Origin of the sequence: Halarchaeum acidiphilum MH1-52-1 (assembly GCF_000474235.1) — an archaeon.
GTDB classification, from domain to species: Archaea; Halobacteriota; Halobacteria; order Halobacteriales; family Halobacteriaceae; genus Halarchaeum; species Halarchaeum acidiphilum.
This window is the reverse complement of sequence record NZ_BATA01000014.1, coordinates 1-42,937: the sequence shown is the minus strand read 5'-3', so window position 1 is coordinate 42,937 and position 42,937 is coordinate 1. Positions and strand designations below refer to the sequence as shown.

Genomic DNA, 42,937 nt, shown 5'->3' with positions numbered 1-42,937 from the left:
CGTGAGCCGCGTGACGTCGAATAGACGAAGCGCGACGCCCGAGCGGTAAGCGTTTCCCCCCTCCCGGTCGTACGTCCGCGCAGTGAGACGTTTCTCGTCCGACTACCTGACGGACACTCGTCGCGGGATGTGGGCCGATCGATCGGCGCTCGCGCCCCTCGCCCTCGATTCGCGGACGCGGATCCTCGACGTGGGCTGTGGTACGGGCGAGCTGACGCGCGTCCTCCGCGAGGAGACGGACGGCGAGGTCGTGGCCCTCGACGCCGATCGCGCACTCCTCGACGAGGCCGACGCCGACTACCGCGCGCTCGGCGACGCGACGCGTCTGCCCTTTTGCGACGACGCCTTCGACCTCGTGGTCTGTCAGGCGCTCCTGATCAACCTCCCCGACCCGCGCGTCGCGATCGAGGAGTTCGCGCGCGTCTCGTCCGATCGCGTCGCCTGCGTCGAACCCGATAACGCCGCGGTGACGGTCGAGTCGAGCGTCGAGGCGGAGTCCCCGCTGGCGAAACGCGCACGCGACACGTACATCGCGGGCGTCGAAACGGACGTCACGCTCGGATCGAGCGCGGCCGCGCTCTTCCGCGAGATCGGTCTCGCGGACGTCGAGAGCCGCCGCTACGAGCACGAGCGCGTCGTCGAACCGCCGTACGACGAGGCGGCCCTCGAAGCCGCGAAGGCGAAGGCCGCGGGCACGCGTATCGCGGAGCAGGCGCCGACGCTCCGGCGCGGCGGTCTCTCCCCCGAGGCCGTGGACGAACTCAAAAACGAGTGGCGAGCGATGGGTCGCGACGTCGTCGAGGCGATGGCCGCGGGGACGTACGAGCGCCGCGCCGTCGTCCCCTTCTACGTCGTCGCTGGACAGGTCGATGCGGTGGGTGAGTCAGGCGAATCGGGCGAGTCGGACGCGGCCAGCGAGTCGGACGCTGCGGGCGAAAAACGCGACTAGACGACGTCGCCGCGCACCGTCGCGCCCTCCTGCTCGGCCTCGTGGGCGCGCATCGCCGCGGCGGCGTCTGCGGCCTCGCTCTCGTCGAAGCCGAGCATCGTCAACGCCTCCGGCAGCGTCGGGAAGGCGAGTGCGCTCTCGCGGAGCTTCTCCAGTGCGCCGTCGTCGCGGCGCCCCTCGGCGTAGAGGCAGACGCCGCGCGGGTCGATGACCTGCTCGTAGCGCTCGCGCGCTCGCGCGCCGTCCGCGCGCTGGGTGACGTTGCGCTCGAAGCCCGTGTTGCACACCTCAAGATGAACGGGTTCGTCCTCGGGGAGGAGCTGTGCGGCGAGGCACTTCTCCGGTGCGACGTACCCGCTGTCGTCGGTGCGCACCCACTCGGGGTGCGCGCGGGCCCACGCCGCATCGACGGTCCGGCCGATCCCCTCCACGCCGTACTCGGCGTCGAGATCCGGCGCGGGCTCGCCGCCGAGCAGGAGGTCCTTCGTGACGTAGACGTCGAGGCGCGTGAGGGGGTCCTTCCCGAGCGCGACCTCGCCGTACACCCAGCACTCGGTGACTGGAACGGGGAGTCGATCGTCGCTCACGGCGTCGAGGACGTCCCCGACGTGATTCAGCGCGACGTCGCGGTCCATACGTGCGAAAGCGCGCTCTCGCCTAAACGCGTTTCCCTCCCTCTACGTGTCGTCCGGGAGCAGGTGGGAGCGGACGTAGCCGTCGATGGTCTGGCGGGTGTGCTCGACCGTGTCGCTGTCCCCGAAGAGCACGCTCCGACTGCGCGCGCCGTCGACCAGCACGAGGAGCGTTTCGGCGACGCGATCCGGGTCGACGTCGCGGAACTCACCCGCCTCGATGCCGTCCCGAACGGTGTCGGCGAGCAGTGATCGGAGATGCGCGTCGTTGGCCGAGAAGGCCTCCCGATACGCCTCCACGTACGGCGCCTGCGAGCGGAGTTCGAGCATCGCCACTTGGAAGTCCTCGGACTTCTCCGGGCCGGCGAGCAGGGTGTCGACGAGCGTGTCGAGTCGCTCGCGGGGATCCTCGTCGTCCGTGTCCTCGACCTTCGCGAGGAAGCCGTCGATGAGGTAGTCGAGGAACGCCACGAGCAGTTCCTCCTTCGTGTCGTAGTGGTAGTGGATGAGTGACTTCGATTTCTCGAACTCGTCCGCGATGGCCTGCATCGTCAGGTCCGCGTAGCCGTGCTCGCACAGCGCGCGGTACGTCGCCTCCATGATGGCTGTCTGCGTCTCCGAGCGCTCGGTCCCCGTGTCCTCGCCCATCGTGTTGACTAATCACTTAGTTAAGCAGGAAAGCGTGTCGGTTCCGCGGGCGCCGCGCCCGGCCTCAGAGCACCTGCCACCCCCCGTCGACGAAGAGGAGTTCGCCGGTCACGTACGAGGCGTCCTCGCTCGCGAGGTAGAGGTAGGCCGCCGCGAGGTCGTCGGGCACGCCCGCGCGCCCCAGCGGCACCGGCTTCAGCAGGTCGTCGCTCGCCGCCTTCGCCGGCGCCTCCTCCGACCAGCCCTCGACGAACTCCGTCGCGATCTGCCCGGGTGCCACCGCGTTCACGCGGATCCCGTACTCCGCGAGTTCGAGCGCGGACCCGCGCGTCACCATCTTCACCGCGCCCTTCGAGGCGTCGTATCCCACCTGCTCGAACTGCGCGACCTCGGAGCTGATCGAGGCCGTGTTCACGACGCTCCCCGGCTCGTCGCGATCGATCATGTCGCGGGCCGCGACCTGCGTCCCGACGAAGACGCCCTCGACGTTCACCGCGAGCGCGCGACGAAGCTCCGCGACGTCGAGGTCGAGGAGCGGCCCGCCCGCGTGGTAGCCCGCGTTGTTCACCATCACGTCCACGCCGCCGAACTCGCGGGCCGCCTCGACGACGGCCTCGACGTCGGCCGGGACGGTGACGTCCGTCTCCGCGAACGCCGCCGTTCCGCCAGCCTCCTCGATCGCTTCGTGCGTCGCGTCCCGCCCGTGTTCGGCTCCGGGTCGAGGTCCGCGACGAGCACCGTCGCGCCCGCGTCGCCGAAGCGCCGCGCGACCGCGCGCCCGATGCCGGACGCCCCGCCGGTCACGATCACCGTCTCGCCCGCGAAGTCGCCCGTGATGCGTCCCATCCTACGCCACCCTCGCCGCGTCCGTCCGATCGCCGTCGATACGTGCCATACCGCCAGCGACCACCGCGCGGACCAAGAACCTAGGCGTCCGGAGCGGTGGCGCGGCGGGGGCGGATACGCGCTGCGACGGGTGTGGGACGCGGGCGGCGATCGGTGTGGCGCGTCGCGGGAAGCGGTGGGGTGAAACGCCCGCGCGCACAACTCGGTGATGATGGAGTGCACGAAGTGCGACCGCGAGGCGGTCATGCACGCGGCGTACTCGGGGAACCACCGCTGCGAGCGCCACTTCCGCGAGTCCGTCGAGCGCCGCGTGCGTCGACGCGTCCGCGAGGACGACCTCCTGCCGAGCACAGCGACGCCCGACGACCCGCAGACGTGGCTGATCGGTCTCTCCGGCGGGAAGGACTCCGTCGTGCTGACGCAGATCCTCCACGAGACGTTCGCCGAAGACCCCCGCGTCGAACTCGTCGCGCTCACCGTCCACGAGGGGATCGCCGGCTATCGCGACAAGAGCGTCGACGCCTGCGAGGAACTCACCGCCGACCTCGACATCGACCACGAGATCGTCTCCTACGCCGACGAGTTCGACGTCGAGATGGACGACGTCGTCGAGTCCGACCCCGAGAACATGGCCGCCTGCGCGTACTGCGGGGTGTTCCGCCGCGACCTCCTCTCGACGTACGCACAGGGATACGAGGCGGACAAGCTCCTCACCGGCCACAACCTCGACGACGAGGCCGAGACGGCGTTGATGAACGTCCTCGAGGGGAACGTCGAGCAGATGGCGAAGCACTTCGACGCCTCGTTAGGCGCGTTCGACGAACGCCGCGAGCAGGCGGGGATGACGCCGCGCGCGAAGCCCCTCCGCGATATACCTGAAAAAGAGGTCGCCCTCTACGCGCAGTTGCGCGACCTCCCCGTCCACATGGCCGAGTGTCCCCACTCCAGCGAGGCGTTCCGCGGCGAGATTCAGGACCTGCTGCTCTCCCTCGAAGAAGCCCATCCCGGCACCCGGCACAGCATCATGGCCGGCTACGAGGAGCTGGCGGCGATTGCCGCGGAGCGCTACCGGAGCGCGGGGAGCGCGGCTGACCTGAACGCGTGTGCGGAGTGCGGGGCGCCCACCACGCGCGAGGTCTGTCGGAAGTGCTCTCTCGTCGACGCCGTCCACGCCGCCGAGTAGCCCTCGAGACGCGTGTCTGACGTGTAAGACGGACGCGTCGCTCGCGTCGCTCGACGGTCGGCGTGCGCGAAAAAGGTCCGTGAAGACGCCTACCGGATGACGTCGAGACCGTTGTTCTGCTCGACCTCGCTCTGTCCGCCGTCGCTGTGCGCGCCCTCCCAGTCGGAGCCGCCGTCGCCGTCGGCTTCGATGCCTTGGAGTTCCGCGCGGGACTTATCGGCCTGCTTCTGCGTGCTCGGGCCGAGCACCTGCGCGGACTGGACGCCGGTCATGATCGCCATGACGCGGACTTTGCCCTTGTAGTTGTCCTGAATGCGCGCGCCCCAGATGACGTTCGCGGAGTTATCGAGGCGCTCGGTGATGTTGTCCGCGATGCCCTCGGCCTCTTTGAGCGTGAGGTCCGGGCCGCCCGTGATGTGGACGAGGCCACCCGAGGCGCCCCGGTAGTCGACGTCGAGGAGCGGGTGGCTCATCGCGTCCTTCACCACTTCGTCGGTCTTGTTCTTGTCCTGCGTCTCGCCCACGAGCATCACCGCGACGCCGCCCTGATTCATGATCGCGGTCATGTCGGCGTAGTCGAGGTTGATGAGCGAGGGCTGGGTGATCGTCTCCGAGATCCCCTTGACGGTCTCCGCGATGATCTGGTCCATCACGGAGAACGCCTTGCCGATCGGGAGGTTCGGGACGTAGTCGAGCAGGCGGTTGTTGTCGAGGACGATGATGGAGTCCGCCTCGTCGCGGAGCTTCTCCAGTCCCTCCTCGGCCTTCACCGTGCGGGCGCGCTCGACGTTGAACGGCGTCGAGACCATCCCGACGACGATGGCGCCCTGCTCCTTCGCGATCTTGGAGACGACCGGCGCCGCGCCGGTGCCCGTCCCGCCCCCCATGCCGGCGGTCACGAAGACGAGGTCGGCGTCGCCGAGGACCTCCTTGATCGTGCCTTGGGCCATCTCGGTGGCGCGCTCGCCCATCGAGGGGTCGCCGCCGGCCCCGAGACCGTTCGTCAGGGACTTCCCGACGAGGATCTTCGTGTCGGCCTCGATCATCTGCAGGTGCTGCTTGTCGGTGTTGATGGCGACGGTGTCCGCGCCATCCACCCCGATGTTGTACAGCCGGTTGACCGTGTTGTTGCCGGCGCCACCGCAGCCGATGATGACGATTCGGGGGTCCCCGAACTCGCTCCCGTCGTCGTCGACGTCGCTCAGATCGCGCTGTTCGGCTTCGGCGTTCTCGAGGGCGTCGTTGACGATGTCCTGCATCTGTTACACCTTCGCCCAGCCGCGGTTTTCGTTCGACTGTGAGTCGGTCTGTTCATCGAGCATCTCGCGGACTGCCGAGCGGATGGCCTCGGATCGATTCGGGTACTTCCCGAGTTCGACCATCTCCTCGACTTCCTCGATCTGCTGCTTCGGAATGCGGAGTGTCACACGCTCCATTGTTATTGTCCCCCGCAAGACGGTGGGTCTCCCCGTTCTTGTCTTACACCGCGTCCGGAACCGGACGCAACGCCCCGTATTCTGGCGATTGAGTGTAAGACACCCGTCTTACGTACACACAACGACAACGGACCCGCATAAATAGTTAATGGCTGTATAAGCGGCCGTCTTACCGATCCAAGACGTCGCCCGGGACGGTCCGTCGGCCGCAGTCCGGACAGAACGCCCAGTCCGAACGCAGCTCCACCCCGCACTCGCACGTCGGACGCCCGGCCGCGCGCTCCCCACAGTTCGGGCAGAACGCGTGACCGGTCGCGATTCCCTCACCGCACTGGGGGCACGTTCGCGTATCCGACGCCGACTGCGCGTCCGACGCGTCGTCTGGCGACGACTCGGGTTCGCGCGCGGCGCCCCGACCGCCGCGCGACGCTGGCGCGTCCGCCGCGTCGTTCACGTTTACGTTGACCGTGACGTCGCGTGCGTCGTCGCCCGCCGCGTCGGTCTCGCCCTCGTCGAGGCGTTCGGTGACGCGCTGCTCGATCCGCGCGTCGAGCAGCGCGTCGAAACTCCCGGGGTCGTCCGCGCCGGCGTCGGCCGGTTTGGAGGGACTGTCGTCGAGGTACGCCCGGAGCGCGCGACGCATCACCTCGCTCTTCGACGCGTCGAGCGACTCCACGCGCTCGACGAGCGCCGCGTCCGCCCGGAACGTGATCTTCGACATGCGATGTCCGCGCATACGACGGCCCGCTATTTGAAACCACTCCCCGAAACCGATACCGAATGAGAAGTCTTAAATTCGCGCCGCGGCCTACGTATCGGTACGCCCGCCCTTAGCTCAGACTGGTAGAGCAGCCGACTGTAGATCGGCTTGCCCCCCGTTCAAATCGGGGAGGGCGGACTTTTGCTGCGAACGGTAGTGAGCAGTCAAACGTCTCCCGAGCCGATTTGAGCAGACGAGTCGCAGCCCGGGAAGCGAACGAAGTGAGCGACCCGGAACGTCTCGGCGAGTTCAAACTCGGGGAGGGCGGACGTCTCCGACGAACGACGTGAGTCGTGAAGAGCCACGCGACACGATTCGAACCGGTCAGTCGCGCGCAGCGGAGCGAGCACGTCTGACGCGATTCAAACTCGGGGAGGGCGTATCCCGCGGTCCTGTTGATTCCGTACAGCAACCGGAGGTCCGTACATACTGCGTGAAGTACCTCGGGGGCGAGCCCCGAGGCACTCGCCCTGCTCAGCCTGTAGATGCTCCGCGATATTGGGCACCTGTTGGACGGCCGAAACGTCGCCTTCGCCGCGAAGGTAACGACCTCTTGCCGGATCGACACCCGCCCCCACGCAGACACCGTCACTCCGGTCCCAACGCGTTATTTCAGCCACAGATTCCCGAAGTATTATCCACGGCGAGCCGAAACTATCCCGGTGCCGTGATACTGGTCGCCGGTCCGGACGCATCGCTCGCTGACGCCTTCGACGAACGGTGCGTGCGTGTCGCGTCGCGCGCCGACGTTCCCGCGGACGTCCCCGCGGGCGCGCTCCTGTTACTCGATCCGGACGCGTTCGACGAGCCACGGGCGCTCGTCGCGGCGGTCCGAGAGCGCGCCGCCGGCGCGCTGGCCGTCGTCGCCGTCGCGGACGACCCGGGGACGCGTGCGACGGCGTGGTACGACGGCGTGCTCACGCCCGGCGTCAGTGACGCGACCGTCCGCGAGATCGCGGATCGCGCCCGCCGCATCGCGTCGTATCGGGCGGCGGTCGCGGACTTCTACGACGTCTCGCCCGACGAGGGAACCCACGCGGCGCGCGAACGCGCGGCCGAACGCTTCGACGACCTCCCCTCGGACCTCGACGCGGACGACATCGCCGCGCTCCTCCGCACGGAGGGCTGAGACGCACGCGCACGGCGGCGGCCTTTTACGCGCCGATAGCGGAGGACCAGCACATGGTCGAAGCGTTCGCCGTCGCGAGCGGGAAGGGCGGCACGGGGAAGACGACGAGCACGCTCGCGCTCGGACTCGCGCTCGCCGAGACGTACGACGTGACCGTCGTCGACACCGACACGGGCATGGCGAATCTGCTCTTTCACGCCGGACTCGCCGACGCGGACGTCACCCTCCACGACCTCCTCGTCGGGGGACGCGACGTCGACGTCGCCGACGCGTGTTACGAGCGCTTCGGACTCACCGTCGTCCCGTGCGGCACCGACCTCGCCGGGTTCCGCGAGGCCGACCCCGAGCGTCTGCGCGACGTCGTCGCCGAACTCGCCGCGGACACGGACGTCCTCCTCCTCGACTCGCCCGCCGCGCTCGACTCCACCGCCTCCGTCCTCCCCATCGTCCTCGCGGATCGCGTCGTCCTCGTCACCCAACCCACGGTGCCGGCGCTCTCGGACGCGCTCAAGGTGCAGGAGTACGCGGCGTCGTACGGCACGGGCGTCGCGGGCGTGCTGTTCAACAAGGTCCGCCCCGCGGACGGCATCGAGCGGATCGCGCCGAAGGCCGAACGCTACTTCGAGGGTCCGATCGTCGGGACCGTCCCGGACGACGACGCCGCCCGCGCCGCGCGTCGCGCCGGCCGACCCCTCCTCGCGTACGCTCCCGATAGTCCCGCGGCGAGCGCGTATTACGACGCCGCGGCCGCGCTCGACGTCGGCGGCGGCGATAGCGGCGCGCTCGCCGATCGCTTCCGCAGCGCCGTCATCCCCGAGGAGGTGTAGATGGGCGTGCGCGCGGACTTCGGCGGTGCGCTCTCCTTCTCGCGCGTCGTCACCGATCCCGGCATCGCGCTCGAACGCGCCCTCGACGAGGCCTTCACCGGCTACGCCGTGTTCGTCCCCGCGGACGCGCTCCTGTTCGACGAGGGGGGCGACGGTCTCGTCGCCTTCGGGGACGGCGTTCCCGTGCGCGTTCGTCACTCCGCGGGACCCGTCGGCGACGACGCCGTGACGGCGCTCGCGCTCCCCGGTCCCTATCAGGTCCGCTTCTACGAGCACGCCGACCCGCCGCTCGGTCCCGACGCCGCCGTCGATCCGGACGCGCTCGCCGAACGCCTCGCGGGCGACCCCGCGCTCGCCGAGCGCACCCGCGAGCGCGCACCCGAGGCGGCCGACACCGGTCCGGACGCCGTCACGGCGTTCCTCGACGACGACGCCGGCATCGAGGCCATCCGCGAGCGGGCGCGTGCGGAGGCCGAGGCCCGCGCCGCCGAACTCGGGTTCGCCTCGGTCGACGGCGAATCAGTCGATCGCGGCGCGCCGCGGCGATCCGACTCGAACTAACCCCACCCCCGGTACTCGACTCCCCCCGCTCTTCCCACTCTCGCGGCTCCCGCTCCGTCGCCTCACCCGTCCCGTCGCACCACGACCGCGAGATGCGTCTCGCGGCCCTCCCCGATGACTCTCACGTCGAACGCGACGGCGACGACGTGCGTCCGGTTCGCGCGCTCCTGTACGACGATCCCGCCGACCGCCTCGCACGGGCCGAAGACCCGTCCGCGGCCGCTCGGGCACGCGTCCCGCGCGGACGTGATCGCGGCCCGTTCGTCGTACGACACGACCGAGACGCGTCCGCGCGCGACGCTCGCGTTCTCGATCGCCTCGATGCTCCCGTTCAGCGCGTCCCGGTAGGCGCTCACGGCCGCGTCGCGATCGGTCCACGCGTCGCTCTCGGCGAGTCTCGGCGTCGCCGCGTCCACGGCCGGATCGAGCGCGGCGGCCGTCGCCGTCCCCGCGTCGTCGCGGGCCGCCATCGCGTGCGCGTCGCCCGCGTAGCCGAGCTGGAGGTACGCGGCGAGCGCGGGCACGAACGCGAGCGCGACGAGCGCGGCCGCGACGAGGACGAGTTGACCCCGATCGCGACTCACGCGTCCCACACCTCGACGGTGATCGGTCCCGCGGCGCTGGGCGCGGTCGCGGTCCCGACGGTAACGCCGGGCGGACGCGGATACCCGACGGTGCCCCACGGCGTCGTCGCGCGGTACATGCAGTTCGCGGGGAGCGCGGCGTCGATCGCCTCCCGAACGGCCGTGCGGCCGGTCTCCTCCGTCCCGCCGTCGCCCGCGTCGAACGCCGTCGCGTTCCCGGCGGTCCCCGCCGCGAGGAGCGTCGCGGCGTCCGACGCGTAGAGCGACACCTGCTTCTCCGAGCCGTCCGGGTGCGGCGCCCCGAGCGCGAACCCGCACGCGACCCCGAGCACGAGCAGGACGCCGACGGCCGCCTCGATCAGCGGGAAGCTGAGTTGGCCCCGGCTCGCCCCGCGCACTTCGCGCGCCCAGTGCACCTCGCGCGCCCAGTGCACCTCGCGCGCCTCACGCATCGACGCGCACCCCCAGTATCGCCGTTCGCGACGTCTCGGGGTGCGAGACGAGGACGACGCTCCCCGCGGGGAGCGGGCCGTCGGCTTCGACGGCGACGCTCGCGTTCCGATAGCGACTGGTGGCGACGTGGTACGTCCCGCGCAGCCCCCGCGGGTCGCGGAGGACGACGCGGCCGTCGACGCGCACGGCCGTGATCCGCGTGCCGTTCGGCGGCGCGAGCGCGACGTCCAGCGCGGCCGTCCGTTCGTGGAGCGCGAACGCCGCCCCGCTCTCGCTTTCGTTCCCGAACGCGGGCGCGTCCGTTCGGTTCCCGTGCGACGCGATGAGGACGAGTCGGCGGACGACGGGACCGCCCGACGCGTCTCCGGTTTCGGCGAGCACCGCGCCGTCGAGGGTGACGCGCACGGCGTGTCCCCGCGCGGCCGGGAACGCCTCGTCGATGTCGGCGCCGCGCAGGTTCTCCACCGCCGCGGCGCGCAGGACGTTCGCGCGACCGCCGTCCGCGAACGGCCCGTCGGCGGCGACGGCGCGCGCCGCGAGCGAGTCCGCGAGGCGCGCGTCCGCCGCGTCCCGGTCCGCGCCCGCGAACGCCCCGCTGGCCAGCGCGAGCGCGACGCCGAGCGACCCGGTCACGAGGAGCAGCGCGACGCCGAGCGCGAGCAGGCTCGCCTGTCCGCGGCCGCGCTCGGCGTTCACGTCCCGCCCTCCCGGAGGCGACGCGACACGCGCTCGCGTTGCCCGTCACCACCACGACCGCCGGGCGGTCGCTGCGCCACGATCCCTCGACGCGCGTCACGCGTGCCGGGAGGCTCAGCGTCGCCGTCCCGCCGACGCCGCCGACGGGGCTGTCGAGGACGAGCGACCGATTCGCCGCGCGGATCGCGTACGGCCGCCCGCCGATCGTCGCGGGGAGCGGGACGGTCGCGCGGACCCGCACCGATCCCGTCGGCGTGCTCGGGACCGCGTCCTCGATCGCGACCGCGCTCGTCGCGAGCACTCGCGCGCCGAGGGTCGACGCCGCGTCCGCCTTCGCCGCCGGGACGATGCCGCCGTACAGCGTCGGCGACACCAGCGCGACGTAGAGCACGACGATCCCGATCCCGAGCGTCTTCGCGACGACGGGCGTCACTCCCCGATCCGTCCTCACACCGCGACCTCCACGTCGTGCGTCAGGACGTACGCCCGCGCTGCCGGCGGGAAGCCGATGACGACGCTCGACACGCCGTCGCCGTCGTAGTCGCGCTCGCCGAGCACTCTCCCGCCGCTCGCGTGCCGCTCGTAGTACCGCGCGAACGCCTCCGGCGTACTCGTCTCGACCGCGAGGCGATACGTCCCGCCGGCGAGCGCGTCGCGGGTCCCCGTGGCGTTCGTCCGGATCCTGATGCCGGGACCGCGCCCCGAAACGTCGAGTTCGCCGTCGACGACCACCACGTCGAGCACGAGCGCGTCCGACGTCGCGGTCGCGCGGACGGGTCGGGTGACGCGCGCCCACCCGTGATCGCGGACGACGATCGCGCCCGCGACGCTCGTGACGCCGCGCTCGCCCGTCTCGAAGATCACGGCGTTCGTCCGATAGCGTCGGACGGTCCCGTTCGCGTCGAGCACGCGGACGTCGCGCGCGGCGGTGCGGAGACGGCCCGCCGAGGCGGGAACGCGAACGCTCTCGTGTCCCGTCGGTCCGGTCGGCGCGAACGCGTCGGCGAGCGTGTCCGCGACCCGCATCGCGTTGGCGTTCGCGGCCGTTTCGCCGACCACGCTCCCGACGCCCGCGGCGACGACGCCGAGCGCGATCACGGAGACGCAGAGCAGGAGCGCGACGCCGACGACGTGCGACTGCCCGCGGCCCGCGCGCTCGCTCATCGCATCACCCCCGCGAGCGCGAAGACGGCGTACGTCAGCGCGACGAGGAGGCCGGAGTGCAACAGCGCCTCGTAGCGCCCGCGGCTCGCCGCGCCGGCGAACCACCCGCACGCGAGCATCGTCGCCTGCGTGACGACGTAGAACCGGTAGCGCTCGCGCGCCGGATCGACGGCCGTCGGGTCGATCGCGAGACCGGCGGTGCTCCCGCTCACCGCGGCGAGCTGCGCGAAGCTCCCGAGCACGTAGGCGTTCACGACGACCACGATCCCGACGACGAGGAGCGCGGTCGTCCACCCGACGGCGACGTACACCTGTAACTGCGAGCGCAGGGCCTTGCGCTCGTCGTACAACCGCCCGATCTCCATCTGGAGCGCCTCGAACGCCGTTTCGGCGTCGCTCCCCGCGTCGAGCGCGCCCGTCACGAGACCGATGGAGCGCCCGGCGAGCGGCGTGCCGATCCGCTCCGTGAAGCGCGTCAGCGCCGCCGCCCGCACCTCGCTCCCGTAGACCGTCAGCCCGAGGTTGAACGCGAGATCAGCGACGTCCGCGCGCAGCGGGCCGAGCTGCGCGTCGCGTGCCACGGCCCCGACCGCGCTCGCGAACGGCCGCCCGAGACCGACGTGCCCCGCGACGCCGTGGACGAAGTCCTTGATCTCGCGGTCCTTCGCGTCGTCCCGGCGCGCTCGCCGCACCGCGACCGCGCCCACCGGGATCGCGCCGGCGGCGTACCCCAGTAGCGCGGCGTTCACGGCGTCGAGACCGGCGATCGAGAGGCCGAGCGCGACGACGGCGCCGAGCGGGAGGATGACGACGATCGCGTCGGCGGGGTTGTCGAGTGCGCCCGTGAGAATCCGATGGAGGTCGGGCGAGCGGGCGTACCAGTCGAGACCGTAGCCCGTCGGGCGCAGGGAATCGACGAGCGTCGCCGCGCCCGCGCCGATGACGAGGACGCAGGCGGCGCAGCCGTAGACGACGAGCGCCCGCAGCGACACGGGACCGACCGCCGTCGCGACCGAGCGATCGAGCGACGGCGCGAGCACGCTGAGGACGGTGACGACGACGACGAGGAGCGTCGGGACGATGAGGAGGACGACGAACAGTTCGGCGAGGAGTTCGAGGAATCCCGCGGCCTCCTCGGTCGCGCGCGACTGGTGGTTCGCGAGCATGCGCGCTTCGAGTTCGAGGAAGCTCTCGACGGCGTCCGGACCCTGTTGGGCGTGCTCGCGGAACTTCAAGAGGAAGGGCGCGAGCAGCCCCCGTGAGGGGGTGTCGCGGGCGACGACGCGCAGCGCCTCGCCCATGCTCCCGGTGAGTTCCGTCCGCGACTGGACGGTGCGGAAGGTGGCGGCCGTCTCGCCGAAGGCATCGGGGCGTTCGGCGACGCGCGCGACGAGCGTGCGGTCGTCCGCGCCGCCCGAGGCCAGCACGCGGAGGTAGCGGACGGCGCTCGGGAGCGTCTGCTCGATGTCGGTGCGTCGGGCGAGCGCCGCCGCCTGCAGGTAGCGCCCGCCGCCGCGAACGACGCCCTCGAACCCGGCGACGCCGACGAGCGCCGCGGCACCGAGCGCCACGATGCTGTGCGGGACGACGGTGGGGAGTGCAGCGAAGAGCGGCCCGCCGAGGGCGAGGGTCGCCGCCACGCCGAGCGCGGCACAGCACAGACCGACGAGGACCGCGAGCGCGTAGACGCGCGCGACGTAGACGTCGAAGCCGGTCGTGATCGTCGTCGCGCGGTAGTGCCCCCGGTCGCGGTCGTGGCGCGGGCGCTCCGAGCGTCCGCCGAACAGCGCGTAACACGCCCGATCGAGACCGCGGCCCCCCCTCACGCGGCCCTCCGGCCGTCCGTCCCGTCGGTCCCCGGTCCGGTCGTGCGCCCGCGTCGGACGCGCTCGACCGTCGCGGCCTCGTCGACGCGGAGGTCCGCGAGGAAGGAGAAGAGCGCGTCGGCGTCGCTCACGTCTCGCTCGACGAGGTACCGGACGTACCGGTGTTTCCGCTCGTACTCGGCGCGGACGGCGCCGATTCGCCGATCCGTCCGGGCCGCGAGGCGCTCGAGGAACGCCGACTCGTCGTCGCGGACGTCGAACCCGCCGTCGTGCGTGCGCTCGACGACGCGGCGGTAGCGGATCGTCGCGCCGTCGTTGCCGATCTCCCCGTCCGCGGGCGCGTCGGCGTCGCGGACGAGTTCGACGAGTTCGCCGACGTAGCGCTCGCCGCCGACGTGGCGCGGGAAGACGACGAGGTCGACCTCGCGGAGGAGGTACGCGGGCAGCCCGCGCTCGGTCACGCGGTTGACGAGCGTCTCCATGTCCTCGGCGTGCGTGGTCCCGAGCACCCCATGTCCGGTATTCAACACTTCACCGAAGGTCTCGAAGCTCGCGGGCGTGTTGATCTCGGCGATGACCTCGACGTCGGGATTCAGGTAGTTCGTCTCCGTCATCAGATCGGCCATCGTCACGCGCTTGAAGGGGTTCTCGTGGTCGCGCGTGGTGAGCGAGACGCCGGTCTCGTGGGGGAGTCGAACCTCCCGGCTCCCCTCGTCGATGCTGATCGGCCGATCGTCGAAGGGAACGAACGGGAGGTGAGCGTTCATCAGCGTCGTCTTTCCGACGCCCGTGGCGCCGCTGAAGAGGACGGCCGCGTGGTGCTCGTACGCCAGCCAGAGGTAGGCGACGGCCTCCGTCGGCATGCTCCCGGCGCGCACGAGGTCGATCGGCGTGAGCGGGTCTGGGGACTGCTTGCGGATGGAGACGTGCGGGCCGCCCGCGCTGATGACGGGGAGCGCGAGCGCGCAGCGGATCGTCACCGCCTCGTCCACCTCCGGCGGTCTGAGATTCACCTTCGCCGAGGGGTGCGAGGCGTTCAGCTCGACGCCGTCGCTCGCTGCGAGTTGGGTGACGAGGTTGACGAAGCGGGCCTCGTCATCGAAGACGAGGTTCGTCGGGACGCGCTCGTCGCCCCCGCGCGGTACCACTTTCACGCGCTCGCCGACGCGGTTCGCCTCGACATCTTCTAAGTGGTCGTCGCGAATCGGGACGGTGAGTTCGCCGTCGCCCACGAAGTCGCGGAGCACGTAGTAGACGAGATCGTCGAGACGGCTGTCCTCGAACCGCCGGCTCACTGGCGGGACGGCGAGGTCGTACGCCGCGAGCGCGGCGCGGACGCGATAGCCGACGGCCGCCCGCCACGCCCGGGTCTGGCCGGCCGCGAGCGCGCGCGAGAGGTACCGCTCGGCGTGTTCGCGGACGAACGCCGCTCGATCGGTGACGACCTCGTCCACGTTCGTCTCCCAGATGCGGTCCTTGCAGGACGCGATCAACTCGGCGTCGCCCGGGAGGAGCGGCGGCTCCTGTACCGCGTACTGGAGGTCGAACGGGTCCGCGCCGAGGAGGTGTTCGCGGTAGATGACGACCGGTACGGCCACGTCGCCGAACGGCACGGCGTACGACTCGACGCGCTCCGAGAGGAAGCGTCCGAGATGCGCGGGCCGCGCCGGAAGCCGCGTGCGCGCCGGCGCGTAGTCGGCCGTGTGGACGACGAGCCGGTCGTCGCTCGCGTCCGCGATCTCGATGGTCGCGTCGAGCGCGTAGGGCGTGAGGTCGCCGAGACAGCGCAGGTCGCGGAGCGCGTAGTAGCGCAGCCGACGCCGACTCCCCGCGGCGGCCGGCGCGAGTCCCTCGACGATCCGGCGGTGTTTCGCGTCGAGTCCGGCCGCGACGCGCTCGACGCAACCCTCGCGGGTCCGCGGGCGTTCGAGACCGGCGTCGCCGAAGTGCTCGTCGATGCGCTCGCGCGCGGCGGCGTCGGCCGCCGGCAGAACGGGCTCGCGGACGTCGTAGGCGAACCCCGATCCGTCGTCGCGGACGGTGGCGACGACGTTCGGGTGCACCTCGTACTGCGCGCGCAGGTCGGAGGCGTACCACGCGTCGGGGTCGTCCGGCGCGACGACAGGGGGGACCGGAAAATCCATACACCTGTCAGGGCATTCATAGATATAAGCGAGACGTTGGTCGCTGATAGCGTGCCAGTGCGGTACGCGCCGGATCCGAGCGAAAGGTAGTACCCGTACGGTCGAAAACGGATGGCCTCACGCCGCTCGTGTCGTGCCCCGCTTACCGGCCGGCGACGTCGACGCGGCGAGATCGGGTTTCAGTCGTCCGCGGGCGTCTCGGTCTCCGGCGGGAGACCGAGCGGCTCCTTCGGCGTGATCGGCTCGCCGCTCTCCTCGCCCTGCGCCGCGAGCGCCATGCTCCCGAGGACCTCGATGATGAGGCGGTTCGCGAGGCCGGAGGTGATCCCGCCGTTGTACGAGTTGGTGTCGCTGGCGTCGTAGGCGGGCGACACCTCGACGACGTCGAAACCGAAGGCTTCGGGGTCGAGTTCTTTCACGCACTCGCGCACCATGGAGATCGCTTCGCGCGGGATGAGACCGCCGGGTTCGGGTTCGCCGGTGCCGGGTGCGTACGCGGGTTCCATGACGTCGACGTCGAAGGAGATCCAGACGGCGTCCGTGCCGTCGGTGGCGCGGCGGACGGCGTCCGCGACGATCTCGGAGAGGTCCATCGCGGCGACGTCGTCGGCGGTGTACCACTTCATGCCGGCGTCGCGCATGTCGCGGTAGGTGTCGGGACCCGGCCAGAAGCCGCGCGGACCGATGAGCGTGTAGTTCTCGCCGGCCATGATGCCCTCGTCGTAGACGCGTTTGACCCACGCGCCGTGGTCGTACTCGAAGCCGGTGAGACCGTCGTCGCCGGTGTCGGCGTGGCAGTCGAAGTGGATGAGGCCGATGTCCTCGTAGCCGTTGGCCTCGGCCCACCCCTTGATGTCGGGGTAGCTGATCGAGTGGTCCCCGCCGAGGACGATCGGCGTCGCCTGCTCGCTGATCTCGGCGACGGCGTCCTCGATGTTCAACTGGCTCTGGCGGGTGTCGCCCGGCGAGACGGTGGCGTCGCCGGTGTCGGCGACGCTGAAGTGATCGAAGGGATCGACGCCGGTCTCGATGTTGAAGTGCTCGTAGGGCGGCGAGGGGACCGTCGAGGCCGCGCGGATCGCGCGCGGGCCGTAGCGCGTCCCCGGCCGGATCGTCGTCGCCGTGTCGAGCGGCGCGCCGAGGATGCCGACGTCGACGTCCTCGTCGGCGAGTTCGTCCCGCGAGACTTCCGGGAGCTTCAGGAACGAGGGGATCCCGCTGAAGATCGGTTCGTTCGCTTCCTTGTGCGCGTCTCCGTAGATGTCCTCTCCGCTGCGGTCGTTGTCCGTCATTGTGTTTGTTTCCTCGTCAGACTCGCACTTTCGTGCGCTTCTTTCGACGATCACTCCTTTTCCATCCGGTATGAAAAGCTTTGATTTGGATGTGTACTGTTTCGTATGCGGGGTTGGTGCGTCCCCCCACGGTTCGAGTCGCCTTCGACGCCTTCGAGAATATAAGGTCGCGCGAGCGCGCGCGAACCAGCTCGGAGGTGTCGCTCGTCAAAACGGAGATCGGTGGGTGTCCGTGGCTACTCCGGCGTCGCACCGCTTCCGTCGCGGAACGTGAGTCGCGTGGCGACGTCGAGGGTGTCTCGGACGTGCCGCGTGTCCCCGCTGAGCGCGCAGACGGCGCGCTGGAGACGGAGCAGTGGCTCCGGGCGCTCGCGTTCGAGGGACTCGTTCGCGGCGTCGGTCCGGTTGCGCGCTCGGTCGAGCGCCTCGCGTGCGCGCGTCACATCGGCGTACGACGGATCGACGACCGCGTTCCGTGCGGCGTCCGCGGCGTCGTCGATCGCGTCTTCGAGACCGGTGAGGTGCTCGCGCGCCGTCGCCGGGATCGGCTCGCCGGTCAGCGCCGCGAGGTCCGTCGCGGCGTCCGCCATCAACACGACGTCTTGGGCGACCGATCGATAGCCGATCAGCGGGAAGCCGGTGTCGACGCCGACCGCCCGGTTGAGGTCGGGGTTACGGTACGTCGCGAAGAGGACGCGCAGGAGGAGGTAGAAGAGCTTGTCCACCTGCGCGTGCCGCTGCTCGACGGCGCGGGCGCGCTCGGCGTCGCCATCGAGGAACGCCGCGAGCGCGTCGTCCCGCATCGTCGTCTCCGTGCGATCGAGTCGCCCGAGGAGCGTCGGGAGTTCGAAGTCGTCGGCGGCGATCGAACACCGGAGCGTCATCGCCTCCGTGGTCTCCTCGACGATGCCGACACCCATCAGCCCGCGCTCGGCGTCGAGCACGGCGTCGCGGTGAGCCGGTGCGATCGGGCCGTCGTCGACGACGTGGACGAGTCGCCGGCCGAGGACGTACTGGGCGACGACGGCCCGTCCGAGCGCGTCGGCGTCGAGCCCGCTCGCGTCCACCGTCGTCTCCGCGTCCTCGACGAGCGTCCGGTCGGGGACGACGAGGAGCGAGCCGCTGCTCTCGTCGCGCTGGACGACGACGGAATCGCCCTTCTCGACCTCGTGCTCCCGCGCCCACTCCGCGGGGAGCGTGACCGCCAGCGTCGACGACCCGAGCTGCTGGACCTTTCGCGTGATGCGGACGTCGTCGCCCGTCACGACGCCGGCCACCTCATACCTTCCTCACGAACGGCCATTCATTCTCGTTGTGAGTGTGCACACTAGAACTATATACGCCTATTCCTGTCCGCAGCATTCGCTATCGTGTCTGAAAAACGGACGTGACGGGGCTGAAATGTGGCCGGCGGACGGTGCGGCGACTCAGTCGTCGACCGCCTCCGCGGCGCCCGCGCGGGTGCGGGTCCTCTGTTCGACCTCGGCGTCCTCAGTCATCGCGGCGACGCGACGTAGGTGACGAGCGCGACGGCGGGCGCGATGAACGTCGGGAGGCCGTCGAACGCCGGCGTGAACCACGGGTTCTGGATGTAGAACAGCGTGTTCGGGATCGCGTACGTCGTCGGGACGAGCGCGAACAGCACGAGGCGGGTGATCGAGCCGGTGAGGATCGCGCCGAGCGCGGCCTGCCGGGTGGCGAAGTCGGGTTTGAACAGCCCGAAGACGAACGGCACGAGCAGCGCGGCGAGCATGATGTCGAAGGCGAGCAGCAGGAGCATCCCGGTCTGGGCGACCTGCAACGCGAAGAAGACCCCGAGCACCGTCACGGGCACCGCCATCAGCCGCGTGGTGGTGAGGAGCTTGTCGGCGTCCGTCTCGACGAGGTCGTCGTCGGCGTCGGCCGCCTCGTGTTCGTCAGCCGGCGCGTTCTCGTCGACGCGGATGCCGACGACGTTCCGCGCGAGGACGGCGGACGTCCCGAGGATCGCGCCGTCGCCCGTCGAGAAGGAGGCGGCGACGATCCCGCCGAGGACGAGGACCGCGAGCCACGTCGGCACGCCCGACTGGAGAAGCGTGTACAACATCGCCTCGCTCCCGGACTGGACGCCGAGCGAGGAGAGGATCGACGGCATCGAGAGCGCGACGACGGAGAACGGGATGCCGATGATGAGCGTCCCGGCGCTCCCGATGAAGCAGGCCTTCTGGGCCGTCTCGGGGTCGTCGGCGGCGAACACCCGCTCCATGAAGTCGACGGCGACGATGTCGCCGAGACCGAGCGCGACGATTGACGCCCAGTTGATGTACGCGCCTGCGCGGGGTTCGTGAGCTGGCCGAACGCGGTCGGTCCCGCTCCGCTCGGGACGGTGATCCCGTAGTGGGTGGCGACGTAGACGATGAGCGCGAGCGAGCCGATGAGCGCGATCCCGGCCTGAACGACGTCGGTGTACGCGACGGAGAAGAGCCCGCCGGCGACGGTGTAGCTGAAGATGATCGCGGCGATGGCGACGACGCCGATCGTGTAGTCGAAGCCGAGGAAGGTCTGGAAGAGGTAGCCGCCGGCGACGAGGTTGCCGGCGAGCAGGAAGGCGTACGCGAGGAGCATGACGCCCGAGGAGAGCACCTCGACGACGCGGCCGTACTTGCGCCGGTAGAAGTCGGGGAGCGTCACGAGGTCCATCCGGTTCATCGGCTTCGCGAAGAACAGCCCGGTGAGGAACAGGCAGGTCGCGAGCCCGATGGGGAGCGCCGCGCCCGCCCAGAAGCCGGTGGACGCGACGAGGTCCGTGTTCCCGAGCGTCGCGTTCGAGTCGAGGGATTGCGCCATCAGCGTCGCCGCAGCCAGCGGGAGGACGAGTCCCCGGCCCGCGACGATGTAGTTGACGCTATCGCCCTTCACCTTCCGGGAGACGTAGAACCCGACGCCGAGCATCAGGACGACGATCCCCACCAACCCGACGACGATGGCGTTCACGACCCACACCCCCGCCGACCCGCGCACCGATCCCGAACAGATTCACGACCCTCCGAGTATTTCCCGGCGATTTGGTTGACGAACGCGTGCATATCTGGTACATTACCACGACAACCGATCAGCTATAAAGGGCTTACCCTGCTCTTGTTTATTTTCTCGGATACACACTCAGGAGACGCCAACCGTTCACACGACCTTTCAGAGGGGGGAGCTATCGCTATTGTATAAGGTGTCTAAGGAGGTCCAACTGCAGGCGTCGCGCTACTCGTCCGGTCGGACGTCGGCGCTCGGGAGGTTCGGGTCGCGGTAGGGGTTGCGGCCGTAGACGGCGCCGTGGAGGTCTTGCTCGTCCAGTTGGTCGCGCAGGACGCGGCGGAGACGATTGAGGTTCGTGATCGAGAGGCCGTGTTTCTCCGCGAGCGCCTCGAAATGGGGGTCGTCCGTGATCGAGGTGAACTGCTCGTAGAGGTTCTCCAGACGCTCCGGCGGCTGGTCGGCCAGCCACGCCTGATCCTGCAGGCCGAGGTAGCGCTCGCGCTCGTCGTCGACGACGTGGCGGATCGTGACGAGCGCGACCTTCTCGATGGCGCGCTGGCTGCCGAACGCGGTCAGATCGAGATCGACCATGACGCCGAGCGCGCGGTCGCGCTGCCACGGCGTCACCCCGAGATCGTTACAGAGCGCGTGCGTGATGCGGAGCTTCTCCAGTCGGTGTTGGCGCGCGCCGTGCCCCTCGGTCGCGGGGTGGCGCTCCTCGTGGAGGCGGCGGAGGCTCTCGGAGACGTCCGCGTCCGGCGAGCGCGCGCGGCCGATCTGCGTCGCGCTCGGACTCGTCGGTCCCCAGCGACCCACCGTCGTGTCGCGTCTGTGTGCCGAGCGCGCGAGCGCGCTGTCGCCCGGGCGGTTGCTGAACTCCTCCTCGTCGGGCGCGTCCACGAACGGGTCACCGCCCGACGCGGCGGTGTCTGTCATCACCTCGCGCTACTGCGCGAAGACGGATAAACGCACGACTCGACGGTCGGAAAAACGCGAGAACGGGACGTCCCGCGACGGGCCGCCCGAGAACTCCGGGCGCCCCTCGGTCGTATCTACTACTTGTGACGAGAACCACTTAAACGACGGCGGCTCGCGTCCCCCGACGTTTCTTGCCCGTCGACGCCGAATGCGGGCGCATGGACGACACGGTTCCCGTCGGCGAGTGGGTCGAGGTGACCGAGGAGCGAGCGCGGGAGACCGAGCGTCGCTGGCGCTACCGCGTCACGCCGACGTTCGCCGTCGACCTCTGGGTGTCGAAGTCATCGGACGACGAGACCTGCCCCTACCACGTCCTGCTCTCGACGATCAACGAGTCGGACGGCCGTCACGTCTCCGACCACCCCGTCGCGGGCTACGGGACGCGGGAGGGGACGCGGGACGCGCTCGCGGATCTCCGCGACGTCGTCGACGACGTGCTCGCCGAACGCGACGAGATCCCGGACCCGGAGCACAGACTCGCCCACGCCGTCATCCCGCGGTTCATCGACGACCACCTCACGGCGGAGTGCGCGTGCCGCTCGCTCTACGATCGCGAACTCGTGTAGCGCGGCGACGGAGCGCATCCTGTCCACTGCGACGGCAGAATGCGGGCGGGGGTTCTCTGGCGATCGGCGGACAGCGACGATTGTACCCACCTTTATACTCAAAGTTCCCTACCACTCGAACGTGCAACCGACACCCGACCTGTGGGTCCTCGTCGCGCTCGTCGGCTTGCCGTTCGCCGCCGCGGCGGCCACGCCGGCGGTCACGCGCGCCATCGGGAACCTGACGGCGTACTACGCGGCGGCCGTCGCCGCGGCCTGCTTCGCGATGGTCGTCGCGCTCGCGGGCACGCACGGGGGCGCGGCCGTCACGTGGGTCGGCCCGCTCTCCGTCTCCGTGGGCTTCTACGTCGACGGCCTCGCGACGCTCGTCGGCGCGCTCGCCAGCGGCGTCGGCGTCCTCGTCTTCTGCTACTCCGCGGGGTACATGCGCGACGAACCCGGCCAGACGAAGTATTACGCGACGATGCTCGCGTTCATGGGGTCGATGCTCGGCGTCGTCTACGCGGGCGACCTCGTCGTGCTCTTCTGCTTCTGGGAGCTGACGAGCGTCGCCTCCTTCCTCCTCGTCGGGCACTACTCGGAGACGCGCGAGTCGCGCTACGCCGCGCGCAAGGCCTTCCTCGTCACCGTCGGTGGCGGCCTGTTCATGCTCGTCGGCTTCGTCCTGCTCGCGAGCGCCGTCGGCACCTACTCGCTGACCGCGATGCTCGCCCGCCCCGCGGCCGCGCGGTCGGCCGTCGAGAACGCCGGTCTCCTCCTCCCGATCGTCACGCTCGTCGGGATCGGCGCCGCCACGAAGTCCGCCCAGCTCCCCTTCCACGTCTGGCTCCCGGACGCGATGGCCGCCCCGACGCCCGTCTCCGCCTTCCTCCACTCCGCGACGATGGTCAAGGCCGGCGTCTTCCTCCTCGGGCGCCTCCGTCCGGTCCTCATCGGCGACGACTGGACGCACCTCCTCGTCCCGCTCGGTCTCGCGACGATGCTCGTCGCCGCGATTCTCGCCGTCTGCGCGAGCGAACTGAAGGAACTCCTCGCGTACTCGACGGTGAGCCACCTCGGTCTCATCGTCGCCGGCTTCGGCTTCGCGAACGTCGTCGGCGCCGAGACCGGCGTCTTCCACCTCCTCAATCACGCGACGTTCAAGGCCGCGCTCTTCCTCGTCGCCGGTCTCGTCACGCACGCGACCGGCACGAAGCGCCTCGACGAACTCGGCGGTCTCCGCCGCGACCTCCCCGTCACCGCCGTCATCACGACCGTCGCGGCGCTCGGCATGGGCGGCGTCCCGCCGTTCAACGGCTTCTACTCCAAGGAGTTCCTCTACGAGGCCAGCTACGAGATGGCGGTCCACCACGGCGGTCTCGCGTGGCTCTACCCCCTCGTCGCCGTCGTCGCCAGCGTCTTCACGCTCGTCTACGCCCTGCGGTTCTGCTCGATCTTCTTCGGCGAGCGCCCCGCGACCCTCGACGTCCACACCCCCGCGCGCTCGCTCGTCCTCCCGCCCGTCGTCCTCGCGGGCGCCGCCGCGCTCCTCGGTTTCGGCGGTATCGCCGCGCTCTTCGGCGCGCCGCTCGACGGTCTCGAAGGCTTCGTCGGGAGCGTCGTCGCCGCCACGCTCCCGCCGGACACTCACGCTCACGCCTTCCACTACGCGCTCCCCGATCACATCGCGCCCGCCGTGACGATGTCCGGCCTCGCGCTCGCCGGCGGCGCGCTCTGCTTCCTGCGCTGGCGGGCCGTCCGCACGGTCGTCCGCGCGCTCCTCGACGGCGCGCCCGTCCTGCGCGCGGATTGCTGGTACGACCGCCTCGTCTTCGGCGCGAACGAGGCGAGCGCGCGCGTCCAGCGCGCCCTCTGGACCGGCCACCTGCGGACGTACGCCGCGTGGACGTTCGCCGGCGTTCTCGTCCTCGCCGGGTTCGGCTACGCCGCCGCCGGTCTCGTCGTCCCGCTCGCGCTCCCGTCGCTCGGGATCACGCTCAGCGTCGTCCTCCTCGCGGCCGTCGTCGGCGCGCTCGCCGCCGTTCGCGCGCCCTCGCACGTCGCGGGCGTCATGGCGCTCTCCGTCGTCGGCTTCGCCGTCACCGTCTTCTTCGTCCTCGCGAGCGCGCCCGACGTCGCGCTCACGCAGGTCGTCGTCGAGACCGTGACGTTCGTCGTCTTCCTCGTCGTCCTCGACAAACTCCCGAGCTACTACGGGCGCATCACGCGCTCGCGCGCCGCCCGCGACGCCGTCCTCTCGGTGCTCGTCGGCGCGCTCGTCACCGTCACGACGCTCGCCGCGACCGGCGCCGATCCCGATCGCATCGCCGGCTACTTCGTCGAGCACGCCGTCCCCGACGCCGGCGGACACAACGTCGTCAACGTCATCCTCGTCGACTTCCGCGGCGTCGACACGATGGGCGAGATCAGCGTCATCGCGATGGCCGCCGTGACGGTGCTCACGCTCATCGTCATGCGCGAGCGGGGTGAGACGCCATGACGCTCATCCTCCGCACCGTCACGCGCGTCGTCCTCCCGCTCGGGTTCGTCGTCTCCTTCGCGTTCTTCCTGCAGGGACACAACCTCCCGGGCGGCGGCTTCATCGCGGGCGTGCTCACCGCCTCCGTCGTCGCCCTCGCCTACCTCGCCTACGGTCTCGACGGCGTCGAACACGACGTCCTCAACCGCGAGGTGCAGACCGCCGTCGAGCACGTCGAGCACGTCCAGCACGGTATCGTCCGCGACTACCAGACGCTCTACGCGGCCGGCCTCGCGCTCGCCGTCGTCGCCGGCCTCGTCGCGATCCTGTACGGCGTCCTCACCGGCACACACCTCACCTTCATGACGCAGACCTATCGCTCGATCACGGTCCCGCTCTACGGGCACGTCGAACTCGCCTCCGCCGTCGTCTTCGACCTCGGCGTCTACGCCGTCGTCGTCGGCGCGCTCCTCACGGTCATCTCGGTGGTGGGCGCGGAATGAGTCGCGTCGTCTCGATGACTCGACCGACGCGTACCGCCTCGATGACTCGACCGACGCGTACCGACTCGATGGGTCGACCGACTCACACTCGCCGCCGGAGGTGGCGCGCGTGAGCGACCCCGAAGTCGTCACGGCGCTCGCGCTCGGCGTCCTCTTCGCCGCGGGGACGTTCCTCGTCCTCCGGCGCGACCTCGTGCGCGTCGTCTTCGGCCTCCTCGTGCTCTCACAGGCGACGAACGTCTACCTCGTCACCGTCGGCGGCATCGGCGGCGTCGCGCCCGTCGTCGGCCACGGCGAGGGCCACGTCACCGACCCGCTCGTGCAGGCGCTCGTCCTCACGGCCGTCGTCATCGGCTTCGCGACGACCGCGCTCCTGCTCGTCCTCGTCTATCGGACGTATCAGGAGCACGGCACCATCGACCTCGACGAGATCACGGGGGCGGTCCGATGACGACCCAGTTCGTCATCGCGCCGCTGCTCGTCGCGCTCGCGACCGCGGTCGCCTGCCTCCTGTTGCGCGTCGTCCCGCGCGCCCAGCGCGCCGCCAGCCTGCTCGGCGTCCTCGGCTACACGGCCGCCGTCGGCGCGCTCCTCGCGCGCGTCTCCCCCGCGCACACCATCGCCTATCAGGTCGGCGGCTGGCCCGCGCCGTACGGTATCACGCTCGTCGCCGACCCGCTCTCGGGGTTCATGCTCGCGCTCACAGCACTCGTCGCGCCGCTCGTCCTCGTCTACAGCCTCCGCGCGGTGAACGCGCCCGGCCAGCGCGTCTCCTATCACGCGCTGTTCCACTTCCTCCTCGCGGGCGCCACCGGCGCCTTCCTCACCGGCGACCTGTTCAACCTCTTCGTCTGGTTCGAGGTGACGCTCATGGCCTCCTACGGTCTCGTCGCGTTCTACAGCGGTGCCGACGGCACGCTCGCCGCGACCCGCTACGTCGCGCTGAACCTCGTCGGCTCCAGCGTCATGCTGCTCGCCGTCGGCGGTCTCTACGGCGTCACCGGCACGCTCAACATGGCCGACATGGCGCGCTGGCTCGCCGACGCCTCGCCCGCGGAAGCGACGCCGGTCCTCGGTCTCTCGCTCCTCCTGCTCGCCGTCTTCGCGCTCAAGGCCGGTCTCGTCCCCTTCCAGTGGTGGGTGCCGTCCGCCTACGCCGCGGCGCCCGCGCCCGCGACCGCGATGCTCGCCGGCGTCGCGAAGAAGGTCGGCGTCTACGCGATCATCCGCGTCGGCTTCGTCGTCTTCGCCGCCGCCGACCCCGGTCTCTCGATCGGCTTTTCGGGCACCGCGGACGCCTTACTCGCCGCCTACGGTCCCGTGCTGTTCGCGCTCGCCGGCGCGTCGATCCTCGTCGGCGGTCTCGCGGCGATCGACCGCCCGACCCTCGAGGAGACCTTCGCGTACTCCAGCATCGGACAGGTCGGCTTCATCGTGCTCCCGCTCGCCGTCGCCGCGAGCGTCCCCGCCCTCCGCGCCGTCGGCGTCGCCGCCGCGCTCGTCTACGCGCTCAACCACGCGCTCGCGAAGCCGCTGCTCTACCTCGTCGCCGGTCTCGTCGGCGACGCGACCGGCACGACCGACCTCGGGGAATTGGGCGGGATCGCCGGCCGAGCGCCCGTCCTCGCCGGCGCGTTCTTCGTCGGCGCGCTCTCGCTCGTCGGCGTCCCGCCGCTCGCGGGCTTCTTCGGGAAGCTCCTCGTCTTCCGCACGGCCGCGCTCGGCGCGCGACGGCCGCGCTCGGCGTCGCCGTCCTCGGCGCACTCCTCACCATCGCCTACGTCTCGCGGACGTGGGTCCGGGGCTTCTGGGGCGCGCGGACTCCCGCCGTCGAGGCGATGGCGCGTCCCGACCGCGTCCGCCTCGCGGTCGTCGCCGCCCTCGCGCTCTGCGTGCTCGCCGTCGGCGTCGGCTTCGGTCCCGTCTACGGGTTCGCGGAGGCCGCCGGCCACGTCGCCACCGACGCCGGCCGCGACGCCTACGTCCGCGCGGTCCTCGGGGGTGGTGTCGCGTGAAGGTCCCGCGCTGGATCACCGCCGGCGTCGTCCTCGGCGTCGTCTGGCTGTTCGTCTCCGACACGCCCGGGACGCTCGACGGGATCGCCGCCGGTCTCCTCACGGGACTCGTGCTCTCGCTCCCCGTCACCTACCTCTTCCGCGCGCTCTTCCCCGGACGCAGCGAACTCGGGCGGACGCGCGCGATGCTCCCCGCGGCCGGGAAGTACCTCGCCGTCTTCGTCTACGAACTCCTCACCGCGAACGTCGACGTCGCGAAGCGCGTGCTCGCGCCATCGCCGCGCCTCGACCCCGGCGTCCTCGTCGTCCCGCTGCGCGTCGAGAGCGACGCCGCGATCACGACGATCGCCAACTCCATCACGCTCACGCCCGGCACCCTCACCATGGACTACGACGCGGACGCGAACGCCCTCCTCGTCCACGCCGTCGACGTCGGCGACGTCGCGGCCGTCGTCGCCCCCATCCGGCGCTGGGAGCGCTACGCCCTCACGATCTTCGACGAGGAGGCGGATCCCGAGACGCCCGCGCGCGACGTCGTCCGCGAGGGGGACGACGCGGAGGTGAGCGAGCGATGAACGTCACCGACATCTATCACCTCGTTCTCCTCGGCTGCGGCGTCGCCGCCGCGCTCGCGACGCTCGCCTGTACGTATCGAGTCGTCGTCGGACCGACCGTCCCCGACCGCGCCGTCGCGCTCGACGCCGTCTCGACGGGCGTCGTCGCGCTCGTCGTCCTCCACGCCCTCGACGCCGAGCGCTCGTTCTTCGTCCTCGTCGCCGTCATGCTCGCCATCGTCGGCTTCGTGACGACGGTCGTCGCCGCGAAGTACCTCACCGAGGGGGCGATCATCGAGTGATCCCGCACTCGCTCTCGCTCATCACCGCGTCCGCGCCCGTCCGCGAGTCCATCAGCGCGGCCGCCGCGGCCACGGCCGAGGGTACGGGCACGGGGGCACACGCCGCGGCCGCCGGTCCCACCGACCTCCGGCTCGCCGTCGTCGCCGCGCTCGTCGTCGTCGGGACGTTCTTCCTCTGCGTCGGCGCGCTCGGCCTGCTGCGCTTCCCGGACGTCTACAACCGGATGCACGCCACGTCGAAGGCGACGACGCTCGGCGCGGCCTCGCTGTTCCTCGCCGGCTTCGTCCGCTTCGGTCCCTTCGGCGCCGGACTCACCTCCCTCGTCGGTATCGCCTTCCTCTTCGTCACCGCCCCTACCGGCGCGCACCTCATCTCCCGCGCCGCGCGGAAACTCGACGTCGCGGCGTACCGCGACGAGGAATGACCCCCGATCCGAATCGAAACGGCTAAAGTCGGAAGCGCACTACGGTGGAGTAAGCCGAGGTAGCCTAGCCTGGCCAAGGCGGTTGCCTCGAAAGCAACTGTCCACACGGACTCGTGAGTTCGAATCTCACCCTCGGCGCTCCACCCCTTTCGTTTGCACGTTCGAGAGCGTCGCTCACGCCCGCCCGTTCAGCACGTCGCGCACGGCGACCGCCACCTCCTCGAAGCGCGACGCCGAGAGCGGATCGGTGGTGACGAAGACGCCGGCGTCGTCGCCGACGACGCGCGTCAGCGCGCCGTTCTCGTAGCCGTGGATCGTGTACTCGTACGCGCCCAGCTCGGAGCCGCGGCTGGTGTCGCGGCGCTCGAACCCCGTGCGCTCGTTCTCGACGAAACACTCCAGATCCGCCGCCGCGTCGAGGTCCTCGCGCAGATAGACCCGCTCGTACCCCTCGTCGGTGAAGTGGACGACGCTCCGCAGCGAATCGCCGATCGCGCTTCGGCACGCGCTCGTGAGCGCCTCCGTCGGTGGATCACTCATGCTCGTTCGTGCGGTATGGTCTCTATCCCCATAGAGTATCCGGCCGTCGCTACGCGACGGCGCCACGCGGCTCGCGGTTCACTGCGTTCACCGCTCGCGATACCGCGGTCGCAAGCGACCGCGCGGCTCACGCCTCGCTCTCGCTCACCGCTCGCTGCAACGTGGCTCCAAAGGCGCCACGCTTCAGTCGTCCGCGGGCACGGCGTCCTCCGCGTCGGCCTCGGGGAGGAGTCGGTCGAGGGCGTCGAGGACCGCCGTGACGCTCGCGACGGTGATGTCGGCGTCGCTCGCGGACACCGACACCGAGTGGTCGCCCCGCGAGACCTCGACGTCGACGGTGACGACGGCGTCCGTCCCGCCCGTGATGGCGTCGACGTGGTACGATTCGAGGTGGAACGAGAACTCGGAGCCGAGCGCCCGCCGGGTCGCGCCCAACGCGGCGTCGACGGGACCGCTCCCGGTGCCCGCCGCGGTGCGCTCGTCGTCGTCCACGCGGAGTCGGATGCTCGCCGAGGGCGTCCCCGACCCGCTCGCCGCGGTCAGATCGAGGAGTTCGACGCGACGCTCGCGCGAGCGCCCGCGGACGTCCTCGGCGATGGTGAGCAGATCCGCGTCCGTGACGCGACGCCCCTTCTCACCGAGGGTCTTCACGCGCTCCACGACCGCCGCGAGCGCGTCGTCGTCCAGTTCGACGTCGTGTTCGGCGAGCGCGGCGCGCACGCCCGCGCGCCCCGCGTGCTTCCCGAGGACGAGGCGGCGCTCGCGCCCGACCGCTTCCGGGGGGTACGGCTCGTACATCCGCTCGTCCTTCAGCGTGCCGTCCGTGTGGATGCCGGACTCGTGCGCGAAGGCGTTCTCGCCCGAGACCGCTTTGTTCGGCGGGAGCGGGATGCCCGTCGCCTCGGAGACGGCCGCGGCGAGATCGTAGAGCGACTCGGTCGCCATCGGCTCGACGCCGTAGCAGTGCCAGAGCGCGATCGCGACCTCCTCCAAGGCGACGTTGCCCGCGCGCTCGCCGATGCCGTTGACCGTCCCGTGGACGAGATCCGCGCCCGCGGCGAGACCGGCGAGCGCGTTCGTCACCGCGAGCCCGAGGTCGTCGTGCGTGTGCACGCTCACCGGCCCGTGGTCGGCGAGGCGCGCCACGCCCCGATAGACCTCCTCGGGTGAGGCGTGGCCGACGGTGTCGGCGTAACAGAAGCGATCGGCGCCCGCCTCGAAGGCGGCCTCGGCCTGCGCTTCGAGATAGTCGTAGTCGGCGCGAGAGCCGTCCTCGCCGATCACCTCGACCCAGAGGTCGTGTTCTTTCGCGTACGCGACGAGTTCGGCGGTCGTCTCGACGACCTCCTCGCGCGTCGAGCCGACCTTCCCCTCGACGTGCCGGTCGCTCGCGGGCACGACGATGTGGACGCCGTCGACGTCGCAGTCGAGCGCGAGATCGACGTCGCGCTGGACGCCGCGGCAGAAGCTCGTGATCCGCGCGTCGAGACCGAGACTCGTGACGCGCCGGATCGTCTCGCGCTCCGCGGCGCTCGTGCAGGCGCTCCCGGCCTCGATGGCCGCGACGCCCGCGCGATCCAGTCGGCGGGCGATGTCCGCCTTCTGATCCGGGCTGAGGGAGATACCGGGCGCCTGCTCGCCGTCCCGGAGGGTCGTGTCGAGGAACTGTACGTCGCCGTCGCTGCGGGTGGTGTTTGAGAAGAAGTCCATCGAGAACTCGCTGTCGGGTGTGGTTTCGTTACCGTCGGATTTCACGGCCAGCCGCCCTGCGGCGACTTCCTCTATCCTCCGACGTCGTCGTATCTGACGTCATCGTACTCCCACCGAGGACGCCGAGCCTCTTAAACTGGTCGGAACCATCGGGAATATCCGTGACGGTGGGGTGGTCGTGCCCGCACCCGCAGTCACGCCACCCGCAAGTCGCGCCACCCGCAGTCACGCCACCCGCACGGTGTCGCCCACGCGGACGCCCGCCGCCGCGCCCGCCGGGAGTTCGATCAACCGATCCGCCTCCGCGGCGTCGAGTCCCGTCCACGCCGAGAGGGTCTCGACCCGCTGCACCTCGTCGTCGACGAGCCAGAGGACGTCGATGGCGAACGGGACGAACACCATGTGGACGTCGCGGCGTTTCGGCTCGTCGAACTCGAAGACGAGGGCGTACCCCGCAGGGATCGACGTGCGGAACATCAGCCCGCGCGCCCGCGAGAGGAACGAGTCGGCGACATCGACCTCGCTCGCCAGCACCGCCGTCTCGTCCCCCCGATCGTGGACTACGCGCACGCCCCGGACGACGGCATCCGCCCGTTTCACTCTTCGGGGCGCGCGCAACCGTTTTGCCGCTCCCGGCGCGAGGACGAGGCGGTGAAGAAGACGCCGACCGGGACCGCCGTGGGCGTGGACGACCCCTACGCGCACGCCGGGGTCTGCGATCACGTCACCGGGGACGGCGAGTGCCGCTACGCCTTCGAGCACCCCGAACACGATCGCGACTTCGCCGCCGAACGCGCGAGCGCGGACTACCGCTGTCCCGCCGCGGCCGGCGACTGCGAGTGGTGCGACTGCCCCCACTACCGCTCGACCAGCGACGAACGCGAGTGCGCCCGGTGCGGTCTCGAAGCGCGCCGCGACGCCCACGGCGACGGTCGCCCGCTCCTCGAAGAGCACCACCTCTCCTACGCGGACGAGGAACGTGAGGCCGCGGACCGAGCGAACGGCGACCGTGCCGGCCGCGGCGCCGACTCGTCCGCCGCCCACGAGATCACCGTCGTCCTCTGTCGGTGGTGTCACGCCGCCGTCCACGACGCGTGGGCGCGCATCGACGACGACGCGTCCCCGAGCGCCGAGGCGCTCGCGGCGGCGGAGGGACGCAGAAGCGACGAACTCGCCGAACTGGGCTTCGAGACGGCAGCCGAGCGGCGCGGCGACGAGTGACCCGCTGATCTGTCGATCGCCCGCCACCGCTCTCGCGGGACGACCGGCAGCGCCCCGTCTGACGCCCGTCTCGCGCCTCGACGGACTACGAGGGCTTTTTACGGTGACGGCCGATAGACTCCCCCATGACGCGTATCGCCGTCGTGGACAACCACGGCCAGTTCACGCACTTGGAACACCGGGCGCTCCGCGACCTCGGCGTCGACACCGAACTCGTCGACAACGACACCGCACCGGCCGACCTCGCCGCGTACGACGGCCTCGTCCTCTCCGGCGGCCCGAGCATGGACCGCACGGGACGCTGTGACGAGTATCTCGACCTCGACGTCCCGATCCTCGGGATCTGTCTCGGCATGCAGTTCATCGCCGCGGAGTACGGCGGCGACGTCGGAAGCGGCGAGTACGGCGGCTACGCGGACGTCACCGTCGAGATCGTGGACGAGAAGGACCCGCTCGTCGGCTCGCTCGCCCCCGAGACGCGCGTGTGGGCGAGTCACGCCGAGAGGTGAACGCGGTCCCCGACGGCTTCGCCCGCACCGCGACGAGCGACGTCTGCGACGTCGAGGCCATGAGCGACCCCGAGCGCGAACGCTACGGCGTCCAGTGGCACCCGGAGGTCGCACACACCGAAGCCGGCGACGTCGTCTTCGAGAACTTCCTCGCGCGCTGCGAGTAGGCGTCCATGACCGAGACGCAGGGCGATCTCGCGGCGCTCTCGCGGTTCATCTTCCGCGCCCCGAACTGGTACGCGAGCCTCGCCTTCTCCCTCCTCGTCGCCGCGCTCGCCGGCGTCGCCGCGTTCACCGCCTCCTACCCGCTGGAGGACGTGTGGCAGGGCGTCTTCTACGTCGGGATTCCCACCGTCGCCGCCAGCCTCCTCACCACGCCGGTCGACCGCTGGCTCGACGGCCAGCTCACGTACAACCGCTCGTCGCTCCTCGCGCTCTGCTGTGAACTGCTCGTCGTCGCGCTCCTCGCCGTCGCCAGCGTGATCGCCGTTCTCACGCGCCTCGGACAGAACTTCGTCTTCGACGTCCTCATCGCCGCACTCGCGCTCGTCTTCGCCCTGCGCCTGCTCATCGTCCTCGCCGTCTCGCGCAACAGCCTCCTGCTCGCCGCCGTCCCCGCGAGCATTCAGACCGTCACCGCGGGCGTCCTCCTCTTCGTCTACTCCGGGACGATGCGATATCTCACCATCGACGTCCCGCTCCTCAACGCCTACCTCTCGCGACCGCAGAGTGCGCCCTCGCGCCTCCTGCTCGTCACCCCCGACGACCTCCTCCTCCTCGTCGGGATGAGCGTCCTCTACGCGCTCGTCGCCTACGGCTTCATCCGAACCATCGACCGGCCGTGGCGTCAGAGTCTGGGCGTTTCGGGACTCGACTTCCTCCGGGGGTTCATCGGCCACATCGCCGAGGGCACGCGCGAACTCGAGGACTTCTTCGAGCAGATCGGCGAGGACGCCATCGTCCCCGTCACCGTCCTCTCCTTCCGCCGCCCCGACGGCGACGAGAAGGCCCGCTTCGTCCTCCCGATGATCCACCCCGGTCCCATGGGCGAGATCGGCGGCGGCAACCTCCCCCAGCGCGTCGCCGAGACCGCCGACGGCCTCGCCTTCCCCCCGCACGCCACCGCCGGCCACGACTTCAATCTCGTCACCGAACAGGAAGTCGACACCCTCGTCGACGCCGCCGAACGCGCCGCCGCGAACGTCGAGTACGGGCGCGACGCCACGCCGAGCGTCCGCACCACGCACGGCGACGCCAGCCTCCTCGGGCAGGGGTTCGGCGACGACGGCGCGCTCCTCGCCGCTACCTTCGCGCCCGCGTTCGCCGACGACGTCGAGTACGCCGTCGGTCTCGCCGCCGCCGCCGAAGCCCGTCGCGCCGGTCTCAACGACGTCCTCCTCGCCGACGCCCACAACTCCAACAACGGCCTGCAAGGCGAGGACCTCGGCCACGTCGTTCCCGGTAGCCGGCGCTCCTTCAATCTCATCGAGGGCGCCGGCGACCTCGGCGGCCGCCTCGCCGACACCGAGCGCGCCCCCCTCTCCCTCGGCGTCGCGTGGGACCGCACCGTCTGGACGCCACAGGAGGGCATCGGCCCGCTCGGCGTCCGCGTCGCCGTCACCGAAGTCGACGGCCAGCGCACCTGCTACGTCCTCGTCGACGGCAACAACATGGAACCCGGCCTCCGCGGCGACCTCGTCGGCGACCTCGTGGACGCCCACGGCTTCGCCCGCGACGCCGTCGAGATCATGACGACGGACACTCACATCGTCAACACCGTCAAATCCGAGAATCAGGTCGGCGACGTCCTCGACGAGGCCGAACTCCGCGACCTCGTCGGCGACCTCGCGGGCGACGCCATCGCCGACCTCGAACCCGTCGAAGCCGGCGTCGCCACCGAACACACCGAAGTCACCGTCTTCGGGAACGACCGCACCGAGACGCTCGCCAGCCACGCCAACGCCGTCATCGCCCTCGGCAGCGTCCTCGGCGCCGTCGTCGTCGCCGTCACCGTGCTCATCAGCGCGCTCATCTTCTTCTTCACGTGACGCGTTTTCTGCGGAGGGTTCGCGGTGCGAACCCCCGTTTACCGTCACCAAAACAGTCCCGCGAGCGCGGAGCGCTCGCGGCGGGAGCACCGCGGGAGCAGTCCGCGGCCGCACCGCCTGATCGCGACCGCCTCCGATCGACCGCGGCCGCACCGCCTGATCGCGACCGACCTTTTCGTGCCCACGCGCGGAACACCGTGAGTCCGCGAGACCGGCGAAGCTGGCGTCTCGACGCAGACCGACTCGATCACGACTCTCGTTGCGGCCGCCGGTATCGATGGCATCATCACTCTCCTGTTCGGCGCGAGCGTCCGCTGACACGCCTCGACTTCTTCTCGGAAGACGGGACCATGGTCCCCCATGTAACCGCACTCGCGCGGCGATCCACGAAACCCCCGGTCCACTCGCCGCGCGGAACGGACGGATCGGTGTTCGCCACACCTGCGGCTCGCGACTCGAGAGAACCGAAGAACGCGCCGGTGGTTACTCCTCCGCCGCGAAGAGGTCGTCGACCGCCTCGCGACCGACGCGCGCGGCGTCGTCCGCGAGTTCGTCCTCGTCGACACCGGCGTCCGGCGCGTTCAGGTAGACGTCCACCGTGAGCACGCCGTCTTCGAACGTCACCGCGACGTCGATGTCGCGGACGTCGGACTGTTTCACCTGCGAGAAGACGTAGCCCTCCGCGGCTTCCGCGGCGGTCTGGACGACTACCTCGTCGCTCGGCATCGCCTTACGCGCCGCCGGCGGGACCGCCGCCCATCATGCCGCCCGCACCACCGAGCATGCCCTGAAGCTCCTCCTGAAGCTCCTCGAACTGGTCCTCGACGCGCTGCTCCTGTTTCTCCAGCGACTGCACGCGGATCTCGAGGTTGTCGACCTTCTCCTCGAGGTCCTCCTGCGCTTCCGCGTAGTCGGTCTGGACGAGGAGTTCGCCGACCTCGCGGTACATGACGGTGTCCTCGTCGATCTCGTCGAGCTCGTCGAGAGCCGTCTCGGCCTCGCTGAGCTGGGTCTCGGCCTGCTGCTTCTGGGTCGCGACCGTCTGGGCCTTCTCCTGAAGGTCCTGCAGCTCTTCGAGCTTCTCCTGCGCCTCGGGCGGAAGGTTGCCCTGCATGCACGATACCTGCACGTCCGGAGGTAAAAACCCCCGCTTTGCCCATCGCCACCGCTCGCGCTCGCCGGTTCGGAAGAGCCGGTCGAGAGGGGAGGGGGAATCGGACGGGCCGGGGCCCGAAGACCGAGCGCCCGACCCATCCGTCGGACCGGCACTCGGAACCACGCACCCCGGACTGAAGAACCTACGACCTACTCATCTAGGGTCGCGGCGTCCGCCCCCGCTTCGGTCGCGCGCTCGGCGACTTCGATCAGCGTCGTCCACGAGTTCGTCCCCGCACGCAGCGCGGTCAGGTCCGTCGCCGTCACCGTGATGCGGACGGTGGCGCCGTCGCGTTCGAGGCGCGCGCGCGTCCGCCCGCCCTCGATCTCGCCGGTCTCGACGCTGAGCGTGCGAGCGATCGCCGTCGCTACGCGCTCGGAATCGTAGGAGAAAACGAGGGACGTCCGGTGGGTCGCGCGCACGTCTCCCGGTGGTCCGATCCGTGTTATTCGACGTTGACTTCCTTGACGTCGCGGCTGCGCTCCTTCAGCAGGACGCGGTGCCCGCAGTAGGGGCAGCGGACGCCACCGTAGGCGTCCAGTTCGACGTCGCGCTTACAGCGGGAGCACTTGTACGCCATGGAGCGTTACGCCTCGGATTCCTCTTCGGCGAGCGCGGTGCGAATGGAGCGCGTGACGGCCTCACCGCCGGGCGTGGACGGTCGGTACGCGCCGCCAGCGAACTTGTAGCCGCACTTGCCGCACTGCCAGATGCCCGTGCCCTTGCGGTCCACGGAGTCCGAGCCGCAGTCCGGACAGGTGTGATCGGCGTTCGTGTCGCTCTCGATCTCGCTGACGCGGCGCCGCGCGACGCGACCGTAGCGCGCGCCGAAGCGCCCCGCGCTACCGGTGCCGTTGGAGCCCTTGCTGGCCATGATATCGACTACTAGCCCCAGCGCGCACATAAGCCCTGCGAGTCGGCACTCGCGCTCGCTCCCCGTCTTCGCTCGCGGCTCCGCATCTTCGCCCGCCGTCACGCGAGCGTCGCCGCGCGGGTCCGCGCTATCCCGCGAGGTCGGCCTCCTCCAGCGCCTCGTTGAGATCGTCGCGGACGCGCTCGCCGGTCTCGCGATCCATCGCCGTCGTGACGACGCGGTTCTCCTGCACGCTGGAACCGTCGCGGATCAGCAGGCGGACGTTCCCATTGTCGTCCGCGCGCGTCACCTTCGCGCGAACGCCGCCGCGCGCGCCCGATCCGCCCGCCTCGATCGGTCCCGGAATCACCTTCTTCACGTGCGGGTGGGCGGCCACCTCGCGGATCGCGCGCTGACCCACACGGCCGCCGATCAGCGTGCTGTGCGTCCCGCCGATCTTCTCCGAGGGCGCCTTCTCCACGACGTCGAGCTCGCGCTCCTCCCGCCGTTCGAGGACGGCCGCGACGGGATCGTCCTCGGGAACGCGATAGACGTCGTAGTGGAGGTCCGCTCGCACCGCCTGCACGACCGCCCGGTCGCCCGCGACGTACACCTCCTCCGGGCGCTTCCGTCGCACCTCGTCGGCGATCCGTCCCGCGAAGTTCCGCACCCGCCGCCCTTCGAGGTCCGCGTCCGCCTCCGGCGTCGTCGCGATGTCCGTCCGTCCCACGATCTCCTCCTCGTCGAGGAACGTCAGCGTCGCGTGGTCGCGCTCGGCGTGGACGACGACCGCGTCCGCGTTACGGGTCTCACAGCGCAGGCAGTAATCGCCCGGTTTCTCGAGAGGGGACCCGCAACGCGAACACTCCATACGCCGGACGAAGGATCCTCCGACGTAAAACCGCCCTGCTTCCTCAGAGGTCGAGGGGACCGCTCTTGAGGTACTCCCGGAGGAGGACGGTCGCGTAGCTGCCCTTCGGGAGCGCGAAGTCGAACGTGAGCGGGTCGTACGAGACCGCCACGTCGCTCCGGACGAGGATCGCGCGCCGCGTCCCCGTCGAGTCGAACGATCCGGGGAGGTCGAAGTCTTCCGGTTCGACGCCGACGTCCTCGCAGACCGCGCGCTCGATCTCGCCCGGTTCGCCCTCGCCGAACGCCGTGTCCGTGCCGACCAGCGGCGCGGTGACGAACGCCCGTCCCCGTTCGAGGTGGCGGTTCACGACCTCCACGCGGCCTTCGGTGACGCGCTGTGTCCGATCGACGTCCGGGAGGACCGGTTCGCCGTCGGTGTCCGCGAAGCAGACGACGTCGCCCGCGAGTGCGCGGTCGAACGGCAGACCGCGTTCGAGGCGCTCCGAGAGGATCAGGTTGAAGACGTACGACTGGGCGGCGTGGACGAAGAGTCGCTGGAGGTTCGACGGGAACGTTTCGAGGGCCTCGCGGAAGTCCTCCTCGTCCTCTCCGCCGTTCTCCGCGAGCGCGTTCAGCACCGCGCGCTCGTAGCGCAGCCGTCTCGGATAGCGCTCGATGGCCGCGCTCCAGTCGCGCGTCTCCTCGACGAACGCCCGGGCCTCGCGGGTCTCCGGCGGCTCGTCCGGCGATGGGTTCCCGATGTACGCCATCACGGCGCCCTCCCAGTCGCCGCGGAGGACGGCCAGCCCGACCTCGTGCGTGACGGGCCGATAGCTCCCGAAGCGCTGCTGACCGAAGAAGTTCGGAACGCCGACGCTCGTCGCTCCCCCGGTAGCGTCGCGCTCGTCGCCGTCTCCCTCGCCGCCCGGGGTGCGTCCCTCCCCGTCGCTCGCGTCGTTCGCGTCCGTTCCCCCGAACGCCGCGAGTTCGCCCGTCACGTCGCTCACCGACGCGGGATCGGCGTCGCGGACGACGATGGTGAAGTCGTTCCCGCGGAGGTCGCCGAATCGGATGGGGCGGCCCGCGCGCCCGACGAGTTCGATCTCGGCGTTCGGCATCTCGGGGAGGTCGTCGGGATCGACGCCGCGCACGCTGAACAGCTGGGTCGTGACGGCGTTGCGGTCCTTCGTCCCGGCCCACGAGACGCGTTCGCGACTGATCCCGAGCCTGTTCGAGAGGTCGCGCGCGAACCCGTTCGTGTCCCAGTTCGTGAGCGTCGCGCGGAAGACGAGGTGCGGGTAGTCGCCCGTCGGCGCGTCCAGCGGTTCGGTGTCGAAGGCCTCCAGTTCGCGCACGCGGAAGTCCGCGGCCGACTCGCGCAGCGACCCACCGGTCCCGGGCGCGTCGCTCGCGTAGTAGCCGATGCCGACGGCCCGCTCGATCGGGTGCGCCCCGCGCATCAGTAGAGCGAGAGGTCGCCCGTGACGGCGTCGACCTCGTTGTCCTCCGCGGGACCGACCCCGCACGTCGTCGCCGTCCCCGGATCGAGCTGCGTGCGCCCGGCGTCGCGCACGATCGACGTCGGGAGGCCGCGTCGGCGCGCGTTCTCCGCGACCGCCAGCAGCTCCGACTCGGAGCCGACCTTCACGACGATCTTCGGCTGGCCGGCGTCCTTCCACGCGCGCACGGCGTCCGGGTCGGCGTTCTCCGCGGCGTTCATGGCCGCGTGCGCGACCTGCGCGGCGAGCTTCCCCCGCCCCATCCCGAGGTCCGTCCGGGCGGCGATGACCTGCTTCATACGCTCGCAAGCCGCCGGGCGGGCATAGGCGTGGCGACCCGCTGCCGGGGCGAACGGGGCCGCTTAACAGCCCGGGGGTCCTCTCGACGCGTATGATCCTCTCCGACGCCGACCTCCTCGATCGCTTGGAGACCGGCGACCTCGTCGTCGAGCCGCTCGACGATCCCGAACTCCAGATCCAGCCCGCGAGCATCGACGTCCGACTCGGCAAGCGCTTCCTCGAATTCCAGCACGCCAACATCCCCTGCATCCACCCGACCGACGAGCGGGAGGTCGAGGACTACGTCACCGAGACCGTCGTCGAGGCCGACGAGGAGTTCATCCTCCATCCCGGCGACTTCGTCCTCGGCACCACGAAGGAACGCGTCGAGATCCCCCGCGATCTCGTCGCCCACGTCGACGGTCGCTCGTCGCTCGGCCGACTCGCCATCGTCGTGCACGCGACCGCCGGGCTGTGCGACCCCGGGTACCGCGGGCAGATCACGCTCGAACTCTCCAATCTCGGTACCGCCCCGGTCGCCCTCTCCCCCGATATGCGCATCAGCCAACTCGTCTTCACGGAGCTCTCCTCGCCCGCCGAGCGCCCCTATGGGGCCGAGCGCGGGTCGAAGTATCAGGACCAGCGCGGCCCGCAGGCCTCGCGCATCCAAGGCGACGCGGAGTTCGGCGGCGAGCAGGGCGGCCACGGAACGGGGGGCGAGTAGATGCGCTTCGTCGAGGAGGTCGTCGTCGACGAGTTCCTCCCCACCTATCGCTCGCTGCTCGCCGCGGCGCTCCGCGAACGCGGACTCACCCAGCAGGCGGTCGCCGACCTCCTCGGCGTGAGCCAGAGCGCCGTCTCGAAGTACGCGAAGGGAGAGGTCGGCACTCGCGCGGAAATCGCCGACGACGAGCGCGTCACCGACCACGTCGCCGAGGTGGCGGACGGTCTCGCGGACGGCACGCTCTCGCGCGTGGGGGCGCTCGCGGAGGCCGAAGCGCTCGTCCGCGACCTCGAAGCGCCGGGCGACGTGCTCGCCGACGTCCACGCGGAGCAGATGCCCGAACTCGCCGGAACGGACGTCGACTTCCGCGGGACCGGCGAGGACACCCTCCGCGAGCGCGAGCACGTCCTCGCCGACCTCCGCCGCGGCGTCCGCCTCTTGGAGCGGACGTCGGGGTTCGCGACGCGCATCCCCGCGGTCGGCTCGAACCTCGTCGAGTGCCTCCCCGACGCGGAGACCCCGGAGGACGTCGCGGGCGTCCCCGGACGGATCTTCGACGTGATGGGGCAGACGACCGTCCCCGCGGACCCCGAGTTCGGCGTCTCCGCGCACGTCGCCACGGTGCTCCTCGCGGCCCGCGACGCCGGGAGCGACGCGCGCGCCGCGCTCAACGTCGCGTACTCGGCCGACCTCGTGGCGGCCCTCGGTGAGGCGGGATACGAGCCGGTCGAGTTCCCCGCCGAATCGGAGTCCGCGGACGTCCGCGCGGCCGTGCGCGACGTGGTCGCGGACGCGCCGGAAACGCGCGCGCTCTACCAGACCGGCGGCTACGGCGTCGAGCCGATCGTCTACGTGCTCGGCGACGACGCGCCGGCCGTCGCGACGGCCATCCGCGAGTTCTGTTAACCCCGTTCGCTACGAGGTGCCGACCCGGAGGAGACCCTGCGGGTGATGGCGGGGCCGATCGAGGACCGTGACGCGAAAGCCCGGTTCGTCGTCCGGCGTCGGCTCGAAGCGGACGTCCGCGCCCGGGCGGCGTCGAAGTAACTCGACCGCGAGCGGGAGCGTGAGGACGCGCTGACCGCGACCGAGCGCGTAGCCGTCGAGGGCGACCGTGGGCGAGTCGCCCGGCCCGTCGACGTGGTACGCGTCGAGCAGGCCGGCGGCGGCGACGCTGTCGAGGCTGTCCGTGAGCGCGTCGTCCGGGGCGGCCACCGGATCGAGGCGCCCCGCCGCCCGATTCAGCACGACCTCCTGCTCGTGGGCGGTGAGCGCCTCGTCCAGCACCGCGCCCACGCTGCGCAGGAGGAGCAGACAGAGGTCGTCGGGGTCGTCCACGGTCTCCGCGGCGTCGAGATAGGCGTCCATCACGGCGCGCTCCGCGTCGCGGAATCCGCCGCCGGAGAGCGTCTCGAAGACCGCGGCGGCGACCTCGTGACAGAACTCGCTCCGATCGGTCGGCGTGTGGGTGCGCTCGGTCTCGTCCGCCCCGCGCGGGAGCTGTCGGACGATGACGTCCCGATGCGGGAGACGCGGATCGTACTGGCGCAACTCCGCCCGGTAGGCGTCCACGAGGTCGGCGGCCCGCGTCGCGCTCTCGCGATCCGGGAACCGGTGCTCGCCGGAGGGGACCGGCCGCTCCCCCGTCCGCGCACAGGCGAGGTAGTACGCCCCGTCCGCGCACGCGTACGTCTCCAAGCGCTCGCGGATCTCGTCGAGTGTGCGTCCAACCATCTACGTCACCTTCCGCGTCGTTCTCCGCGCCATATCTTTAGGCGCTCCTAAAACGTGGTGAGTCTTGTGGTGCGGGGTGGCGGCGACGGCCCGTCGCCGGCGCTCACTCCGACTCGCGCGTCGCGCCCTCCCGCAGACGCCGTTCCGCGGCATCCAAGGCGCCCTCCCGGTCGAATCCCTCGACGATCTCCGTCAGCGTCTCTCGGGGCGACCCCGAGAGGTCGCGGGCGTGGCGCGCGACGTTCGGGAGCGCGCGCAGGATGTTGTCGATGATCGGGACCGTCGCGACCCGCGCGCTCCGCGAGAGCGGGTTCAGGTCGATCACGACCTCCGTCTTCCCCATCTCGCCCAGCGCCTCGGCGCGATCGCCGTCTTCGAGGGGGACGAGCACCACGTCCGCGTCGTAGATCCCGTCCCGATCGACCTTCGCGCGCTCGTGCGACAGCCCCGGGATGCGCGCGTCCGCCGTCAGCCCCTTCACCTCGCTCGCGCCGTACTCGCGGAGGTGCGCCGCGATCGCGCGCACGCGCTCCTCCGTCCGCCCGAAGAGGTTCACCTCGATGTCGGCGTCCGTCGCCTCGGCGAGTTCGACCACCTCGCCCGGCACGAGCGCCGCGACGTTCCCGTTCACGCTGATCACGGGGTGCTCGGCGAGCAGGAAGTGCGCCGCCGCGGCGCGCGCCGCCCGATCGGCGCTCGGGATCGTCTCCTCGCCCAGCAGGTAGTCGAACGCCTCCCCGCGCCCCTCCGCGATCAGCCCCTGCGTGCTCGTGATCCCCTTCTCCACGCCCGCCTCGATGCGGTGACGCGTCAACAGCGACTGGTAGCGCGGGTGATCCTCCGGCACGTCGACCTCGTCGCTCATACGTGCGAGTCCGCCGCGTACCGCTAAAAATACCGCGCCTCGCCGTGCCGCCCGACGCGTCCTCACTCCTCGGTGAGACTCGCGCCCGCGTCGTGCACGCGCGTCGCCGTCGCGTCGTACCCCGCGTCGCTGAGACCGCGTCCGAGCGCGAACACGGTGTGCCCGAGCATCGCCATCGACGCCTCGCCGCCCGCCTCCACGACGTCCGTGACGATCCCCTCCACCTCCGGCGTCAGGAGGTCCGCCCGCTGTGCGAAACGCCGCGATCGCCGGACGAACTCCTCGATCGTCGGGCGCTCGCGCAGCGCGTCCAGCGCCTGCACGCCCGCCGTCGACAGCCGCGCCGTCGAGCCAGCGAGCACGTCCGCCGTCGAGAGTTCGCCGAGCGAGACGTACTCGATCCGGCCCGTCGCCGGCACGCCATCGAGCTGTCCGTGCGGCGGCGCACCCGGATCGAGGCGGATCGGAACGCCGCCGCGCGCCTGCGCGACCACGTCGCCCAATCCCGTCCCCGCCGTCACCTCCCCCTCGTGAGCGAGGCGCACGAGTTCGTTCTCCGAGCGGTCCCCCCCGAACGCACCGTTCGCCGCCAGCGCCGCGCCGAGCGCCATCCCGCCCGAGACGCCGAACCCCGCCCCGACCGGGAGATCCGTCGACGCCGCCACCGACGCCGTGACGTCGAGCGCCTCCAAGACGTGCTCCACCGCCGGTACCGCCGTCTCGGTCCCGTTCAGCGTCACCGTCCGCTCGTCCGCCGGAGCGACGCGAACCGTGACGCCGTCCGTCAGCGTCACACCCGCCCCACGCGACCCCGTCTTCGCCGGCGTCCCCGCTTGGTGGACGGAGAAGAACCCCGTGACGTGTCCGGGGACGAACGCCGCGGCCTCGCCAGTCATTGACTCGTGATCGGTACGGCCCCCGGTTAAGACTTGCAGTTCCGGTCGAGCGCCGTCCCCGACCCCTCACCCGCCGGAACGTATCCGAACGTTCAGTACCTCACAAAGCCT

45 protein-coding genes, 2 tRNA genes and 5 pseudogenes are annotated in these 42,937 nt (G+C 70.8%); 20 read left to right on the top strand and 32 right to left on the bottom strand.

Going from position 1 to position 42,937, the window contains the following annotated elements:
- The first annotated feature begins 82 nt into the window (after window positions 1-82).
- A complete protein-coding gene (locus tag AOZ13_RS04195) occupies window positions 83-949 on the top strand; it encodes a class I SAM-dependent methyltransferase (protein WP_021779907.1) in 867 nt (288 codons plus the stop codon).
- On the opposite strand, the gene AOZ13_RS04190 is transcribed toward AOZ13_RS04195, so the two are convergent.
- The 3 genes and pseudogenes from AOZ13_RS04190 to AOZ13_RS04180 form a co-directional block, all read right to left on the bottom strand.
- On the bottom strand, window positions 946-1,584 hold the full coding sequence (locus AOZ13_RS04190) for a DUF7095 family protein (protein WP_020221879.1): 639 nt from the start codon (window positions 1,582-1,584) through the stop codon (window positions 946-948). The two genes, AOZ13_RS04195 and AOZ13_RS04190, sit on opposite strands and share 4 nt — an antisense overlap.
- Before the next feature lie 42 nt (window positions 1,585-1,626).
- Window positions 1,627-2,229: a TetR/AcrR family transcriptional regulator gene (locus AOZ13_RS04185; protein WP_021779906.1), complete on the bottom strand. Its 603-nt coding sequence runs from the start codon at window positions 2,227-2,229 to the stop codon at window positions 1,627-1,629.
- A gap of 64 nt (window positions 2,230-2,293) precedes the next feature.
- Window positions 2,294-3,075, bottom strand: a pseudogene (locus AOZ13_RS04180) (SDR family NAD(P)-dependent oxidoreductase).
- 211 nt (window positions 3,076-3,286) lie between these two features.
- Here AOZ13_RS04180 and ncsA point away from each other — a divergent pair.
- Window positions 3,287-4,258, top strand: a complete 972-nt coding sequence (gene ncsA / locus AOZ13_RS04175; RefSeq protein WP_020221882.1) for a tRNA 2-thiolation protein NcsA — start codon at window positions 3,287-3,289, stop codon at window positions 4,256-4,258.
- Between the two features lie 89 nt (window positions 4,259-4,347).
- On the opposite strand, the gene ftsZ is transcribed toward ncsA, so the two are convergent.
- The 3 genes from ftsZ to AOZ13_RS04160 form a co-directional block, all read right to left on the bottom strand.
- Entirely contained in the window at window positions 4,348-5,517 is a 1,170-nt protein-coding gene (gene ftsZ / locus AOZ13_RS04170) for a cell division protein FtsZ (RefSeq protein WP_020221883.1), read from the bottom strand.
- A gap of 3 nt (window positions 5,518-5,520) precedes the next feature.
- Window positions 5,521-5,694, bottom strand: coding sequence for a ribbon-helix-helix domain-containing protein (locus tag AOZ13_RS04165; protein WP_020221884.1), 174 nt, complete (start codon window positions 5,692-5,694; stop codon window positions 5,521-5,523).
- A 169-nt stretch (window positions 5,695-5,863) separates the two neighbouring features.
- Entirely contained in the window at window positions 5,864-6,415 is a 552-nt protein-coding gene (locus AOZ13_RS04160) for a double zinc ribbon domain-containing protein (protein ID WP_021779903.1), read from the bottom strand.
- A 103-nt stretch (window positions 6,416-6,518) separates the two neighbouring features.
- On the opposite strand from AOZ13_RS04160, the gene AOZ13_RS04155 reads away from it, so the two are divergent.
- From AOZ13_RS04155 to AOZ13_RS04140, 4 genes are all read left to right on the top strand, one after another.
- Window positions 6,519-6,592, top strand: a tRNA-Tyr gene (locus AOZ13_RS04155).
- 529 nt (window positions 6,593-7,121) lie between these two features.
- The gene (locus AOZ13_RS04150) at window positions 7,122-7,583 is read left to right on the top strand and encodes a hypothetical protein (protein ID WP_021779902.1); all 462 of its coding nucleotides are present in this window, start codon (window positions 7,122-7,124) and stop codon (window positions 7,581-7,583) included.
- A gap of 53 nt (window positions 7,584-7,636) precedes the next feature.
- Window positions 7,637-8,410 (top strand): nucleotide-binding protein, encoded by a 774-nt coding sequence (locus AOZ13_RS04145; protein ID WP_021779901.1) that lies wholly within the window; start codon window positions 7,637-7,639, stop codon window positions 8,408-8,410.
- Window positions 8,411-8,971 carry a hypothetical protein gene (locus AOZ13_RS04140; RefSeq protein WP_021779900.1) on the top strand — a complete coding sequence of 187 codons (561 nt, stop codon included), beginning with the start codon at window positions 8,411-8,413 and terminating at the stop codon, window positions 8,969-8,971.
- 62 nt (window positions 8,972-9,033) lie between these two features.
- On the opposite strand, the gene AOZ13_RS04135 is transcribed toward AOZ13_RS04140, so the two are convergent.
- The 12 genes and pseudogenes from AOZ13_RS04135 to AOZ13_RS04085 all read right to left on the bottom strand — a co-directional run bounded on the left by AOZ13_RS04135 (window position 9,034) and on the right by AOZ13_RS04085 (window position 21,075).
- Window positions 9,034-9,555, bottom strand: a complete 522-nt coding sequence (locus AOZ13_RS04135; protein ID WP_021779899.1) for a DUF7261 family protein — start codon at window positions 9,553-9,555, stop codon at window positions 9,034-9,036.
- Entirely contained in the window at window positions 9,552-10,007 is a 456-nt protein-coding gene (locus AOZ13_RS04130; RefSeq protein ID WP_049933819.1) for a DUF7262 family protein, read from the bottom strand. The genes AOZ13_RS04135 and AOZ13_RS04130 overlap by 4 nt, the downstream gene beginning before the upstream one ends.
- Window positions 10,000-10,704: a DUF7263 family protein gene (locus AOZ13_RS04125; RefSeq protein ID WP_021779897.1), complete on the bottom strand. Its 705-nt coding sequence runs from the start codon at window positions 10,702-10,704 to the stop codon at window positions 10,000-10,002. The genes AOZ13_RS04130 and AOZ13_RS04125 overlap by 8 nt, the downstream gene beginning before the upstream one ends.
- A gap of 79 nt (window positions 10,705-10,783) precedes the next feature.
- Window positions 10,784-11,095, bottom strand: a pseudogene (locus AOZ13_RS15860) (DUF7266 family protein); the annotation flags it as partial.
- Window positions 11,096-11,151: 56 nt separating this feature from the next.
- On the bottom strand, window positions 11,152-11,868 hold the full coding sequence (locus tag AOZ13_RS04115) for a DUF7289 family protein (RefSeq protein WP_021779896.1): 717 nt from the start codon (window positions 11,866-11,868) through the stop codon (window positions 11,152-11,154).
- On the bottom strand, window positions 11,865-13,694 hold the full coding sequence (locus AOZ13_RS04110) for a type II secretion system F family protein (protein ID WP_021779895.1): 1,830 nt from the start codon (window positions 13,692-13,694) through the stop codon (window positions 11,865-11,867). Before AOZ13_RS04110 ends, AOZ13_RS04115 begins: the two co-directional genes overlap by 4 nt.
- A complete protein-coding gene (locus tag AOZ13_RS04105) occupies window positions 13,691-15,838 on the bottom strand; it encodes a type II/IV secretion system ATPase subunit (RefSeq protein WP_021779894.1) in 2,148 nt (715 codons plus the stop codon). The genes AOZ13_RS04110 and AOZ13_RS04105 overlap by 4 nt, the downstream gene beginning before the upstream one ends.
- A gap of 179 nt (window positions 15,839-16,017) precedes the next feature.
- The gene (locus AOZ13_RS04100; RefSeq protein WP_020221833.1) at window positions 16,018-17,130 is read right to left on the bottom strand and encodes an agmatinase family protein; all 1,113 of its coding nucleotides are present in this window, start codon (window positions 17,128-17,130) and stop codon (window positions 16,018-16,020) included.
- A 236-nt stretch (window positions 17,131-17,366) separates the two neighbouring features.
- The gene (locus AOZ13_RS04095) at window positions 17,367-18,395 is read right to left on the bottom strand and encodes a phosphate signaling complex PhoU family protein (protein ID WP_234402825.1); all 1,029 of its coding nucleotides are present in this window, start codon (window positions 18,393-18,395) and stop codon (window positions 17,367-17,369) included.
- Between the two features lie 230 nt (window positions 18,396-18,625).
- Entirely contained in the window at window positions 18,626-19,375 is a 750-nt protein-coding gene (locus AOZ13_RS14805) for an SLC5/6 family protein (protein WP_234402826.1), read from the bottom strand.
- Window positions 19,376-19,560: 185 nt separating this feature from the next.
- Window positions 19,561-19,956: pseudogene (locus tag AOZ13_RS14800) on the bottom strand (sodium:solute symporter family transporter); the annotation flags it as partial.
- Window positions 19,957-20,364: 408 nt separating this feature from the next.
- Window positions 20,365-21,075 (bottom strand): hypothetical protein, encoded by a 711-nt coding sequence (locus tag AOZ13_RS04085; RefSeq protein WP_021779892.1) that lies wholly within the window; start codon window positions 21,073-21,075, stop codon window positions 20,365-20,367.
- A 200-nt stretch (window positions 21,076-21,275) separates the two neighbouring features.
- Between AOZ13_RS04085 and AOZ13_RS04080 the strand changes: the two genes are divergently transcribed.
- The 9 genes and pseudogenes from AOZ13_RS04080 to AOZ13_RS04040 all read left to right on the top strand — a co-directional run bounded on the left by AOZ13_RS04080 (window position 21,276) and on the right by AOZ13_RS04040 (window position 28,078).
- Complete coding sequence (locus AOZ13_RS04080) at window positions 21,276-21,683, top strand: hypothetical protein (RefSeq protein WP_020222965.1); 408 nt, start codon at window positions 21,276-21,278, stop codon at window positions 21,681-21,683.
- Window positions 21,684-21,804: 121 nt separating this feature from the next.
- Window positions 21,805-24,162 carry a hydrogen gas-evolving membrane-bound hydrogenase subunit E gene (mbhE, locus tag AOZ13_RS04075; RefSeq protein ID WP_021779891.1) on the top strand — a complete coding sequence of 786 codons (2,358 nt, stop codon included), beginning with the start codon at window positions 21,805-21,807 and terminating at the stop codon, window positions 24,160-24,162.
- Window positions 24,159-24,644 (top strand): MnhB domain-containing protein, encoded by a 486-nt coding sequence (locus AOZ13_RS04070; RefSeq protein WP_020222835.1) that lies wholly within the window; start codon window positions 24,159-24,161, stop codon window positions 24,642-24,644. Before mbhE ends, AOZ13_RS04070 begins: the two co-directional genes overlap by 4 nt.
- 109 nt (window positions 24,645-24,753) lie before the next feature.
- On the top strand, window positions 24,754-25,095 hold the full coding sequence (locus AOZ13_RS04065; protein WP_394324673.1) for a sodium:proton antiporter: 342 nt from the start codon (window positions 24,754-24,756) through the stop codon (window positions 25,093-25,095).
- A pseudogene (locus AOZ13_RS15620) lies at window positions 25,092-26,659 on the top strand (complex I subunit 5 family protein). The gene AOZ13_RS04065 and the pseudogene AOZ13_RS15620 overlap by 4 nt, the downstream one beginning before the upstream one ends.
- On the top strand, window positions 26,656-27,234 hold the full coding sequence (locus AOZ13_RS04055) for a Na+/H+ antiporter subunit E (RefSeq protein ID WP_049933815.1): 579 nt from the start codon (window positions 26,656-26,658) through the stop codon (window positions 27,232-27,234). The pseudogene AOZ13_RS15620 and the gene AOZ13_RS04055 overlap by 4 nt, the downstream one beginning before the upstream one ends.
- Window positions 27,231-27,515 carry a monovalent cation/H+ antiporter complex subunit F gene (locus tag AOZ13_RS04050; RefSeq protein WP_049933813.1) on the top strand — a complete coding sequence of 95 codons (285 nt, stop codon included), beginning with the start codon at window positions 27,231-27,233 and terminating at the stop codon, window positions 27,513-27,515. The genes AOZ13_RS04055 and AOZ13_RS04050 overlap by 4 nt, the downstream gene beginning before the upstream one ends.
- Window positions 27,512-27,940, top strand: a complete 429-nt coding sequence (gene mnhG / locus AOZ13_RS04045; RefSeq protein ID WP_021779888.1) for a monovalent cation/H(+) antiporter subunit G — start codon at window positions 27,512-27,514, stop codon at window positions 27,938-27,940. The genes AOZ13_RS04050 and mnhG overlap by 4 nt, the downstream gene beginning before the upstream one ends.
- Before the next feature lie 53 nt (window positions 27,941-27,993).
- A tRNA-Ser gene (locus AOZ13_RS04040) sits at window positions 27,994-28,078 on the top strand.
- A gap of 36 nt (window positions 28,079-28,114) precedes the next feature.
- Here AOZ13_RS04040 and AOZ13_RS04035 read toward each other — a convergent pair.
- The 3 genes from AOZ13_RS04035 to AOZ13_RS04025 form a co-directional block, all read right to left on the bottom strand.
- Window positions 28,115-28,480: a DUF7522 family protein gene (locus AOZ13_RS04035; RefSeq protein WP_021779887.1), complete on the bottom strand. Its 366-nt coding sequence runs from the start codon at window positions 28,478-28,480 to the stop codon at window positions 28,115-28,117.
- A gap of 183 nt (window positions 28,481-28,663) precedes the next feature.
- Window positions 28,664-30,190 carry a 2-isopropylmalate synthase gene (locus tag AOZ13_RS04030; RefSeq protein WP_049933822.1) on the bottom strand — a complete coding sequence of 509 codons (1,527 nt, stop codon included), beginning with the start codon at window positions 30,188-30,190 and terminating at the stop codon, window positions 28,664-28,666.
- A 225-nt stretch (window positions 30,191-30,415) separates the two neighbouring features.
- Window positions 30,416-30,760 carry a DUF192 domain-containing protein gene (locus AOZ13_RS04025; protein WP_020221281.1) on the bottom strand — a complete coding sequence of 115 codons (345 nt, stop codon included), beginning with the start codon at window positions 30,758-30,760 and terminating at the stop codon, window positions 30,416-30,418.
- A gap of 81 nt (window positions 30,761-30,841) precedes the next feature.
- Here AOZ13_RS04025 and AOZ13_RS04020 point away from each other — a divergent pair, with 81 nt between their 5' ends.
- The 3 genes and pseudogenes from AOZ13_RS04020 (at window position 30,842) to AOZ13_RS04010 (ending at window position 33,968) form a co-directional block, all read left to right on the top strand.
- A complete protein-coding gene (locus AOZ13_RS04020) occupies window positions 30,842-31,411 on the top strand; it encodes a DUF7097 family protein (protein ID WP_044957359.1) in 570 nt (189 codons plus the stop codon).
- Window positions 31,412-31,536: 125 nt separating this feature from the next.
- Window positions 31,537-32,087: pseudogene (locus AOZ13_RS04015) on the top strand (GMP synthase subunit A).
- A gap of 6 nt (window positions 32,088-32,093) precedes the next feature.
- Window positions 32,094-33,968: a DUF2070 family protein gene (locus AOZ13_RS04010; RefSeq protein ID WP_020221278.1), complete on the top strand. Its 1,875-nt coding sequence runs from the start codon at window positions 32,094-32,096 to the stop codon at window positions 33,966-33,968.
- Between the two features lie 483 nt (window positions 33,969-34,451).
- Here the strand turns inward: AOZ13_RS04010 and AOZ13_RS04005 are convergent, their stop codons facing one another.
- The 8 genes from AOZ13_RS04005 to pth2 all read right to left on the bottom strand — a co-directional run bounded on the left by AOZ13_RS04005 (window position 34,452) and on the right by pth2 (window position 38,627).
- On the bottom strand, window positions 34,452-34,694 hold the full coding sequence (locus AOZ13_RS04005; protein ID WP_020221277.1) for a DUF3194 domain-containing protein: 243 nt from the start codon (window positions 34,692-34,694) through the stop codon (window positions 34,452-34,454).
- A gap of 4 nt (window positions 34,695-34,698) precedes the next feature.
- The gene (locus AOZ13_RS04000) at window positions 34,699-35,082 is read right to left on the bottom strand and encodes a prefoldin subunit beta (RefSeq protein WP_020221276.1); all 384 of its coding nucleotides are present in this window, start codon (window positions 35,080-35,082) and stop codon (window positions 34,699-34,701) included.
- A 191-nt stretch (window positions 35,083-35,273) separates the two neighbouring features.
- Complete coding sequence (locus AOZ13_RS03995) at window positions 35,274-35,546, bottom strand: KEOPS complex subunit Pcc1 (RefSeq protein ID WP_020221275.1); 273 nt, start codon at window positions 35,544-35,546, stop codon at window positions 35,274-35,276.
- Between the two features lie 23 nt (window positions 35,547-35,569).
- Window positions 35,570-35,704 (bottom strand): DNA-directed RNA polymerase subunit P, encoded by a 135-nt coding sequence (locus AOZ13_RS03990; protein WP_020221274.1) that lies wholly within the window; start codon window positions 35,702-35,704, stop codon window positions 35,570-35,572.
- 6 nt (window positions 35,705-35,710) lie between these two features.
- Complete coding sequence (locus tag AOZ13_RS03985; protein WP_020221273.1) at window positions 35,711-35,998, bottom strand: 50S ribosomal protein L37ae; 288 nt, start codon at window positions 35,996-35,998, stop codon at window positions 35,711-35,713.
- A gap of 127 nt (window positions 35,999-36,125) precedes the next feature.
- Window positions 36,126-36,848, bottom strand: a complete 723-nt coding sequence (locus AOZ13_RS03980; protein WP_020221272.1) for a DUF2103 domain-containing protein — start codon at window positions 36,846-36,848, stop codon at window positions 36,126-36,128.
- 43 nt (window positions 36,849-36,891) lie between these two features.
- Window positions 36,892-38,289, bottom strand: coding sequence for a tRNA pseudouridine(13) synthase TruD (gene truD / locus AOZ13_RS03975; RefSeq protein ID WP_020221271.1), 1,398 nt, complete (start codon window positions 38,287-38,289; stop codon window positions 36,892-36,894).
- Window positions 38,289-38,627, bottom strand: coding sequence for a peptidyl-tRNA hydrolase Pth2 (gene pth2, locus AOZ13_RS03970; protein ID WP_020221270.1), 339 nt, complete (start codon window positions 38,625-38,627; stop codon window positions 38,289-38,291). The genes truD and pth2 overlap by 1 nt, the downstream gene beginning before the upstream one ends.
- A gap of 92 nt (window positions 38,628-38,719) precedes the next feature.
- On the opposite strand from pth2, the gene dcd reads away from it, so the two are divergent.
- Both dcd and AOZ13_RS03960 read left to right on the top strand, forming a co-directional pair.
- Window positions 38,720-39,331, top strand: a complete 612-nt coding sequence (dcd, locus tag AOZ13_RS03965; RefSeq protein WP_020221269.1) for a dCTP deaminase — start codon at window positions 38,720-38,722, stop codon at window positions 39,329-39,331.
- The gene (locus AOZ13_RS03960) at window positions 39,332-40,237 is read left to right on the top strand and encodes a thiamine-phosphate synthase family protein (protein WP_021779882.1); all 906 of its coding nucleotides are present in this window, start codon (window positions 39,332-39,334) and stop codon (window positions 40,235-40,237) included.
- A gap of 9 nt (window positions 40,238-40,246) precedes the next feature.
- Here AOZ13_RS03960 and AOZ13_RS03955 read toward each other — a convergent pair whose 3' ends face one another.
- From AOZ13_RS03955 to AOZ13_RS03945, 3 genes are all read right to left on the bottom strand, one after another.
- On the bottom strand, window positions 40,247-41,065 hold the full coding sequence (locus tag AOZ13_RS03955) for a DUF7551 domain-containing protein (RefSeq protein ID WP_020222712.1): 819 nt from the start codon (window positions 41,063-41,065) through the stop codon (window positions 40,247-40,249).
- A 103-nt stretch (window positions 41,066-41,168) separates the two neighbouring features.
- Window positions 41,169-41,930: a 4-phosphopantoate--beta-alanine ligase gene (locus AOZ13_RS03950; RefSeq protein WP_020222713.1), complete on the bottom strand. Its 762-nt coding sequence runs from the start codon at window positions 41,928-41,930 to the stop codon at window positions 41,169-41,171.
- Between the two features lie 62 nt (window positions 41,931-41,992).
- Complete coding sequence (locus AOZ13_RS03945) at window positions 41,993-42,826, bottom strand: pantoate kinase (RefSeq protein ID WP_021779880.1); 834 nt, start codon at window positions 42,824-42,826, stop codon at window positions 41,993-41,995.
- Window positions 42,827-42,937: the final 111 nt, after the last annotated feature.

Excerpts from the sequence above, each read along its gene's own strand:
- AOZ13_RS04035 (WP_021779887.1), bottom strand. The coding sequence starts at position 28,480 with ATGAGTGATCCACCGACGGAGGCGCTCACGAGCGCGTGCCGAAGCGCG.
- dcd (WP_020221269.1), top strand. The coding sequence starts at position 38,720 with ATGATCCTCTCCGACGCCGACCTCCTCGATCGCTTGGAGACCGGCGAC.
- ncsA (WP_020221882.1), top strand. The coding sequence starts at position 3,287 with ATGGAGTGCACGAAGTGCGACCGCGAGGCGGTCATGCACGCGGCGTAC.
- AOZ13_RS04165 (WP_020221884.1), bottom strand. The coding sequence starts at position 5,694 with ATGGAGCGTGTGACACTCCGCATTCCGAAGCAGCAGATCGAGGAAGTC.
- ftsZ (WP_020221883.1), bottom strand. The coding sequence starts at position 5,517 with ATGCAGGACATCGTCAACGACGCCCTCGAGAACGCCGAAGCCGAACAG.
- AOZ13_RS04105 (WP_021779894.1), bottom strand. The coding sequence starts at position 15,838 with ATGGATTTTCCGGTCCCCCCTGTCGTCGCGCCGGACGACCCCGACGCG.
- AOZ13_RS04000 (WP_020221276.1), bottom strand. The coding sequence starts at position 35,082 with ATGCAGGGCAACCTTCCGCCCGAGGCGCAGGAGAAGCTCGAAGAGCTG.
- AOZ13_RS03985 (WP_020221273.1), bottom strand. The coding sequence starts at position 35,998 with ATGGCCAGCAAGGGCTCCAACGGCACCGGTAGCGCGGGGCGCTTCGGC.
- AOZ13_RS04130 (WP_049933819.1), bottom strand. The coding sequence starts at position 10,007 with ATGCGTGAGGCGCGCGAGGTGCACTGGGCGCGCGAGGTGCACTGGGCG.
- AOZ13_RS03980 (WP_020221272.1), bottom strand. The coding sequence starts at position 36,848 with ATGGAGTGTTCGCGTTGCGGGTCCCCTCTCGAGAAACCGGGCGATTAC.
- AOZ13_RS04085 (WP_021779892.1), bottom strand. The coding sequence starts at position 21,075 with ATGACAGACACCGCCGCGTCGGGCGGTGACCCGTTCGTGGACGCGCCC.
- AOZ13_RS04030 (WP_049933822.1), bottom strand. The coding sequence starts at position 30,190 with ATGGACTTCTTCTCAAACACCACCCGCAGCGACGGCGACGTACAGTTC.
- AOZ13_RS03990 (WP_020221274.1), bottom strand. The coding sequence starts at position 35,704 with ATGGCGTACAAGTGCTCCCGCTGTAAGCGCGACGTCGAACTGGACGCC.
- AOZ13_RS03950 (WP_020222713.1), bottom strand. The coding sequence starts at position 41,930 with ATGAGCGACGAGGTCGACGTGCCGGAGGATCACCCGCGCTACCAGTCG.
- AOZ13_RS03945 (WP_021779880.1), bottom strand. The coding sequence starts at position 42,826 with ATGACTGGCGAGGCCGCGGCGTTCGTCCCCGGACACGTCACGGGGTTC.
- AOZ13_RS04080 (WP_020222965.1), top strand. The coding sequence starts at position 21,276 with ATGGACGACACGGTTCCCGTCGGCGAGTGGGTCGAGGTGACCGAGGAG.
- AOZ13_RS04190 (WP_020221879.1), bottom strand. The coding sequence starts at position 1,584 with ATGGACCGCGACGTCGCGCTGAATCACGTCGGGGACGTCCTCGACGCC.
- AOZ13_RS04050 (WP_049933813.1), top strand. The coding sequence starts at position 27,231 with ATGAACGTCACCGACATCTATCACCTCGTTCTCCTCGGCTGCGGCGTC.
- AOZ13_RS04185 (WP_021779906.1), bottom strand. The coding sequence starts at position 2,229 with ATGGGCGAGGACACGGGGACCGAGCGCTCGGAGACGCAGACAGCCATC.
- AOZ13_RS03960 (WP_021779882.1), top strand. The coding sequence starts at position 39,332 with ATGCGCTTCGTCGAGGAGGTCGTCGTCGACGAGTTCCTCCCCACCTAT.
- AOZ13_RS04005 (WP_020221277.1), bottom strand. The coding sequence starts at position 34,694 with ATGCCGAGCGACGAGGTAGTCGTCCAGACCGCCGCGGAAGCCGCGGAG.
- AOZ13_RS04010 (WP_020221278.1), top strand. The coding sequence starts at position 32,094 with ATGACCGAGACGCAGGGCGATCTCGCGGCGCTCTCGCGGTTCATCTTC.
- AOZ13_RS04140 (WP_021779900.1), top strand. The coding sequence starts at position 8,411 with ATGGGCGTGCGCGCGGACTTCGGCGGTGCGCTCTCCTTCTCGCGCGTC.
- AOZ13_RS04145 (WP_021779901.1), top strand. The coding sequence starts at position 7,637 with ATGGTCGAAGCGTTCGCCGTCGCGAGCGGGAAGGGCGGCACGGGGAAG.
- AOZ13_RS03955 (WP_020222712.1), bottom strand. The coding sequence starts at position 41,065 with ATGGTTGGACGCACACTCGACGAGATCCGCGAGCGCTTGGAGACGTAC.
- truD (WP_020221271.1), bottom strand. The coding sequence starts at position 38,289 with ATGCGCGGGGCGCACCCGATCGAGCGGGCCGTCGGCATCGGCTACTAC.
- AOZ13_RS04070 (WP_020222835.1), top strand. The coding sequence starts at position 24,159 with ATGACGCTCATCCTCCGCACCGTCACGCGCGTCGTCCTCCCGCTCGGG.
- AOZ13_RS04100 (WP_020221833.1), bottom strand. The coding sequence starts at position 17,130 with ATGACGGACAACGACCGCAGCGGAGAGGACATCTACGGAGACGCGCAC.
- AOZ13_RS04160 (WP_021779903.1), bottom strand. The coding sequence starts at position 6,415 with ATGTCGAAGATCACGTTCCGGGCGGACGCGGCGCTCGTCGAGCGCGTG.
- AOZ13_RS04115 (WP_021779896.1), bottom strand. The coding sequence starts at position 11,868 with ATGAGCGAGCGCGCGGGCCGCGGGCAGTCGCACGTCGTCGGCGTCGCG.
- pth2 (WP_020221270.1), bottom strand. The coding sequence starts at position 38,627 with ATGAAGCAGGTCATCGCCGCCCGGACGGACCTCGGGATGGGGCGGGGG.
- AOZ13_RS14805 (WP_234402826.1), bottom strand. The coding sequence starts at position 19,375 with ATGGAGCGGGTGTTCGCCGCCGACGACCCCGAGACGGCCCAGAAGGCC.